This window comes from Streptomyces sp. NPDC046876 (assembly GCF_040645035.1).
GTDB lineage: Bacteria > Actinomycetota > Actinomycetes > Streptomycetales > Streptomycetaceae > Streptomyces.
Window position 1 is genome coordinate 1 of record NZ_JBEYXK010000018.1, and the last position, 55291, is coordinate 55291.

General features: G+C 74.0%; 54 protein-coding genes and 3 pseudogenes (1 of these 57 cut by a window edge). 23 read left to right on the forward strand and 34 right to left on the reverse strand.

What is annotated here, in order from left to right:
• Positions 1–124 precede the first annotated feature (124 nt).
• Entirely contained in the window at positions 125–727 is a 603-nt protein-coding gene (locus ABZ924_RS13220; RefSeq protein WP_361907676.1) for a L,D-transpeptidase, read from the reverse strand.
• A gap of 284 nt (positions 728–1011) precedes the next feature.
• Here ABZ924_RS13220 and ABZ924_RS13225 point away from each other — a divergent pair, with 284 nt between their 5' ends.
• Complete coding sequence (locus tag ABZ924_RS13225; RefSeq protein ID WP_361907678.1) at positions 1012–2097, forward strand: hypothetical protein; 1086 nt, start codon at positions 1012–1014, stop codon at positions 2095–2097.
• Between the two features lie 151 nt (positions 2098–2248).
• Here ABZ924_RS13225 and ABZ924_RS13230 read toward each other — a convergent pair whose 3' ends face one another.
• The 7 genes from ABZ924_RS13230 to ABZ924_RS13260 form a co-directional block, all read right to left on the reverse strand.
• A complete protein-coding gene (locus ABZ924_RS13230; protein ID WP_361907680.1) occupies positions 2249–2551 on the reverse strand; it encodes a hypothetical protein in 303 nt (100 codons plus the stop codon).
• Positions 2548–4461, reverse strand: coding sequence for a peroxidase family protein (locus tag ABZ924_RS13235; RefSeq protein ID WP_361907681.1), 1914 nt, complete (start codon positions 4459–4461; stop codon positions 2548–2550). Before ABZ924_RS13235 ends, ABZ924_RS13230 begins: the two co-directional genes overlap by 4 nt.
• Before the next feature lie 49 nt (positions 4462–4510).
• On the reverse strand, positions 4511–5881 hold the full coding sequence (locus tag ABZ924_RS13240) for a hypothetical protein (RefSeq protein ID WP_361907683.1): 1371 nt from the start codon (positions 5879–5881) through the stop codon (positions 4511–4513).
• Positions 5882–5928: 47 nt separating this feature from the next.
• Positions 5929–7302, reverse strand: coding sequence for a cytochrome P450 (locus ABZ924_RS13245; RefSeq protein WP_361907685.1), 1374 nt, complete (start codon positions 7300–7302; stop codon positions 5929–5931).
• Positions 7299–8711, reverse strand: a complete 1413-nt coding sequence (locus ABZ924_RS13250) for an FAD-linked oxidase C-terminal domain-containing protein (protein ID WP_361907687.1) — start codon at positions 8709–8711, stop codon at positions 7299–7301. Before ABZ924_RS13250 ends, ABZ924_RS13245 begins: the two co-directional genes overlap by 4 nt.
• Positions 8712–9009: 298 nt before the next feature.
• Positions 9010–10461 carry an amidase gene (locus tag ABZ924_RS13255; protein ID WP_361907688.1) on the reverse strand — a complete coding sequence of 484 codons (1452 nt, stop codon included), beginning with the start codon at positions 10459–10461 and terminating at the stop codon, positions 9010–9012.
• A 67-nt stretch (positions 10462–10528) separates the two neighbouring features.
• A complete protein-coding gene (locus ABZ924_RS13260; protein ID WP_361907690.1) occupies positions 10529–10951 on the reverse strand; it encodes a secondary thiamine-phosphate synthase enzyme YjbQ in 423 nt (140 codons plus the stop codon).
• A gap of 183 nt (positions 10952–11134) precedes the next feature.
• Between ABZ924_RS13260 and ABZ924_RS13265 the strand changes: the two genes are divergently transcribed.
• Positions 11135–11545: a VOC family protein gene (locus ABZ924_RS13265; RefSeq protein ID WP_361907692.1), complete on the forward strand. Its 411-nt coding sequence runs from the start codon at positions 11135–11137 to the stop codon at positions 11543–11545.
• Between the two features lie 14 nt (positions 11546–11559).
• Here the strand turns inward: ABZ924_RS13265 and ABZ924_RS13270 are convergent, their stop codons facing one another.
• The 5 genes from ABZ924_RS13270 to ABZ924_RS13290 form a co-directional block, all read right to left on the reverse strand.
• A complete protein-coding gene (locus tag ABZ924_RS13270) occupies positions 11560–13017 on the reverse strand; it encodes a serine/threonine-protein kinase (RefSeq protein WP_361907694.1) in 1458 nt (485 codons plus the stop codon).
• 43 nt (positions 13018–13060) lie between these two features.
• Complete coding sequence (locus tag ABZ924_RS13275; RefSeq protein ID WP_361907857.1) at positions 13061–13438, reverse strand: TetR-like C-terminal domain-containing protein; 378 nt, start codon at positions 13436–13438, stop codon at positions 13061–13063.
• Positions 13439–13567: 129 nt separating this feature from the next.
• Positions 13568–15400 (reverse strand): serine/threonine-protein kinase, encoded by a 1833-nt coding sequence (locus ABZ924_RS13280; RefSeq protein ID WP_361907695.1) that lies wholly within the window; start codon positions 15398–15400, stop codon positions 13568–13570.
• A 113-nt stretch (positions 15401–15513) separates the two neighbouring features.
• Positions 15514–16245 carry a carbonic anhydrase gene (locus tag ABZ924_RS13285; protein ID WP_361907696.1) on the reverse strand — a complete coding sequence of 244 codons (732 nt, stop codon included), beginning with the start codon at positions 16243–16245 and terminating at the stop codon, positions 15514–15516.
• A 99-nt stretch (positions 16246–16344) separates the two neighbouring features.
• The gene (locus tag ABZ924_RS13290; RefSeq protein ID WP_361907698.1) at positions 16345–17670 is read right to left on the reverse strand and encodes a ricin-type beta-trefoil lectin domain protein; all 1326 of its coding nucleotides are present in this window, start codon (positions 17668–17670) and stop codon (positions 16345–16347) included.
• Between the two features lie 301 nt (positions 17671–17971).
• On the opposite strand from ABZ924_RS13290, the gene ABZ924_RS13295 reads away from it, so the two are divergent.
• Positions 17972–19165: a peptidoglycan-binding protein LysM gene (locus tag ABZ924_RS13295; protein WP_361907700.1), complete on the forward strand. Its 1194-nt coding sequence runs from the start codon at positions 17972–17974 to the stop codon at positions 19163–19165.
• Between the two features lie 58 nt (positions 19166–19223).
• Here ABZ924_RS13295 and ABZ924_RS13300 read toward each other — a convergent pair whose 3' ends face one another.
• Together ABZ924_RS13300 and ABZ924_RS13305 are read right to left on the reverse strand one after the other, a co-directional pair.
• Positions 19224–20018, reverse strand: a complete 795-nt coding sequence (locus ABZ924_RS13300) for an ATP-grasp domain-containing protein (protein WP_361907702.1) — start codon at positions 20016–20018, stop codon at positions 19224–19226.
• 246 nt (positions 20019–20264) lie between these two features.
• The gene (locus ABZ924_RS13305) at positions 20265–20657 is read right to left on the reverse strand and encodes a peptidoglycan-binding domain-containing protein (RefSeq protein WP_361907704.1); all 393 of its coding nucleotides are present in this window, start codon (positions 20655–20657) and stop codon (positions 20265–20267) included.
• A gap of 298 nt (positions 20658–20955) precedes the next feature.
• On the opposite strand from ABZ924_RS13305, the gene nadE reads away from it, so the two are divergent.
• Both nadE and ABZ924_RS13315 read left to right on the forward strand, forming a co-directional pair.
• Positions 20956–21786 carry an ammonia-dependent NAD(+) synthetase gene (gene nadE / locus ABZ924_RS13310; RefSeq protein ID WP_361907706.1) on the forward strand — a complete coding sequence of 277 codons (831 nt, stop codon included), beginning with the start codon at positions 20956–20958 and terminating at the stop codon, positions 21784–21786.
• A 75-nt stretch (positions 21787–21861) separates the two neighbouring features.
• Positions 21862–22740 carry a crotonase/enoyl-CoA hydratase family protein gene (locus ABZ924_RS13315; RefSeq protein ID WP_361907708.1) on the forward strand — a complete coding sequence of 293 codons (879 nt, stop codon included), beginning with the start codon at positions 21862–21864 and terminating at the stop codon, positions 22738–22740.
• A gap of 43 nt (positions 22741–22783) precedes the next feature.
• On the opposite strand, the gene ABZ924_RS13320 is transcribed toward ABZ924_RS13315, so the two are convergent.
• On the reverse strand, positions 22784–23965 hold the full coding sequence (locus ABZ924_RS13320; protein ID WP_361907710.1) for a serpin family protein: 1182 nt from the start codon (positions 23963–23965) through the stop codon (positions 22784–22786).
• Positions 23966–24011: 46 nt separating this feature from the next.
• Between ABZ924_RS13320 and ABZ924_RS13325 the strand changes: the two are divergent.
• Positions 24012–24170, forward strand: a pseudogene (locus tag ABZ924_RS13325) (IS110 family transposase); the annotation flags it as partial.
• Positions 24171–24483: 313 nt separating this feature from the next.
• Here the strand turns inward: ABZ924_RS13325 and ABZ924_RS13330 are convergent.
• The 4 genes from ABZ924_RS13330 to ABZ924_RS13345 form a co-directional block, all read right to left on the reverse strand.
• The gene (locus tag ABZ924_RS13330) at positions 24484–25734 is read right to left on the reverse strand and encodes an MFS transporter (RefSeq protein WP_361907712.1); all 1251 of its coding nucleotides are present in this window, start codon (positions 25732–25734) and stop codon (positions 24484–24486) included.
• A 153-nt stretch (positions 25735–25887) separates the two neighbouring features.
• On the reverse strand, positions 25888–26754 hold the full coding sequence (locus tag ABZ924_RS13335; RefSeq protein ID WP_361907714.1) for an NmrA family NAD(P)-binding protein: 867 nt from the start codon (positions 26752–26754) through the stop codon (positions 25888–25890).
• A gap of 52 nt (positions 26755–26806) precedes the next feature.
• A complete protein-coding gene (locus tag ABZ924_RS13340) occupies positions 26807–27268 on the reverse strand; it encodes a hypothetical protein (protein WP_361907716.1) in 462 nt (153 codons plus the stop codon).
• 120 nt (positions 27269–27388) lie between these two features.
• Positions 27389–27910, reverse strand: coding sequence for a MarR family transcriptional regulator (locus ABZ924_RS13345; protein WP_361907718.1), 522 nt, complete (start codon positions 27908–27910; stop codon positions 27389–27391).
• 179 nt (positions 27911–28089) lie between these two features.
• Between ABZ924_RS13345 and ABZ924_RS13350 the strand changes: the two genes are divergently transcribed.
• Complete coding sequence (locus tag ABZ924_RS13350; protein WP_361907720.1) at positions 28090–28218, forward strand: hypothetical protein; 129 nt, start codon at positions 28090–28092, stop codon at positions 28216–28218.
• Here the strand turns inward: ABZ924_RS13350 and ABZ924_RS13355 are convergent.
• The 3 genes from ABZ924_RS13355 to ABZ924_RS13365 all read right to left on the reverse strand — a co-directional run bounded on the left by ABZ924_RS13355 (position 28215) and on the right by ABZ924_RS13365 (position 31152).
• Positions 28215–28649 (reverse strand): hypothetical protein, encoded by a 435-nt coding sequence (locus tag ABZ924_RS13355; RefSeq protein ID WP_361907722.1) that lies wholly within the window; start codon positions 28647–28649, stop codon positions 28215–28217. The genes ABZ924_RS13350 and ABZ924_RS13355 overlap by 4 nt on opposite strands.
• A 203-nt stretch (positions 28650–28852) precedes the next feature.
• Positions 28853–30397, reverse strand: coding sequence for a carboxylesterase family protein (locus ABZ924_RS13360; RefSeq protein WP_361907724.1), 1545 nt, complete (start codon positions 30395–30397; stop codon positions 28853–28855).
• Positions 30398–30483: 86 nt separating this feature from the next.
• Complete coding sequence (locus tag ABZ924_RS13365) at positions 30484–31152, reverse strand: TetR/AcrR family transcriptional regulator (protein WP_361907725.1); 669 nt, start codon at positions 31150–31152, stop codon at positions 30484–30486.
• Between the two features lie 157 nt (positions 31153–31309).
• On the opposite strand from ABZ924_RS13365, the gene ABZ924_RS13370 reads away from it, so the two are divergent.
• Both ABZ924_RS13370 and ABZ924_RS13375 read left to right on the forward strand, forming a co-directional pair.
• Positions 31310–32908, forward strand: coding sequence for an APC family permease (locus ABZ924_RS13370; RefSeq protein WP_361907727.1), 1599 nt, complete (start codon positions 31310–31312; stop codon positions 32906–32908).
• 161 nt (positions 32909–33069) lie between these two features.
• The gene (locus ABZ924_RS13375) at positions 33070–34215 is read left to right on the forward strand and encodes an agmatine deiminase family protein (protein WP_361907729.1); all 1146 of its coding nucleotides are present in this window, start codon (positions 33070–33072) and stop codon (positions 34213–34215) included.
• Between the two features lie 25 nt (positions 34216–34240).
• On the opposite strand, the gene ABZ924_RS13380 is transcribed toward ABZ924_RS13375, so the two are convergent.
• Entirely contained in the window at positions 34241–35287 is a 1047-nt protein-coding gene (locus tag ABZ924_RS13380) for an alpha/beta hydrolase (RefSeq protein WP_361907731.1), read from the reverse strand.
• A 205-nt stretch (positions 35288–35492) separates the two neighbouring features.
• Here ABZ924_RS13380 and ABZ924_RS13385 point away from each other — a divergent pair, with 205 nt between their 5' ends.
• The 4 genes and pseudogenes from ABZ924_RS13385 (at position 35493) to ABZ924_RS13400 (ending at position 37570) form a co-directional block, all read left to right on the forward strand.
• Positions 35493–36434, forward strand: a complete 942-nt coding sequence (locus tag ABZ924_RS13385; protein ID WP_361907859.1) for an adenosine kinase — start codon at positions 35493–35495, stop codon at positions 36432–36434.
• 32 nt (positions 36435–36466) lie between these two features.
• Complete coding sequence (locus ABZ924_RS13390) at positions 36467–36754, forward strand: DUF5954 family protein (protein WP_361907733.1); 288 nt, start codon at positions 36467–36469, stop codon at positions 36752–36754.
• Positions 36715–37068: pseudogene (locus ABZ924_RS13395) on the forward strand (DUF5954 family protein); the annotation flags it as partial. The gene ABZ924_RS13390 and the pseudogene ABZ924_RS13395, both read left to right, overlap by 40 nt.
• A gap of 64 nt (positions 37069–37132) precedes the next feature.
• Complete coding sequence (locus ABZ924_RS13400) at positions 37133–37570, forward strand: DUF5954 family protein (RefSeq protein WP_361907735.1); 438 nt, start codon at positions 37133–37135, stop codon at positions 37568–37570.
• A 31-nt stretch (positions 37571–37601) separates the two neighbouring features.
• On the opposite strand, the gene ABZ924_RS13405 is transcribed toward ABZ924_RS13400, so the two are convergent.
• On the reverse strand, positions 37602–38807 hold the full coding sequence (locus ABZ924_RS13405) for a low temperature requirement protein A (protein WP_361907737.1): 1206 nt from the start codon (positions 38805–38807) through the stop codon (positions 37602–37604).
• Positions 38808–39000: 193 nt separating this feature from the next.
• On the opposite strand from ABZ924_RS13405, the gene ABZ924_RS13410 reads away from it, so the two are divergent.
• Entirely contained in the window at positions 39001–39822 is an 822-nt protein-coding gene (locus tag ABZ924_RS13410) for a M4 family metallopeptidase (protein WP_361907739.1), read from the forward strand.
• A gap of 25 nt (positions 39823–39847) precedes the next feature.
• On the opposite strand, the gene ABZ924_RS13415 is transcribed toward ABZ924_RS13410, so the two are convergent.
• Entirely contained in the window at positions 39848–40369 is a 522-nt protein-coding gene (locus tag ABZ924_RS13415; RefSeq protein WP_361907740.1) for an HAD domain-containing protein, read from the reverse strand.
• Positions 40370–40434: 65 nt separating this feature from the next.
• Here ABZ924_RS13415 and ABZ924_RS13420 point away from each other — a divergent pair, with 65 nt between their 5' ends.
• From ABZ924_RS13420 to ABZ924_RS13450, 7 genes are all read left to right on the forward strand, one after another.
• Positions 40435–41838, forward strand: coding sequence for an SMI1/KNR4 family protein (locus tag ABZ924_RS13420; RefSeq protein ID WP_361907742.1), 1404 nt, complete (start codon positions 40435–40437; stop codon positions 41836–41838).
• Positions 41839–42066: 228 nt separating this feature from the next.
• Complete coding sequence (locus ABZ924_RS13425; RefSeq protein WP_361907744.1) at positions 42067–42915, forward strand: MIP/aquaporin family protein; 849 nt, start codon at positions 42067–42069, stop codon at positions 42913–42915.
• 20 nt (positions 42916–42935) lie between these two features.
• Positions 42936–44453: a glycerol kinase GlpK gene (gene glpK, locus ABZ924_RS13430; RefSeq protein ID WP_361907746.1), complete on the forward strand. Its 1518-nt coding sequence runs from the start codon at positions 42936–42938 to the stop codon at positions 44451–44453.
• A gap of 271 nt (positions 44454–44724) precedes the next feature.
• Positions 44725–45231, forward strand: a complete 507-nt coding sequence (locus ABZ924_RS13435; protein WP_361907748.1) for a flavin reductase family protein — start codon at positions 44725–44727, stop codon at positions 45229–45231.
• Between the two features lie 114 nt (positions 45232–45345).
• Entirely contained in the window at positions 45346–45648 is a 303-nt protein-coding gene (locus ABZ924_RS13440; RefSeq protein ID WP_361907750.1) for a WhiB family transcriptional regulator, read from the forward strand.
• Positions 45649–45765: 117 nt separating this feature from the next.
• Positions 45766–46188 (forward strand): hypothetical protein, encoded by a 423-nt coding sequence (locus ABZ924_RS13445; protein ID WP_361907752.1) that lies wholly within the window; start codon positions 45766–45768, stop codon positions 46186–46188.
• Complete coding sequence (locus ABZ924_RS13450; RefSeq protein WP_361907754.1) at positions 46185–47579, forward strand: M20/M25/M40 family metallo-hydrolase; 1395 nt, start codon at positions 46185–46187, stop codon at positions 47577–47579. The genes ABZ924_RS13445 and ABZ924_RS13450 overlap by 4 nt, the downstream gene beginning before the upstream one ends.
• A gap of 44 nt (positions 47580–47623) precedes the next feature.
• Here the strand turns inward: ABZ924_RS13450 and ABZ924_RS13455 are convergent, their stop codons facing one another.
• From ABZ924_RS13455 to ABZ924_RS13480, 6 genes and pseudogenes are all read right to left on the reverse strand, one after another.
• Positions 47624–49090 (reverse strand): ornithine decarboxylase, encoded by a 1467-nt coding sequence (locus ABZ924_RS13455; protein ID WP_361907756.1) that lies wholly within the window; start codon positions 49088–49090, stop codon positions 47624–47626.
• Between the two features lie 130 nt (positions 49091–49220).
• Positions 49221–49682 (reverse strand): DUF6098 family protein, encoded by a 462-nt coding sequence (locus tag ABZ924_RS13460; RefSeq protein ID WP_361907758.1) that lies wholly within the window; start codon positions 49680–49682, stop codon positions 49221–49223.
• Positions 49683–49691: 9 nt separating this feature from the next.
• Positions 49692–51322, reverse strand: a pseudogene (locus ABZ924_RS13465) (NAD(P)/FAD-dependent oxidoreductase).
• Entirely contained in the window at positions 51309–51755 is a 447-nt protein-coding gene (locus ABZ924_RS13470; protein WP_361907760.1) for an SRPBCC family protein, read from the reverse strand. Before ABZ924_RS13470 ends, ABZ924_RS13465 begins: the two are co-directional and overlap by 14 nt.
• 67 nt (positions 51756–51822) lie before the next feature.
• Positions 51823–52884, reverse strand: coding sequence for an SDR family NAD(P)-dependent oxidoreductase (locus tag ABZ924_RS13475; RefSeq protein WP_361907762.1), 1062 nt, complete (start codon positions 52882–52884; stop codon positions 51823–51825).
• 120 nt (positions 52885–53004) lie between these two features.
• On the reverse strand, positions 53005–53685 hold the full coding sequence (locus ABZ924_RS13480) for a hypothetical protein (RefSeq protein ID WP_361907764.1): 681 nt from the start codon (positions 53683–53685) through the stop codon (positions 53005–53007).
• 135 nt (positions 53686–53820) lie between these two features.
• Here ABZ924_RS13480 and ABZ924_RS13485 point away from each other — a divergent pair, with 135 nt between their 5' ends.
• On the forward strand, positions 53821–54249 hold the full coding sequence (locus ABZ924_RS13485) for an Hsp20/alpha crystallin family protein (RefSeq protein ID WP_361907766.1): 429 nt from the start codon (positions 53821–53823) through the stop codon (positions 54247–54249).
• Between the two features lie 148 nt (positions 54250–54397).
• Positions 54398–54838 (forward strand): DUF2267 domain-containing protein, encoded by a 441-nt coding sequence (locus tag ABZ924_RS13490; protein ID WP_361907768.1) that lies wholly within the window; start codon positions 54398–54400, stop codon positions 54836–54838.
• Between the two features lie 93 nt (positions 54839–54931).
• On the opposite strand, the gene ABZ924_RS13495 is transcribed toward ABZ924_RS13490, so the two are convergent.
• Positions 54932–55144 (reverse strand): hypothetical protein, encoded by a 213-nt coding sequence (locus tag ABZ924_RS13495; RefSeq protein ID WP_361907770.1) that lies wholly within the window; start codon positions 55142–55144, stop codon positions 54932–54934.
• A 135-nt stretch (positions 55145–55279) separates the two neighbouring features.
• On the reverse strand, positions 55280–55291 hold the 3' end of the coding sequence (locus tag ABZ924_RS13500) for a helix-turn-helix domain-containing protein (RefSeq protein ID WP_361907771.1). Its footprint extends 369 nt past the window's final position; 12 of the gene's 381 nt are visible here — the last part of the coding sequence; the start codon falls outside the window, past its right edge; the stop codon is at positions 55280–55282.

Sequence of the window (55291 nt, forward strand, 5' to 3'; positions counted from 1 at the left end):
TGTTTTTTTGGTTGGGGGGGGGGCGGGGGGGGGGGCGGGGGGGGGGGGGGGGGGGGGGGGGGGGGGGGGGGCGCCCCCCCCCCCCCGGGGGGGGGCCCCCCCCACCACCCGTCGTCGGGAGTGGTCAGCCGGCGACGCGCAGCGTCTTCGGCCAGCCGTTGCGTTCCAGGAGGCGGAACATCTTCTTGATCTCCTCGGGCCGCATCTTGATGCAGCCGTTCGAGCGGAAGTCGTTGGGGTTGCTGTCGGTCCACCGCCGCTTCTCGGTGCTCCCCTGGCTGCCGTCCCTGTTCATCTCGCTGTGGATGAACAGCTCGTTGCGCACGCGGCCCGCGCCGCCGTTGCACTTCTTGTCGGCCAGGCGGATGGCGTAGCCCTTGATCAGCCGGCCGTTGTACGTCTCGTAGTGCTGCCCGACGGTGTAGGTGCCGTTGGGCAGCCAGCCGCGGCCCGTTTCGCAGTCGTCGGTGGTGGTCCCCGATCCCGCCCGGAACTCGGCCAGCACCTCGCGGCCCTTGATGACGTACAGGCGGGACTCGGAGGGGTCCTTCCTGTTCTTGTCGAACTTCAGCTGGACCGTACCGTCCTGCGGCGCACTGCCCGCCACCGCGGCTGCGGCCTCCTCGGCCTGCGCGCTGGGCGCGAGGCCCGCGAGGAGGACGATCGAGCCGGCCGCCAGGGCCGCCGCGGCGGAACGGGCCAGGCGGGACGAGGTGGTGATGCTCATCTGCGTTACTCCTTAGGTGAGTTCGTGCGGCCCGCAGTGATCCGTGTCGCTACGGTCGACGGATGCCGATGCGGTGGGACACGGGGGTGGTCTGCGAGGCCGGCAAGCCGTACGGGGCTTCGCGAGATCCAGGATTGAGGGACTCCTGGCAGCATCACCAGAGCGGTGGGCGGGTGTGGATTCCCGCTCCCGTCCCGCTCTCGTCCCGTTCCTGCTGTACGGCACTGACCTGCGGAAACGTCGGAAACCGGGATGACGGAGGGACAGTGGCGGGAGACGAGGACATGCGCGACGGTGCGGGAGTTGAGCCGGACGGGGCTCCCGACGCGGCGAGGGTGGTGCTCGCCGAGCGGCTGCGCACCGCATGGGAGGCGTCGGAATCCAAACTGCCGTTGGACCGGCTGGGGGCGAAGCTCAAGGAACGGCTGCGCGGCCAGGACATCAAGGGGTTAGGCCGCTCGTCCGTGGGCCGCTACATGGACCGCGGACACACGACCCTGCCCGACAAGGCCGTGCTGACGGCGCTGGCGGAGATCTTCGGGGTCGGTGACGAAGAACTGGCCCTGTGGCACCGGCTGCAGTCCGAGGCGAGGGCTGCCCAACGCCGGCGCCGTCTCCAGCGCCCGGCCGCCGCCGACCGGAACCAGGACACCCCGGATACCGGCTCCCCCGCCGAGGCCCGGGCCGGAGATCCCCCGACCTCGGCCACGGACACCGGCCCTGCGCCCGACGCCGCGCCTGATGCCGTCCGGGTGTCATGGTGGAGCCGTGTTCCGGCGGCAGCGAGGATCGGCTCCGCCGCCCTCGTCCTCGTCCTCGCCGCGGGCGGCGCACTGGGCCTCGTGCTCTGGCGCGATCAAGCCCGCGACGAGGCAGCCGTCGTATCCGCTGCCGCGGCGACGGGACCGGGCCCGGGACCGCTCCCGGCAGCCGGTGTGACGCCGACTCCCAGCGGGGTGGAGAAGGGATCCCTCGGTGAGGACAGCCGGTGCGGCGCCCTGCTCAAGGGCCCCCGGGCGGTCGTGTGGCGCGTGTGCGCACGCGTCGAGCCGGACCGCGTGTCCTTCGCCCTGAAGATCATCAACGGCGGTCAGGCCGCAGCCAGGGTCAAGATGCGCCTGGAGTACGCACAGGCCACCGAGTTCCACCCCTGCCCGAAGACCTCGGGCACGCAGGTCCTGAGCATCCCCGCCGGGCAGACCGTCCTCACGGATCCCGGCCGGTGCGCCGTGCCCCGGGAGGACGTCCCCTTCGCCTACCAGGGGGTGGGCTGGGTCCTCGCCGAGGACGCCGACGCCGGCTCGTACGAACTCTCTCCCACCGCGCACGTCTACCCCCACCGCGTCATCTGGAAGCCGGACCTGGTCTGACCGGACTGCTCCGACCGATCCGGCCGACCCGGCCCCCCGCCCCGGCCCCGAGCGCCGGCCGGCGTCGTCAGCCGGCCCCGGCCACCGAAGAGCGGCCAGGACACGGCGGGCCCCGGGGGCGGGGCGCCGTGCCCTGATGCCGGTGCCTGCGCTACGGGTGGCGGTGGCCCCGCCCGTGCCCGTGCCGGTGGCCCCGCCCGTGCCCGTGCCGGTGGTCGTGGTCGTGGTCGGCCAACTGGGCCGCTGCCAGGGCCAGGCCGGAGGCCGCGGACTCGCACCGCGCGGCGAGCGCCGCCACCTGTACCCGGACGGCATCGGCCTGCGATCCCTCCCAGGTCAGGCCCGCCGTGGCCCCGCGGAGCCGCTCCGCGTGCCGTCGCAGGGTGCCGGCGTGGGTGCGCAGTCCGTCGGCCGGGCCGGGTGCCGGCACAGCGGAGCGCGGGAAGAGGCTCACAGGGACTTCCACGGGGCGAAGGCGTTGGTGACGCCGTCGAGGGCCGGGGCGAGTTCGGGGTGGTGGCGCAGGAGCACGGTGACCATGGTGTTGCGGTCGACCCATTCGAGGCCTTCGGGGGTGTAGATCTCGGGCCGGTAGTCGGTGGTGAAGAAGCGGTCGCTCTTGAGCCTCCGGCTCGCCATCAGCACGAAGATCCGGAACAGCGAGTCGCTGAACCCGAACCCCTCGGGCCTCGGCTCCGCGAGGTTCCCGACCAGGGTGTCCACCCGGTCGAGCCGGCCCTCGTACACCTCCTCCAGCAGAGCCGTGTCGGTCGGGTGGCCCCCGGTCAGCTCCTCGAACGACCGCACCGGGCGCTTGCGGAGCATCTGGCGGTAGGCGTTGTAGCGGGGGATGCCGCGCTCGCGGTCGCGCAGGATGTCGACGGTCCCGAGGTCGATGTGCTCTCCCGTCAGCCTGGCGAGGTTCCGCAGGGCGTCCGGGTGGTTGTGCAGGACGAGGGCGCCGGGGTGGGAGGTGCCGAAGGTGTAGAAGAGGTCGCTCATCCCGAACTCGTCGACCGAGGACCGCGTGGCGCGGCCCTGCATGTCGTTGAAGCCGATCCTCTTGCGCAGCCCGCCCCCGCGGTGGTCGCGGACCGCCAGCTCGTCCGGGATCAGCGGGTGCAGGCGGTACGCGGAGACGAACTCCTCCGTCATCGAGTAAGGGGCCGCGTGGTGCTCCGTGGGGGAGCCGAGGATCCCGCTGAGCATCTCTCCCGTGCCGATGCGCCCGAAGGTCTTGCTGACCCAGCGGGGCAGGACCCCGTACCAGTTGGCGTTCATCGCGTGGTGCAGCACGGGCGTGTCCAGGATCCCCGGGGTCCACTCCACCGTGTGGATCTTCGCCATCAGTGCGGTGTTGACCAGCCGCGCGGTGTGGAACAGCCGCTCGTCGTCCCAGGTGGGGTGGTGGGAGCGGATCATGTCGCAGATCGCGTTGTGCTCCTTGGCCCACAGCGTGTGCAGCAGCGACAGCCCGGCCCAGTAGTCGCTGTTCATCCCCGTCCAGTCCAGGCAGTCCCGCCCCGGCCGCGGGTCGGCGGGCAGCCGCCCCTCCGCCGACAGGGTCAGCCTGCCGCCCTCGCCGGTGCGCAGGGCCCGGCAGCGCTCCTCGTCCGAGCCGTAGAGCTGCGAGCCGTCCCACCAGTGGGTGACCGTGTTCTCGTATGTGGGCGGGGCGTCGGGCGTGGTGTGCGCCACCGGGTCGGGGCGGGTGCGGTTGATGCGCATCGGGCAGGTGCCCCCGTGCATCTCCCAGTCGTCGTCCCCCGCCAGCGGGACGGTGAACGGCTCGGCGGTCTCGTTGTCGCCGTGGTTGGCCCAGCCGTGGTTCTCGAACTGGATCCAGGCCGCCGCCAGCAGGTTCAGCGAGGTCGCGGGTACGAAGGAGCGCCGCGCCAGCAGCCGCCGGCTGATCTCCCGCGGGCTCGGCCGCATCAACTCCTCGTCCGCCTCCGGGCGCACCAGGTCCAGCGGGGCGTTGCGGTCGAGCCGGGTGCCGACCCGGCCCATGTCCTCGTCGTACGGGTCGTAGCCGGATCCGTCGTACGAGCGGTACGGCAGCAGCGTGGACGTGGCGCGGCGCGGGCGCTCGCCCCCGGCGCCGTAGGTGTCGTACAGGTTCTTGCGGCGCAGGTCCTCCCGGATCGTGCGCAGGTTCAACAGCGCCAGCGGCAGCGGCAGTTCGTGCCACTCCTTGTACGCGTTGACCTGCGCGAAAGCGGCCGATCCGAGGCGCTCGAGAAGCCCGGGCGGCCCGTAGGGCGCGGTCACCCAGGAGCCGGGCCGCGGAAGTGAGTCCGGGCCGGCCGCCGAGGCGTCGGCGGTGTCCGCGGAGGATCGGGTGGAGGGGGCGGTGTCGGTCACAGGGGTCCTCGCTGTGGTCTCTCGCTGTGGTCTCGCTGTGGTCTCTGGGTCAGCGGTCGAAGAGCTGGAAGAGGTGCGTGGCGGACACCAGGCCGCGGTAGGCCGCGAGTTCCGCGTTCACATGGTCGATCGCCTCGGGGACGTCGAATTCGAGGTTGTGCGCGTACCGTTCGGCGGCATGGCACCGCGGGAAGGAGTGGGTGTCGTCGGTCCAGGTGAACTCGGTGAACTCCGACGGCAGCCGGTACGGGGAGAGGGCGGAGCGGCCCTCCAGGCTGGGCACGACGTCGTGCTCGTTCACCAGGGAGATCACCTGGGTCCGCGGGTCCGCCGGCCGCTTGGCGTCGATCGGCGAGCCCACCGCCACCACATGGGTGAGCGTGTAGAGGGAGGTGAAGTCCCGGCCGCCGGCCAGGTTCATGGCGGCGATCCCGCCCTGGCCGTGCCCGATCAGAGCCACCTCCGTCCCCGAGGGCACCACGGAGCGGACCGCCTTGGACGCGGCGCGGGTGTACGGGGAATCCGGCGAGGCCACCGCGTTGAAGGCGCCGAACAGGTCCTGCGGGCTCCGGCAGTCCCGCTCCCGCGCCGTGCCGGCCAGCTGGACCACGTACCGCTGCACCCCGTCGGGGCCGATGACCCGCTGGATCAGCAGGATGCCGCCGGTGCCGAGGAGGCCGATGTTGCGGACGTACCCTGCGATGGTGCCCGAGGTGTCGAGCGCGCCGGTCAGGGCCGGATCGGCGGTGAGGACCCCGGCCCGGCCGCTGCTTCCGCGGTCCGTGAAGGACCGGAACCGGGGCACCGGCCCGAGCAGCGGTTCGGCGGTCATCGCCCGGCCCGTGGCCACCTGCCAGCCCACCGCGTCGTTGAACGGGTTCTCGTCAGTGAGGGCGTTCCAGGCCAGGATGTCGGCGAAGGAGGGGGCCAGCACGGCGAAGGCGTGCTCGGCGCCCCGGCTGTTCACGATGGACTTGAAGACCCGAATGGCCTCGCCGTGCCGGTCCTGTTCGATCGCCGACAGCACCCGCGCCGACGCCGGATCGGCCAGCAGCTCCGGGTGGCGTACGGCAGCGGCCCGGATCCTCGCCTTCAGGCCCAGCACGGCCAGGCTGACCGCCAGGCTCTCCCGGCCGGCCAGCACCCCGGACAGCCGCCCGGCCCGCACCATCACCCCCCGGCCGCGCGGGGCCCAGCCCAGGGCGGCGGGACTGGTCAGGGTCCGCAGCAAGGTCCGCCAGGCGGCCGCGCGCCGGCTGCCCGGCCGGAAGGCGGCCAGCCGCATCCGCGAGGCGAGGGCGAGCTCGCTGGCGTAGCGGGCGGCCTCCCCGACCGCATCGGCCGCCTCCGCCAGCTCCCGGCAGAGGCGGTTCAGGGAATCGACGTCCGGCTCGGTGGCGGAGGTCACGGCTTCGGGCACGGTGCTCCCTCGGGCGCGCGGGCGGGTGTCGACGGCGTGCACCGCGTTCACCGGGGTTCGAGGCCGAGCCGGATCGCGGCGGAGTCCAGCATCGAGGGCAGGGGCCCCGCGGACGGCAGGACGGGCCGGCCCCGCGTCACGCGGTGCGTCCGGAGGATCTCCGCGCAGAACTCGGCCCCGACCAGCAGGGCGAGGTTCTCACCGGGGCAGTGCCCGCCGCCGTGGCTGAACGGCGCCAGCTGGACGGCCTCGTGCGCCCCGGGCGAGAGCCACCGGCCGGGCGCGAACAGATCTGCCGCCGGTACGTGGTCCGGATCCCGCTGGTGGAACAGCGCGGGGACGAGCACGGCCGTGCCGGCCGGAACCGGCACCCCCCGCCACGTCGTTTCGGTCCGGGTGAGGCGCAGCAGGTCCGGCACGATCGGGAACAGCCGGACCGTCTCCTTCACGCACGCCCGCATCCGGGGCATGTCGGCCACACCGGACGCCGCCTCGGGAACCACCGCCTGCTGCTCGGCCGGGTGCGCGCCGAGCAGCAGCAGGGTACGGGCTGCCGTCGGCCCGAGCGTGTCGAGGGCCAGCAGCCAGTGGTGTGCCTGGCCGACCGGGTCGAGGTCGCCCTGCGGATCGTCCTGCCCGAGGGCGCGGGCGATCAGCGTGTGCGCGGCCGCGTTCGCTGCGTAGGACTCGATCCGGGCCTGCGCCCGGGCGTACACGGCCCGCGCGGCCCGGGCCTGCTTCCTGCGCCGGCCCATCCAGTTGGCCTCGTTGCGCAGCCCGACGAGCCACGCATGGAGCTGCTCGTCGTCCGCCGCGGCGTCACCGAGGACGATGCGGCGGTTGATCCTGGCCATGGCCCGGCGGATGTCCTGCATGTCCACGACCCGCTGCGACACCAGCCGGCGGGCCTCCTCGGCGACGGCGGCGCGGAACTCCTTGCCCGAAGGGTGGACCGCCTCCGACTCGGCCAGGCACTCGTCGTTGATCCGGCGGCGGCCCTCGCGCAGCTCGCCGTGGGAGCAGATGACCCCGGTGGGCTCCAGCACCTTCAGGGCGTTGTTCTTGTCGGGCGGATCCATCGCCAGCGCGCGGACCGGCTCGGTGTAGAACTGCCGGACGTCCTGCGGGTCGAGGAGGACCAGCATCGGCCCCGACAGGCCGCGCACGAGGACCGGCGCGCCGCCGTGGCGCTCGCGCAGGGCCCGCAGCGTGGCGGCTGACCATGCGGGTTGGTTCAGTGCGGCGTACGCCTTCACCACGCGCGGGCGCGGGCTCACGAAGCCGCGGACGAAGACGGGCAGGGTGTGGGTGGCGAACAGGCGGAGGTTCAACACCGGGCCGGCCACGGCCGTGCGCCGCCCCCCGGGGCCGCGCGGGCCGTCGTACTGCGTGGTCCGGGTGGAGCGCGTGGACTGGGTCATGCCTCGATCACCTTGCCGGGGTTGAGGAGGTTCTTCGGGTCGAAGAGCCGTTTGATGCCCCGGTGCAGCTCCAGGCCCGCCGGGTCGAGCTCGCGGGCCAGCCAGTCCCGCTTGAGGGTGCCGATGCCGTGCGTGCCGGTGCTGGTGCCGCCGAGGGCCAGTGCCGCGGCCACGATGTCCTCGCGCGCCTGACGGGCGCGGGCGACCCGGCCGGCGTCGGCCCCGTCGAAGAGGACGACGGGGCGGACGCGCCCGTCCCCGGCGTGGGCCGAGGTGAAGATCCGCAGGCCGTGGTGGTCGGCGATGCCCTCGACGGCCCCGATGAACTTCGGCAGTTCGCAGCGGGGCACGGCCACCTCCTCGATGAACGTGGTGGGCCTGCCGGGCAGGGTCGCGGCGTAGCGGCTCACGGCGGGAACGGCCAGTCGGCGCGCCTCCATGACCTCGCGGGACTCCTCCGCGGTGCTCGCGGTGACGACGTGCTCGGCCCCGGCCTCCTTGCACAGCAGCTCCATCGCCGACAGCTCCCGCGCGGGGTCCGCGGCGTCGCTCTCCACGATCAACGTGGCCGCACTGCCCGGCCGCAGCAGCGGGTGACCGAGCTCGGCGACAGCCTCGGAGGTGGCGCGGTCCAGCAGCTCCAGGGCGCAGGGCATGTGACCGGCCAGGGTGATGGCGGCGACCGCGTCGCCGGCCGCCGCCAAACCGGAGAACTGCGCCAGCAGGGACAGGGCCGGCGGACGGGCGGGCCGCAGCGCCAGCGAAGCCCCCACGACGACCGCCAGGGTGCCCTCGGAGCCCACGATCAGCCGGGTCAGGTCGTAACCGGCGACGCCCTTGACCGTGTCCCGGCCCGTCCGCATCCGCCGCCCGTCCGGGAGCACCACGTCCAGGGCCAGCACGTGGTCGGCGGTGGCCCCGTACTTGACGGAGCAGATCCCGCCGGCGCCGGTGGCGATGTTCCCGCCGATGGTGCAGGTGTCCCGGGAGGCCGGGTCCGGGAGGTACGCCAGGCCGTGCTCGGCCGCGGCGGCGTTCAGTGCCGCCGTGGTGACCCCCGGCTCGCAGCGCACCAGCCGGTTGCCCGGGTCGATCTCCAGGATCCGGTCCATCCTCAGGGTGGACAGCACGATGCACCCGTCGACGGCGCCGGCGGCGCCCACCACCCCGGTCCGGGCGCCCTGCGGGACGACCGGCACCTCCAGCTCGTACGCCAGGGCCAGCACCGCCTGGACCTGTTCGGGGGTGGCGGGCTGGACCACCACGGCCGGGATCCCGCAGTCCGGGAAGGGCGCGGTGTCCCGGGCGTGCGCGGCCAGCGAGGCCTCGTCGGCCAGCACGGCATGGGCCGGCAGTACGTCTCTGAGCCGGCTCAGGAGCAGGGAGGAATCGGCGGTGGTCAGCGACATGGGCTGTCTTCCTGGGGGCGGGCGGCGGGGAGGGCCGGAGGGGGGGAGGCCTACAGGGAGGGAAGGAGGGGGGAGACGTCCGGAACGGCATGGCGCACGATGCGCACGGGTACCTCCGCCGGGCCGGGGCAACGAGCTGTCGAGGGATGCCCGGTCACCGTAAGCGACGGCCGCGCGCGGGTCCCTGACCGGCGTGCACATTATCGATTCTGCATGCGCCACCCGGGTGGCCTGCGCCTGACCGCCCGTCAGCCGCAGCACCCCCGAAGCGTGGTGCTCTGCGCTTCCGGCGGGATCGCTACATGGGGGCCCGGAAGCCGTCGGTGTCCTGTTCGAGGAGTTCGGCCAGTCTCAAGGGGGTGCGGTCCTCGAACATCGGGCCGATGAGCTGGACCCCCACCGGCAGCCCCTCGGGGGACCGGCCCGCCGGTACGGCGGTGGCGGGGAGGCCGGGCATGGTGGCCAGGCCGGCCCAGACGAGCTGGTCGAAGTACGGGTACGCGACGCCGTCGATGTCGATCCTGCGGTGCAGCGGATCGGGGTGGTGGTCGTGCGGGAACGCGGGAGTGGGCGTGATGGGGCACACCACGGCGTCGAACTCCGCGAACAGCTGCCGCCAGGCGTGGCGGTGGAGCTCGCGACGCCCGTTCGCCGCGATCCAGTCGTGGTGGCTGAACACCATGGCGCGCAGCCGCGCCGCATCGAAGCTCCGGTCGTCCGCGTCCAGTGCGGCGGCGCGGGTCCGCAGCTGCTCCTTCGCCTCGACGGGGAAGCGGGCGACGGCGCTCGAGAACATCAACTCCGCGTAGAGCACCGCCGAGTCGGCCAGATCGGGCAGCAGCGGACTGTGCCGTTCGACGCGGGCGCCGCCCTCGGCGAGCGCGGCGGCCACCCGGTTCACCCCCGCCCGTACGGCGGAGCCGGTCGGGATCAGCGGATGGTCCTCGAGGACCAGGACCCGGAAGTCGCAGAGCCGCTCGTGGCGCGCGGGCGGCAGCGCCAGGTCGTACGCCACCCCGTGCGTCAGCGGATCCGGTCCGGCCATGACGTCGAGCAGGAGCGTGAGGTCGCGGGCCGTGCGGGCCATCGGGCCGACGACGGCGAGGTCGAGGTCGGCCGGGAGGGCCGGCGCGGGCGGCGGGGTCATCCCCCGGGTCGCCGCCAGCCCGAGCGTCGGCTTGTGCGCGTGGATGCCGCAGAAGTGCGCGGGGGTGCGCAGCGAGCCGGCGAGGTCGGAGCCGATCGACAGGGCACCGAACCCGGACGCCAGGGCCGCCGCTGATCCGCCGGAGGATCCGCCCGACGTCCGGGTGGGGTCCCAGGGGTTGTTGGTGGTGCCGTAGATCTCGTTGAAGCTCTGGATGTCCTGCAGTCCCAAGGGCACGTTGGTCTTGCCGAGCACCACCGCGCCCGCGGCCTTGAGCCGCGACACCTGCACCGCGTCCTCGGCCGGCATGTGGTCGCGGTGCTGCGGCATGCCCCAGGTCGTGGGCAGCCCGGCCATGTCGTAGGACTCCTTGACCGTCACCGGGATGCCGAGCAGGGGCCGGTGCTCACCGCGGGCGAGCGCCCGGTCGGCATCGCGCGCGGCGTCCCGTGCACGGTCGAAGTCCGGTACGCAGATCGCGTTGACCGCTTTGTCGTGGCGCTCGATACGGGTGATCGCCGCGTCGGTCAGTTCCGCCGAGGTCACTTCTCGGGCACGCAAGGCAGCCGCGAGTTCTTCGGCCGTCCGAAAGTTCCAGTCCATGGATCGGACCGTACCGACCCCTCGAACGGGCCACGAAATACCGTTTTGTGCAAGCGGAGTCGGTCGGTTACGCGAGGAAGCTCAACCGGACCTGGCGGTCCGGGTTGTCCTTGTTGGTGTCGACCAGGCAGACGGACTGCCAGGTTCCGAGTTGGAGGCGGCCGTCGAGGACGGGCAGCGTCGCGTGCGGCGGTACGAAGGCGGGCAGGACGTGGTCGCGGCCGTGGCCGGGGGAGCCGTGGCGGTGCTGCCAGCGGTCGTCCGCGGGCAGCAGGGTGCGCAGGGCCTCCAGCAGGTCGCCGTCGCTGCCGGCGCCCGTCTCGATCACGGCGATGCCCGCCGTGGCGTGCGGGACGAAGACGTTGAGCAGGCCGTCGCGGCCGGCCGCGACGTCGGCCAGGAACTGTTCGCACGCGCGTGTCAGGTCGGTGACCGTCTCGGAGCGGCCGGTGGTGAGGTCGAGGACCCGGGTGGTGAATCGATCGGACATGGGCACCATGGTGGTCCACGGCAGCGGCCCGTGCGCAGGCGCCCCGCCCGGCCGGAGCGAAGAGCGACCCCGCCACGCCGCACGCGCCGCGCGCCGCCGTGTCCGTTCGCTGTCGGAGGCGTGCTCTAACCTCGGCTCCGACAGGCTCGCGCCACGCCACCACACCCCCATGGAGCAGGCAGGATGGCCACGACCCCGCAGAAGATCACCACGTTCCTGATGTTCGAGGGCGGCAGGGCCGAGAAGGCGATGGACTTCTACATGTCGCTCTTCGACGACGCCGAGGTCATCAGCGTCACCCGCTACGGCCCCGAAGGGCCCGGCGAGGAAGGCACGGTCCTGCACGCCACGTTCGCACTCGCCGGCCAGCAGTTCATGTGCATCGACAGCGCGGTCAAGCACGAATTCGGCTTCACCCCCGCGATCTCGCTGTTCGTGCAGTGCGAGAGCGCGGCCGAGCTCGACCGCCTCTACGAGGCCCTCGTCGAACAGGGCCAGGCGCTGATGCCGCTGGGCTCGTACGGCTTCAGCGCCAGGTTCGGCTGGGTCAACGACCGCTTCGGCGTGTCGTGGCAGCTGAACCTGCCGGAGTGAACGCGCTCGGGAGCCTAACCGGCGTGACCGGGGTACTGCGGCGGTGGCGGACCGAAGCCGGCGGGGCCCTGCGGGGAGCCGTAGCCGCCGTACGGGCCGGGCACGCCGGGTATCCCGGGGGCGCCGGAACCGTACGGCCCCGGCCCGAATCCGTACGGCCCGGGGAGGACGCCCAGGCGCGGCGCCAGGTACCGGACGACGGACCGGTGCAGCTGCCCCAGCCACTCCTGGAGGCGGCTGACGCGCCGGGCGTTGACCTGGCACCCGTACGAACTGCCGTCCGGCAGCAGCACCGTCACGACGAGGTGGGCGCCGCGGTTCAGGGGCGCGTAGGTGATCCCGGCGAGCTCCTCCCAGGCGAAGTCGGCCTCCACGCCGTCGACTTCGAGGACGACCCCCGTGGCGTCGGCGACCACGCTGTTGCGGCGGTCGGCGATCACGACGTCGGGCGCAGCCTCCACCGGCCCGGCCGGGACGGCGGGCGCCACCGCCGGCATGGGCGGCGGACCCTGCGGCAGGGGCGGGGCCGCCTGCGCCGCCGGGACGGGCGTGGACGGCGTCGATGCCTGCAGGACCGTCGGGACCGGCGGGACCGGTGTCTGCGGGAGGACAGGCTGCGGGGCCGGTGTCTGCGGGGTCGCCGGCTGCGGGGTCGCCGGCAGCGGTACGGGCACCTGCGGGGCCGGGAGCGCGGGCGCCTCCGGGTCGCCGAGCAGGTCCAGCAGGGCCGAGGGCGTCGGACGGTCCGCCGGGTCCTTCGCGAGGCAGGCCTCGACGAGCGCGCGCAGCCCGTCCGGAACCGCCGCCAGGTTCGGCGGTTCGTGCACCGAGCGGTACATCAGCCCCATGGGCGTCCCCTCGCCCCACGCGCTGCCGCCGGCCGCGGCGACCAGGACCGAGCCGAGGGCGAACACGTCGGCGGCGCCCGTGACGTCGTGGCCCAGGGCCTGTTCGGGGGCGAGGTAGCCGGGGGTGCCGAAGGCCGTTCCCGTGGCGGTCATCCGCGTGGACTCCACCGCCCGCGCGATGCCGAAGTCCAGCACCCGCGGCCCGTCGTCGGCCAGGATGATGTTGCCGGGCTTGAGGTCGCGGTGCACGAGCCCGCAGGCGTGCACGGCCTCCAGGGCCTCGGCGAGCGCGGCGGCCAGGGTACGCAGTGTGGGCTCGTCCATCGGGCCCTCGGCGGCGAGCCGGGCGGCGAGCGTCGGGCCCGGTACGTACGCGGTCGCCAGCCAGGGCGGGTCGCCGTCGGCGTCGGCGTCCACGACGGGCGCGGTGTGGAAACCGCCGACCCGGCGGGCAGCCGCCACCTCGGCCCGGAACCGCTCCCGGAAGGCGGGGTCCGCGGCCAGTTCCGGCCGGGCGACCTTGACCGCCACCGCCCGGCCCCCGCGGGACCGAGCGAGATAGACCGTCCCCATGCCGCCTTCGCCGAGCTTGCGCTCGACGGCGTACCCCCCGATGCGTTGCATGGGCCCAGTATGGCGGCCGCCGGTGACAGCCCGCGCGAGCGGGTCAGTCCGCGGCCGGCGGGAGGGACCGGAGGCCGGCTGCGGTGAGGCCGGCGAGCCGGGCGGCCGGTTCCGGGCCGGGGTGGCGGTGGAACAGGAAGGTCCGGGCGAAGACGGTGCCCGGCACGTTCGCGTGGACCGGGGCCGGGACGGGTTCGTGCGGCAGCTCGCCGCGCGCGACGGCGCGTTGCAGGATCTCCGCCCCCTGCGCCTGTTCCGCGGCGATCAACGTCTGCCGGAACCGCTCCGCGACCCCGGGGTGCCGTCCGAGGTCCGCCGCCAGGCCGGGGGCGACCGCCGCGAGCACCGGGTCCGGGAGCGACGCCACGATCACCCCCGCCAGGGCGGCCAGATCGCCGTGCAGCGTGCCGGTGTCGGGCAGCGGCTCCGGTTACGCGGTCTGCTGCTCGCCCACCGCGCCGACCGCAGGGCAGGCCGCAGCGCCGACCGCCGTACCGCCCCGGGCTCCGCACCGTCGGGCGCGTAGCGCGGCCCGGGTGCCCACCGCCGGTCAGTTTCCGAACAGCCACCCCAGCCCGCCGCCGGCCGCCCGCCGGTCCTCCCGCAGGGCCCGCCGCAGCTCGGACCGGGCCTCGGCGACCTCCTGCGTCAGCCAGTGGGTGTTGCCGACGGTCAGTTGGAGCCGGTGCTCCAGCGGCTTGAGCAGCGCCAGCGCCCGGGCCGGGTCCCCGGCCTCGCCGATGCTGCGGACCACCCGGTAGGCGATCTCCGCGTGCCCGCGCTCCACCAGCTCCGCGGGATCGGGGTACAGGGCGAGGTAGAGCGGGGCGGCCGCGGCGAAGTCGCCGAGCAGCCAGGCGGCGGCCGCCAGCCGCTGCCGTACGTCCAGCAGGATCGGGCTGTTCGCGGGCAGGCCGCGTTCCAGCCCGGGCAGCAGCGGGCCCAGCCGGGCCTGCTCGCTGCGCGCCTCCTCGGGCGTACGGGCGGAGCCGTTCCCGCCGCCCGCGCCGCCGCTCCGCTCGAGCCCGACGGCCAGGTGGTACCGCGCGGCCAGCGTGACCGGCGCGTCGGCGCCGAGCACGCGGGTCGCCTGCTCGATGACCTCGCGCAGCTCGGCCTCGTGGCCGCGGGCATCGCCCGGCCCGTAGGCGGCGGACTCGCCGGCGTACGCGGCCCGCGCCGTGATGGTGTCGGGGTGCTCCACGCCGAGCACCCGCATCATCCTCGGCAGGAGGCGCTCCAGTTCCGTCCGCGACTCCCCCCGTACGCTCATCGCCCGGTGGTAGGCGGCCCGTACGGACAGCGGGTCGTGCGTACCGAACTCCTCCACCAAGTCCGTGACCAGGCCGCCCAGCCGCTGCGCCAGGTCGGCCGGAGCGTCCTCCAACAGCTGCGTCAGGCGGCGCTGGAGCATCGCCCGGACGGGGTCGTCGGCGGGCGGCGCCACCGGGCCGGGGGCCGGGACCGCCTGGGCGGGCACGGTCGGGGAGTACGTCGGCATCGGCGGGACCCCGGCCCCAGCTTCGCCCGGGTCCGCGGCCCGCCCTGCCGCGCCGCGGCTGATCCCGGCCAGCCGCAGGCCCACCTCCCGCGCCGTCGCCGGACGCTCCCGCGGGTCCTTCGCCAGCAGCCCGAGCACCAGCGCGTCCAGCCCCGCCGGCAGCCCCGCCCGCAGCGAGCCGGGCGCGGGCGGGACGGCCGTCAGGTGCTGGGCGAGCAGCTCGTGCATCTCGACGGCAGCGAAAGGGCGTTCACCCGTGAGGAGCTCCATCAGCACGCAGCCCAGCGCGTACAGGTCCGCCCGGCCGTCGACGGGGACCCCGCCCGCACCTCCCGTCCAGCGCTCCGGGGCCATGTACGGGAACGATCCGATGACCATGCCGGTCCCGGTCAGCTCCGTGCCGGGGCTTCCCTGCGCCTTGGCGATGCCGAAGTCCAGGACCTTCACGACCCCGCTCTCGGTGACCATCACGTTCGCCGGCTTGATGTCCCGGTGGACGATCCCCGCGTCGTGCGCCGCCGCCAGCGCCGCCGCGACCTGCACCGCCCAGTCCAGCGCGTCGTGCAGCGGCGGCAGCCCCTCGGCGAGGACCTCGGCGAGGCTGCGCCCTTGGAGCAGCTCCATCACCAGGAACACCGCGTCGCGCCCGGCGCGCTCGGTGCGCCCGAAGTCGTGGAGGGTGGCGATGTTCGGGTGCGCGAGGTTCCCGGCGAGGCTGGCCTCCCGCTCGAAGCGGCGCGCGTCCTCGTACGTCTGCGGGTACCCGATCTTGACGGCGACCCAGCGCCCGACCCGGTCGTCCCGGGCCCGCCAGACCTCGCCGAATCCGCCCCGGCCGAGCAGCTCGTCGAGCTCGTACCGGTCCTCGATCAGCTCCCGCACCGTTTCCGGCCCCCGTCCCGCTCGTCCCTCTCCGGAAGATCATTATCTCCGCACGGGACGCGAGGCGGTCCGTCGGATTCCGGCCGGGGGCGGCGCGCCCCGAGCGGGCCCGGTCAGTCCACCCGGTGCACGCGCTGGCTGGTCAGCTCGTACTGGGCCCCGACGACGGCCAGCCGTCCGGCGGCGATACGGGGGGCGAGGTCCGGCTCCCGGGACAGACTTGCCCGGACCCGCCGCACGTTCGCGGTGACCGCCGCGTCCACCCGGGCCTGGCCGTGCAACCCGAAGTCGATGACGGGGCGGATCTGCTCGGCGAGGTACACGACATGGGCCGGCAGCGGGGTGCGGGTCTCCGCGGCGCGGACGGCGGCCGCGACCGCCCCGCACCCCTGGTGCCCCAGGACGACGACCAGCGGAACGTCCAGCTCCAGCACCCCGTAGGCGATGCTGCCGAGCACCGCCTCGTCCAGGACCTCGCCCGCCGACCGCACGGTCAGCAGATCGCCCAGCCCCTGGTCGAAGACCAGCTCCGGGGGCACGCGGGAATCGATGCAGCCCAGCACCACCGCGAACGGGTGCTGACTGCCCACCAGGGTCCGCCGCACGGCCGCGCTCCGGTCGGGGTGGTGCTCGTGGTACGTCCGCCAGCGCCGGTTCCCCGCCACCAGCCGAGCGAGTGCCGCAGTCGGCGTGGCGGGCCGCAGACCGAAGCCGTCGGGCGGGGAGGGGAGCGCGGGCCCGGCGGAGACCAGGGCCGCCTGGGCGGCGACCACTCCGGTCGCCGCCCACACCAGCCGGCGCCGCCGCGGCCCGCGGGCCGCGGGCGGCTCGTCATCGGTCCTCATGCCCGCAGACGGTAGCCCGGTGGCGGTGCCGGGTCCCGTTCCTGCCGGACGCGTGTCACGGCGCTGTTCCCGCAGGGCTACGGCGAACGGGCGAACGGCCTACTTGGGAGCCACCCAGACCTGCCGCTTGTTGGTGTTCGCCGTGTACAGCTGCACCACGGTGCCGTTCGCCGTCGCGCCGCCGGCCACGTCGAGCACCTTGCCCGACCCGGCGTTGACGATCTGCCCCTTGGCGTTGACCGACCACCGCTGGGCCGCCGTGCCGTTGCAGTCCCACAGCTGGATCTTGTTGCCGTTGGTGCTGAGGGCGCGCGAGTTGTCCAGGCACTTGCCCAGCGCGCGGAACGTCCCGTCCTTGCCGAGGATCCACGACTGGGCCGCCGTGCCGTTGCAGCCCCAGAGCTGGATCTGCGTGCCGTTGTCCGCCTTGCCCCCCTTGACGTCAAGGCACTTGCCGGCCAGGCCGGTCACCTGCCCCTGCGGGGCCAGCGCGGCTCCGGCGCCGGCGGCGAGCATGCGCAGCGCCTGCACGTCGAACTGCTGGACGTAGGTGCCCGCCCGCTTGTCCTGGTAGGCGTACGCCGGCGAGCACATCACGGGGAACTCGCCGGAGTCGCTGCCCTTGACGCAGTCGCCCTTCGTCAGGCTGCGGTTCGCGTGGGCGAGGCCCAGAGCGTGCCCGAGCTCGTGGCTGACGTGGTTGCGCATGTACGTCTCGCCCATGGAGGCGGCGGGCTTGCCCGCCTCGGTGAAGAACTCGCTGTCGATGTACGCGTGCCCGCTCGTCACCGTCTCCGCCACGGAGGAACTGGTGAACCCGCAGCTCAGGTTGGCGCTTCCGGAGCCGTCGCGGACCACCTTCCAGCCCGTGCTGCCCATGCTGCCCTCACCCTCCGGCGGCAGGCAGGGCCGGTACAGCACGCCCATGACCACCTCGCCCTTGGGGCGGGCGTAGTCCCAGCCCACGGGCCGGGTGTCTACCGTGACGGGAAGGTTCGTGATCCGCTGGAGGTCCGCCGCCGACGCCTTGACGTAAGGGGCCAGCCAGTCCGCGGACTTCTGGTCGTAGAACTTGACCGTGTAGCCGGTCGCCAGCCACTTCGTCGCCCCGGCCAGCTTCCAGCCCTCGCCCTGCGGCGGACCGGCCGCCACGCCCTTGGCAGCCGCCGCGGTGCGGCTTCCTTCGAGCTGCATGACGCCGTTCTTGAAGGCGGTGTGGTCGCTGCCGGACTGGACCGAGTCCTCCGCGTGGGCGGCGTCGGGCGCCTTCTCGGGCGCCGGCAACGCCGCTGCCGCGTCGGCGGCCGCGGTGGGGGTCGGGCTGCCTCCCGCGTCCGGAACCGCGCCCGCGCCGGTGCCCGCGCCCGGGTCCTCGGTGCCGAAGGCGCTGGAGGTCAGCTGCAGTCCGCCCACGATGGCCGCCACGGCACACGCCGCAACCGCCGCTTTTCGATATCTGGCCGTGAATCCCAAGTCCCCGTTGCCTTTCGTCGTGACTGCTCGCGGATCCCGGACGCGGGCGCGGTCGCCGGGCGGTCCGGAATCGAACAAATGATAGGCGCACGTTCTCAGCCGCCCTGCACAGCAGGGGAGTTGAGGGTTGGGCAACGCCGGCGACACGGTGCGGTGATGGTGGACCTGCCATGGTTCGAAGCCGGGTCCGCCCGACTCCACCCGATTACGTGCGACTGGCGTTCGACTCCAGACCCGACGAGGAGCCCGATCGATGACGTCCTTCCACGCGGCGACCGTCCACCCCGACCGGTCCGTGACCTACTGCGGAGAGGTCGGCGCGGACCAGGTCGCCACCGCCCGCGCGATCGCCCGGCTCGACCACACGCCCCGCTTCGCGCGCGAGCACCCCAACCGGCCCGGAGCCCTGTTCGTGCTGCGCGACGACGGCGCCCTGGACGTCTACGAGCCGGTCGGCGGCGCCCCCTTCAGCCCCCGCATCCCCGATCCCGCCCCGCGCGGCGCGGCCGCCGCGCCCGCCTCCGCCGCGGTCGCGCTGCCGGTCGGCGCCGCCTCCGGAACCATATGGATCCCCGGGGCCATACGCATCGGCGACGGCAGCATCGGCGGCGCCATGGACACCCCCGGCAACCCGCCCCGGGTGACCCTGCACACCACCGAGTCCCCGGCCGGCGGCCAGTACCTCGAATCCCTCAGCTCGTACCTGATCGAGGTCGCCTCCGAACCGCAGCTCGTGTACTGCCCCGTCACCGACCGGATCGCCCAGCTCGGCCCGCTCCACCAGTCGGCCCGGGCCCTGCGCAACGACGGCGCCCGCCGCACCAACCGCGAGGGCCGGGTCAACATCCAGATCGAGGTCCTCGCGTACGCAAAGAACCCCTGGACCACCGGCTGGGACCCCGGCCAGAAGCCCGGCTGGCGCTCCATCCTGGCGGCGGCCCGCTCCTGGGGCGTGCCCGACGCGTTCCCGGCGGGCCCGCCCGCCCCCTTCCCGGGCCCGGACAAGCCCCGCTCCCGTTCGGTGTGGCAGAACAAGGGCGGCTACTTCGGCCACTGCGACGTCCCCGGCAACGACCACGGCGACCCCGGTGCCCTCGACACGGCGAAGGTCCTCGGCGGCCCGGGCGGCGACACCCCGCCGCCGCCCCGGCCCACGGTCAGCGTCGCCCACCTCGCCGCCGCGGCCCGGGCCGACATCCCCGGACCCGACGGCCACACCACCCACCCCGAGGAGGTCCGGGTCCTGGAGGACGCCCTGGTCGCCGAGGGGCTCCTCGACGACCGCTACGCCGACGGCAGCTTCGGCACGCGCACCCGCGACGCGTACGCCGCCTGGCAGCGCAGCGAGGCCGGGGGCTCCTACTCCGGCCCGGACGCCGACGGCATCCCCGGCATCGCCTCCCTGACCCGCCTGGCGGCCCGCCACGGCTTCACCGCCACCGACTGACCTGCTGCCGACCGGCCCGGGCCTCCTGCCGAGTGCCCTGCCGCCGCCGTACGGGCGCCTACCGCCCGTGCGGCGCGGCAGCCGGCCGGCCGCCCGTGGCGGGGCGCAGGAAGGGGAGGTCCCGGTCGCCGACCCGGGTACGCGGCCCGGCAGCGCGCAGCACCACGTCCAGGACGCGGTCCGGCTCGGCGGCGTAGCAGTGCGCGAACCAGGGCATGTTGGCCTCGACGACCGCCCACGTGCCGTCGACGAGCCGTCCGACGTCGACGCACACCGCGCTGGGCAGGCCCTCGGCCCCGGCGGACAGCACCTCGCGCGCGAAGCCGCGGACCTGCCCGTCCAACGGCCCGGGGTCGAGGCGCCCGTGGACGGCATAGCGGCTGCCGGCGACGGCCTCGCCGTCGAGCACGAACAGCCGGTACTCGGCTGCGAACTCCACCACGCCGCTCACCAGCACCGGCGTCGCTCCGTCGAGTGTCCCCGGCAGGCGGGTCCCGTCCTCGTACACCGCGGCGGGCAGCTCGTCGATCTTCGCCGAGGGCGGCTTGACGAACGCGCGCCCTGCCAGCAGGCGGGCCTGCGCGAGCGTCGTCAGCCGTACGGGACGGCGCACCAGCGCGTACGGAACCTGCGTCAGCCAGTCGTCGGCAGGCTCGAGCAAACCGAGCCCGAGCCCCTCGGCGACCCGGTCGGCGGCGAGCGCGCCGCCGTACCAGTGCACGCCGCGGCCCTGCGCCCGCCCGACATGGGAGACCACCTCGTAGCCCCGCCAGGCCGCGGCCCGGCCGAGCAGCTCCGCCGTGGAGGTGCGGGGCGGATGCAGGAGCAGGGTGCGTTCGGTGCCGTGGCTCATGGCCCGGGAGCTTACGGGCCCGCCGTGCGCGGGCAGGGGCCCAGGGCGGTGGCCTCCAGGGGTAGCGGAAGAGGCGGTTCCATGGGCTATAGTCGATCTCGAGCTCGCCGCCGCGAACAGCAGCAGCGGACCCGGCGTTGGTGGTCCAAGGAAAGGCACCCCACTTCCTGTGGGGGGATGCAGGTGCAAGGCCTGCCCAGCGCTCGAACAAGGCCTCGGCCTCCTCACGGAGGCCGAGGCCTTTCGTCAGTTCGGGATGTAGCGGGTGCAGTCGTTCAGCCAGTTCGTGTAGAACCTGCCGTCGCCCCCCGAGCGGATGTCGACGGTGCGGATGCGCTGCACCTCGGTCAGCATGTGCCGGCCGGTGACCGGGCCGACCTTGCCGTCGACGGTGATCCGCTCCGCCTTCTGGAAGCGGGCCACGGCGTTGAGGGTGTTGTTGCCGAACTGCCCGTCCACGGCCACGTCCGGGCTCTGGACGATGTTCACGCCGCGCTGGACACAGCGTACGGCCGCTCCCGAGTCTCCCTTCTGGATGATGCCGCCAGCCGCCTGCGCCGGGACGGCCACCAGCGCGGCGGTCAGGCCCGCTCCGGCGAGGACGGCGAGACGAGCGGTCCACCTGCGCGACTGCCTCATGGTCTTTCCCCCTGGTTTCGTTGCATCGGTCGATCGGTCGATCGGTCGGTCGGTCGGTCGTCGGTCGGTCGGTCGGTCGTACGGAAGCTATCCGGGCGGCCGCGGGCGGGGCATCCCGCGACGGGTTGACCGCAGGGGTAAACCCCGGCAGTACCGGGCCCGCCGGTCATACCAGCGCCGTAGGGCGGGGGCAGGGCGCTGCGGCAGCGACCGCGATGGTTCCCCGGCCGCCTGTTCGACTAGGGTCGGTCGGAACAGCGAACCGCGCACCCGCGCACACACGACACGAGGAGCAGCCGTGAGCGAGACGGCGTCCACCGCCCTGCAGCAGGAGATCGCCCGGGACCTTCAGGTCACCGGGTCCTTCGACGCGGAGCACGAGATCGAGCGCCGTGTGGCCTTCCTCACGGAGCGGCTCACCTCGACCGGGCTGCGCTCGCTCGTCCTCGGCATCAGCGGTGGCGTGGACTCCACCACCACCGGACGGCTCTGCCAGCTCGCCGTGGAGCGGGCCCGCGCCGCCGGCCACGAGGCGGCCTTCTACGCCATGCGCCTGCCGTACGGGGTCCAGGCCGACGAGAAGGACGCGCAGCTCGCCCTCTCCTTCATCCGGGCCGACCACGTCCTGACCGTGGACGTGAAGCCCGCCAGCGACGCCGCCCTCGCCGCCTCGCTGGCCGCGGGCGTCACCTTCCGCGACGCCCACCACCAGGACTTCGTCCACGGCAACATCAAGGCCCGCCAGCGCATGATCGCGCAGTACGCGGTCGCGGGCGCCCATGACGGTCTGGTCGTCGGCACCGACCACGCCGCCGAGGCGGTCTCCGGCTTCTTCACCAAGTTCGGCGACGGCGCGGCCGACCTCGTTCCGCTCACCGGCCTGACCAAGCGCCGGGTCCGGGCCGTCGCGGACGCTCTGGGCGCTCCGGCCGAGCTGGTGTGGAAGGTCCCCACCGCCGACCTGGAGACCCTCGACCCCGGCAAGGCCGACGAGGACGCGCTCGGCGTCACCTACGACGACATCGACGACTTCCTGGAGGGCAAGCCGGTCGACGAGCGGGCCTTCGGGATCATCACCCGCCGCTACCGGCTCACCGAGCACAAGCGGCAGCTCCCCATCGCCCCCTGAGGCCGCGCGGGAAGCCGGGGGCCGCGGTGACCGCCGGTCTGGCAGCGGACCGGCGCACCGCGCAAGAATGCCGCCATGGCGGACACCCACGGCACCCGGCGCACCCGGCCGGAGCAGAAGCAGGCCTCGGAGCAGCCGGCGCGGCCGGACCGGGCGGCACCGGCAGCCCCGGCAGGACCGGCAGCCCCCGCGGTACGGATCGAGCGCGCCGGCCCCGTGACCACGGTGGTGCTCTCCCGCCCTGAGGCCCGCAACGCCGTGGACGGCCCGACGGCCCGCCAACTGGCCGACGCCTTCCGGGCGTTCGAGGCGGACGAGGAGGCCTCGGTCGCCGTCCTGTGGGGCGAGGGCGGGACCTTCTGCGCGGGCGCCGACCTGAAGGCCGTCGGCACCGAGCGCGGCAACCGGGTGGAGCCCGACGGCGACGGCCCGATGGGACCCACCCGGATGCGGCTCACCAAACCGGTCATCGCGGCCGTCGCCGGACACGCCGTGGCCGGCGGGCTCGAACTCGCCCTGTGGTGCGACCTGCGCGTGGTCGAGGAGGACGCGGTTTTCGGCGTGTTCTGCCGCCGCTGGGGCGTGCCGCTCATCGACGGCGGGACGGTCCGGTTGCCGCGGCTGATCGGCGAGAGCCGCGCCATGGACCTGATCCTGACGGGCCGGCCGGTGCCGGCCGCCGAGGCCCACGCGATCGGGCTCGCCAACCGGCTCGTACCGCCGGGGCAGGCCCGGTGGGCCGCGGAGGAACTCGCCCGGGAGATCGCCTCGTTCCCGCAGCTGTGCCTGCGCCACGACCGGCTCTCCGTACGGGAACAGCACGGGCTGGCCGAGCCCGAGGCACTGGCGGTCGAGCTGCGGCACGGCATGGTGCCGCTGTCCGCGGGGGAGACCCTCTCGGGCGCCGCGCGTTTCGCCTCCGGCGCCGGGCGGCACGGCTCCTTCGCCGACTGACTGCTTCGCCGTACGCCGCCGTACGCCGCCGGCCGGGTTCGGATTACGGCGCGGTCCTGCCGAGCGGCTCGGGGTCGGCGACCCAGCCGGCCGCCAGGACCAGACCGCTGGCCCGGTGCACGGACAGGAAGCCGAAGGGCCGGTCGAAGCGGACGTCGACGCGGCGCACCCGGTGCCGCCGCGCCGGCGGGGCGCCGCCCGGCTGCATGGCGATCGTGGTGACCGCGGCCGCCTCGAAACCGCGGGCGTGGAAGGCCGCCACGGCGGACTGCCGGGCCTCCCCGACGGCGAGGGGACGGCTGCTCACGCCGGGGAAGTGGCCGGTGCTCGCGCGGGCGGCCTCGGCCAGCCCGAACAGCGGGGCCCGTTCGAGCAGATCGTGCTCGGCGGCCACCGAGAACGCCACCGTGGACAGGCCGAGGACCGGCTCGGGCCGTGCCGACTCGACCGTGGTGACCCGCACGCCGGGCCCCGCCGCTCCGTCGGGCAGCTGGGTGCCCGGTACGGCCGGGACGGCGCGGGCGGCCGCCGCCATACCCTGGGCCAGCACCTCGCCCGGGGCGGCCTGCTCGGCGCCGAGGACCAGGTAGACGTCCGTTCCCGAGTCGCCGCCCACCTGGTACAGCGTCAGGGCGCCGGCCACGACGCCGACCCGGTCCAGCCGGGCGGAGTACCGCGACAGCCCCTGGAGCCGCCGCCCCGCCCACGGCCCGGTGGCGGGCTGCTCGGGGTGCTCGGTGAAGGGATGCCGCCAGGTCACCTTCAGGGCCAGGGCCGAGGCGAGCACGAGCAGCGCCCGGGCCGGGTCGGCGACGGGCATCGTCTCGATGAGGCCGCCCGTCCGCTCCGCGGCCCAACGGTCCAGCGCCGCCCGGTCGGTGGCGGGGTCCCCGGTCAGCCGGCCGCGCGTGCCGGCCGGGAGGCCCGCCGCCCAGCGGTCCTCCAACGGCAGTCCGGCCTGCGTCCAGAGGCCGAGGGCAGCCGAGAGACCGCCGATCGAGCCGAAGCCGGAGAGCAGCTCGCGGGCCGCCCCGGCCGCCTGGGTGGCGGACATGCCGAGGGCCTCTTGCAGCTCGTCGCGGGTTCGGCCGACCGCGCCGTCCGCGAGCAGGGCCAGCAGGGGCCACAGCCCGGCCGCGGTGAACACCGTGTTGCCCCGGGGGTCCAGGGCCCGGGCCCACCGGGTGGTGAGCGCATTGACCGCCCCGACCGTCTGCATCCACATGGGCCCCCACCTTAATCCGTGGTTGAGAGCGGTCCGGCCGGATGAGAACAGGATCCTGCCGGACTTGCTCGCCGAGTACGGCGACACCGAAGACACCCCGATTCCGGTCGCGATCGAGACCTCGCGCGGTCTGCTTGTCGCAGTGCTGAGGGCCGGCAAGCGGCAGGTGTTCGCGATCAACCCGATGGCTGCCGCCCCCTGGAGAGCGTGCGCCGGCTTCATGAGAGGGCCACGTCATCGACCCCGAGGACCTGGCCCCCATCTCGCCGTACCTGACCGAGCACATCCGCCGCTTCGGCGAGTAGTACCTCACCCACGAACTCGGCATCCAGCCCGAGGCCTACGACCCGCATCCGGACCTCGACTTCAGTCCGCTGCGCGGCGATGGCCCCGGCGCTGACGGCTCCGGCCAGGCGGCCTGACCACCCATGCCATGTCGCTACTCCAGCGGCAGCGCGCTGCACACGCACGCGCACCGTTCCACGCCACGCGGAAGACTGCTGGCGCCTACTCCCTGGTCATTTCGTCACTTTCGCAGCAACCTCCGGCTGCGGCCGGGTCCGCATACCCCAGCGGGCAAGAGAGGGGCCGGCAGCACCCAGCGCCGCGAAGAACAACGCCAGCAGCAGCCAGCCTGCCGTGCCGAGGCCGAGCACCACCGTGGTGAGGATCGCGGGGGCGAGAGCCTGGCCCGCGCTGAAGCCGAGACCGAGGACACCTTGGTATTGGCCTTGGGCGTGGTCGGGGGCAAGGCCGAAGCCCAGGGCGAAGCCCGCCGAGGATTGCCAGACCTCTCCCAGGCTGTGGACGAAGATCGCTGCCAGGACCAGTCCCGCCGCGGCCCAGACAGGGGCGTACGCCGCCAGCGCCATCATCGGGCAGCTGACGAGGAAGAGCAGCCCCGCGGTGCGAAACGCCCTGCCGCCGTCGCGCGGGGTCTCGATACGCGAACCGATCCTGGTCTGCATCAGCACGCAGAAGGCGGAATTGACGGCGAACAGCGCGGCCACAGTCCAGCGCGGTGCTTCGGTGTGCTCGGAGATCCAGATCGGCAGGAGCAGGGAAACCACCGGGTATTGCAGTCCCATGGCCCCGTAGAGGGCGGTGAACGCCAGGAACGGGCGGTCCGTGAACGCGAGCCAGCGACGCTGCTGCGGCGGTGCCGCCAGCACCGGGTAGCGAGGTAGCAGGAGCAACAGCACGGCATACAGGGCGAAGCTCGCCGCGTTGCCGAGGATCAGCGTGACATAGGCGCCGCGGGTGTCCGCGGCCAGCGCCAGCCCGGCGCCCACCGTTCCCAGGACGACGCCCAGGTTGACGAAGGTGCGCAGCTTGGCTCGAAACCTGGCCGGGCGATCACCCCCGACCCGGACCACCAGAGCGCCCCAGGCCGCCCCACCGACCGCCGCGGCGATCTGGTCGACCGTCGCGATGATCGTGAGCGCGGTCCAGCTCTCCACGAGGACGAGGGCCGCCATCGACACCGCCTGGACCGCGAGGGCGAGCACCATGATCGTGCGCGCGCCGCGCCGGTCGGCGAGATGCCCGCCGGGTATCCCCGCGCACAGGCCGATCACTCCGGCAATGGTGAGCGCGGCACCGACCTGCACTGCGGGCAGACCCACGACCAAGGTGAAATACAGCGCCGACGCCGCGTTGAACAGACCGTTGCCGACCCGGTTGACGAAACTGGCGGCGACCAGCACGCGCTCCGGCCTGCTGTCCCCGGCCATGCGGCCTATTCGGCCTGCCAGGCCGCCCTTGATCATGGACCGCAGGCTAGCAGCGGCCGCAGAACCCTCCGCAGTCGTACCAAGATCGCGTGCCCTGGCGGTCATGCGGGCCCCGACGTGTGTTCCATCCCCTGGAGGCCGGTGTCGGCAAACGAAGGCGAGCTCAAGCGGTCAGCGCACCAACGCTGTTCAGGAGGGCTTGGTGAACGTGTGGAGATGTTCGCGGAGGAAGGTGTGCAGGGTCCTGGCGGGGCGGCCGAGGATGGTCTCGATGGTGTCGTTGGGAGATTCCGGGCGTGCGATGGCCAGTTGCTGGATCTCTACCACGTGGCTGGCGAGCCAGGGCGGCATATGTGCGGTGGACAGGAGGTGGCTGTGGAACTCGCTCGGCGGCAGGTCGATGTAGCGAACGGGGCGGCAGGTCAGCTCGCCGAGCAGACGGGCGAGCTCGGGGTGGCTGAAGGCCCGCGGGCCGGTCAGGGTGTAGGTGGCGCCGGCAAGGCCGGGGCGCAGGAGGGTCTCGGCGGCGACGTCGGCGATGTCTCGGACGTCGATGTAGTTACAGGGTGCCTCGCGCATGGCCCCGACGAGTACGCCCTCGGCGATCGCCGGGGCGTTCAGGAGCAGCTTTTGCATGAATGCGTAGGGCCGGAGCAGCGTGGCCGTCATTTCGGTTTTCGCCAGGTGTTCCTCGACCAGCCAGTGGCTGCGCGAGATGGCCACCGGTGAGGCGGGCTCGGCTGCCGGGGCGGAGAGTTTGACCACGTGCCGTACCCCGCAGTGGGCTGCGGCATCTATCACGTTGGTCTCCAGCTCGGCTTGACGCGGGCTGTTGGCCATGGCGAGGAACAGTTGCGTGGATCCCTCGAACGCGTCGCGGAGCGTCTGAGGGTCTGCGGCGTCCGCACCGACGATCTCGACCGGCGTGTTCGTGCCGATGGCGGCGCGCAGATCGTCGGGCGTACGGCTGACGGCGCGGCAGGGGGCTTCGAGTTCGATGAGCCGCCGGAGCAGGGCGCTGCCGGTGGCGCCGGTGGCGCCGATGATGGTGATCACAGTGTGCCTTTCGTGGGTGAGGGGTCTGGAGAATCGGGTGGGAAGGGCTGGGTCAGGCCTGTTGCCGGGATGTCGTGCCGTGCCACCGCCAGGTGACGATGGCGGCGGCCAGGCCGGCCGACAGCGGCAGGTCGATCCGCAGCCGCTCCAGCCATCCGGCATCGGGCACCGGTGTGTGCGACGGCAGCCAGTCGGATCCGAACCAGCCGGCCAGGCCGGCGATTCCGGCCGCTGTGACGGCAAGTCCGAGGGTGAGTACCGGTCGCGGTGCCGAGGTTGTCCAGCGCCGGGGTCGGCCGCGGCGGTGCAGCCACGCGCCGACGATGCAGGCCACCAAGGCCGATGGGGCCCCGATGGAGGTGAAGGCGGCCCTGGTCAGTTCGGGCTGGCCGCTGAGGAATCCGCCGAGCCCGGCGGTGAGCGCAGGGGCCAGGTAGGCGGTCGCGGCTTCCTTCCACAGGATGAACGGACGCGTGGCGACACCGCGCCGGGCGGTTCCGGGAGGGGGACTCATGTGACTCCTCCAAAATAAATTAGCTGGCTAACCAGTTGATTAGGAAGCTAACTACTTGGGTGTAGGAAAGGGTGCCGCGCGGTCGAGGCAGGCGCCCCCCGCGCGGACGTGATGCCGCAGCTATTCGGCAGTCAATGCGCCGATCCGCTGAGTGATCCGCTCCAGGAGGTCGAGGAACAGCCCGCGTTCGTCGGCGGCCAGTCCGCCGACCAGCGCCTCAAGCCGGGCGAAGTGGTCCGCGGCCATATCGCGCAACCGCCGGCTGCCGCGCGCCGTGAGTACGACCACTGCGCCCCGCCCGTCCTCCGTTGAGGCGCGGCGAGCCACCAGGCCCTCTCGCTCCAGGCCAACGACCAGGCCGGTCACTGTGGCGCGCGAGACGCCAAGACTCTTTGCGAGCTGCGAGGGCGACTTCTCCCCGTCGCTGTCCTCGAGATCCACCAGGAGGCGGTAGCGCCCGGTCGACAGCCCGGAACGCGCGAAGTGCACTTCGGATGCCCGGTCCAGGCGCGCCCCGGCAGCCATCAGGCGCACCGCGACAAGCACCGCCTGCGGGTCGGCCTCAAGCCCGTACCGCGCGATCTGCTTCCGCGCCTGTTCGAGCGTGGGTGCAGCGCCGGGGTTCGTATCCTCGTCACTCATGAGAAGTAATATGGCAGCTAACTATCTGCCGGTCAAGTCGCCGAGAGCCTCGCAGCCGCAGACTACGGGCCTTCACGGATGCCGACCCTGTCGCCCCGTACGCAGCCGAACGGGTTGCTTGCGCCTCGGGCGCAGTGCGGGAGCGGAGCGGCGGGGACCGGGCCCGCCGGTCGGCGTCGGTGAGCCGCTTCTGCCTCTTCAACCGGATGATCGGCCAGCTCTACCACTGCCTCCAGCAGGACCGGAGATATGACGAGGCCCTGGCCTTCCCTGCTCCGCCCGAGCAGGTGGGCGCTGCGGCCGCCTAACCGGAGACCGGCCGCTGGTCCGGGGAGCGGACCCAGGCAGCGAAGCGCTGATCGGGTACTGCATCCTCCCTCCAGTAGCGCAGGACGGTTTCCTGGACGATGTCGAGTCGCTCTGCGGCGATCAGGCACGAGACCGGCTCTTGCCCTCCCGCATCGGCCTCGAAGGCGACCACGACGGGCGGCTTCTCGCCGAGCTGACGAGTGACTCTGAGGATCTCGTCGGGCGACGGCGCGCGGAAGGTCGGATCGTGAAACGCCGAAGGGCAGTTGACGAATAGCGGATCACCGAAGACCAATTCCAGGCTGTGGTAGTACGCCAGGTCGTAGTTGGCAGCGAGCCTGAGCTGTCCGCCGTCCCAGGCAACGACGTCCCAGTCCCACCAGGACCCCTCAGGGAGCTGGATCCCAGCATGCGCTCCTTCGGCGTCCACCCGCGCCCTCCTGCCGTTCGAACAGATCGACAGGCTACACAGCGGCTGTGACCGTGCGACTTGACGAGTCAGAGCCCTGAGGCGTCTACGGGGCGGCCCGCGGGTTGCACTGCGCGCGGCCTTTCCCCCACCCCGCCCCTTCTCTCCCTGCTACCGCCGGGAGGTTCCCCCAGAAACCTCTCGATCGCCGGGCGGCGGGAGGCCTATTGCCGCAGGGGCATGGGGGAGAAGGGGTGGTTCTCCCAGATCCGGCGGGAGGCGTCCTCCGGGTACGGGGCGACGGCCGGTCGGGTGTCGAAGAGTCGGACCAGGCGCTGCCGGGTGTCGTACGCGGGCCAGCCGGGGTCGCCCTCGGCGGCGAACGCCGTCCACGCGGCACGCATGCGGCCGGACAGTTCCTCCGCCTCGGGGGAAGGCGGCGTACCGATCAGCGCGGCCGGCTGACCGCGGTCCAGGGTGCCGAGGACGAGCGGCACGTCCAAGCCGTGGCAGGCGCCCAGCGCACCGCCCATGCCCGGCGCGGGCCAGGTCAGCTCGTAGGCGTACGTGCACCCGCCGGCGGCCGCGTGGGCCTCGGCGAGGTGCAGCGTCGGCATCCTGAACAGCCAGTCGGAGTGGACCCGCTCGTACAGCTCCTCCGGACCCGCCGCCGGAAAGGCCTCGCGGTAGCGGCGCGCACCGTCCTGGCCGGGGGCGAAGACGTCGAGTGCGCTGCCCGCCTGCTCCTCGTCCACCGCGCCGAGGAGGCCGTCCACCGCCGCGAACAGGCGGTGCTCGTCGCGGGTGTGGCCGACGAGGAGTTCCACGCCGCGGGCGGCGCCGGCGGACACGGCCTGCCACGGGGTGGCGGCAAGGACCTCGCCGTCGACGACGGGGGAGAAGAGGATTCCCCTGTGGGCGGCCCGGCCCCAGCGCCCGTTCCACTGCCCGGACTTGGCGCCGACCGCGTCACCGGCGGCGGGCAGCCGGTGCGGGGCGACTCCGGACAGGTCGCCCACGGTGGGCCGCAGCCCGAGCTCGGCGGCGCAGGCGGCGGAGATGTCCTCGGCGAGCTCCGGTGAGAAGAACGTGCCCGGCATGCTCTGTACGACGGCCCGGCGGAAGAGCCCCTCCGCGCGGTCCATCGACAGCAGCGCGGCGATGGACCCGCCGCCCGCCGACTGGCCGAAGACCGTGACCCGGCCGGGGTCGCCGCCGAAGGCCCCGATGTTGTCGCGCACCCATCGGAGGGCGGCCACCTGGTCGAGCAGGCCGCGGTTGGCGGGAGCCCCCTCGATCTGCGCGAAGCCCTCGATGCCGACCCGGTAGTTGAACGTCACCACGACGACACCGCCCTCGCGCGCGAGGCGGCCGCCGTCGTACTCGGGCAGGCCGGACGTGCCGAAGGCGTAGCCGCCGCCCTGGACCCAGACCATCACCGGCAGCCCTGCACCCCGGTCGGCCTCGGGTGACCAGACGTTGACGGTCAGCCAGTCGTCGCCCGCCGCGTCCCGCGCCAGCGCGTCCATGCCGAACAGGCCGGCCTGCGGGGGAGGCGGACCGTACGCGACGGCCTCCCGCACCCCGCTCCAGCCCCGTACGGGAAGTGGCGCGGCGAACCGCAGGGCGCCGACCGGCGGCTCGGCGAAGGGAATGCCGCGGAAGACCGCCACTCCCGCCTCCCGGCTGCCGCGCAGCGCCCCGGCCGCCGTACGGACGACGGGCCGAGGCGCGGACGAACCGTGTGAAGCGGGCGTGGCAACGGTCATCGGAGGCCCCTTGGCATGGGTGGAGGGGCCTCGCCGGCCCCGGACGCCGGGAATCATCCACCGCGTCCGGATCCCGCGCCAACGAATTACCGGGGGCCGGGTGCCTGCGGCTGCGCCGCCCCCGCCCCCGGCCCCGCCCCCGCCAGTCCGCGCAGCAGCAGGCGCACCCCGAGGTCGAAGCCGCGCGAGTCCAGCTCGGCGAGGCCGCCCGGCAGGGCGCCCGCGGCCTCCAGCGAATCGGCCAGGGCCGGGTAGTTCGGCCGGTAGGCGCCGGGCGGGCCGGTGAAACCGGCGGTGAAGGTCTCCAGTGCCGAGCCGAGGACGAGGTTGTCCAGCGCGGCGGCGGCCTCAGCGGCCTCGGCGGGGGTGCAGCCGTACCGGGTGAGGGCCGCGAGCACGGCGTCGTACCCGCGCAGGGCCTTGTCGGACGAGACCCGGTGGCGGGCCACGAGCGGGATCATGTGCGGGTAGCGCAGGTAGACCCGCCGGTACCCGTGCGCGTAGGCCGTGATGCCCTCCGCGCCGCCGGGGTCCGCCAGCGGTCCCAGGTCGATCTCGTCGTTGATGAGCTCGGCGACCGCGTCGAGGAGGTCTTCCTTCGATGCGACGTGGTGGTACAGGGACGCGCCCTTGACCCCCAGCCGGTCGGCGATCGTGCGCATTTTCAGCGCTTCCGCGCCGTGCTCGTCCAACAGCTCCAGAGCCGCGCGGGCGATGATCGCGCGGCTGAGGAGGGTCTGGCTCGGCCGTGGCATCTGCGACTCCTTCACTCCCGGATGCGCAGGTTACCTGTCAGGAACGCTTCACAAGCAGCCAGGAACGCCGCTACATTCCAGCCACCTCGTTTACCTAACGCGGTTAGATTTAGCGCGAGCCGCCGGTCGGCGTCCGCGCGCCCGGTGAGGTGATCACATGAACAGACGTACGAACGCGGTCGCGGGTACGGCGGCAGATGCGGTGGCGCATACGGCAGCGGATACGACAGCGGATACGACAGCGGATGCGGCAGTCGACACCGATGCGGCCCGCCTCCGCGACCTGGGCTACCGCCAGGAGCTGCGCCGCAGCCTCGGCATCCTGGGCAACATCTCCATGGGCTTCGCCGTGGTCTCCCCGGTCGTGGCCCTGTACGCCGTCTCGATGGTCGGGACCACCGTCGCGGGCCCGCTCTGGGTCTGGGCGCTGCCCCTGGTCCTGGTCGGCCAGTGCCTGGTCGTCAACGTCTACGCGGAGCTGACCTCCCAGTGGCCGCTGGCCGGCGGCCCGTACCAGTGGGGCCGCAGGCTGCTCGGCCCGGCTTTCGGCTGGCTCGGCGGCTGGGTGTGGCAGTTCGCCGTCATGTTCGGCAACACCACCGTCGCCTACCTCGCGGCGCCCTGGGTCTACGCCCTGGTCGGCGCCACCCCGACGCCCGGCGGCCTGGTGGCCGTGGCCCTCGGCATCCTGTGCGTGTGCATGCTGGTGAACGCGTACGGCATCACGATCCTGCGCTGGTTCGTCTCCCTCGGCATCGCCGCCGAGGCGGTCGCGTCGGTCGGCGTGGGCTTGGCCCTGCTGCTCTTCTTCCGGGAGCACGGCTTCCCGCTGTTCACCGAGACCCTCGGCGCCGAAGCCCTCTCGGGCGGCTCCACCCTGCTCGGCTTCCTCGCTGCCGTGGCCGTCGCCGGCTGGGCCTTCATCGGCTTCGACGCCTGCGTGTCCACCGCCGAGGAGACCAAGGACGCCGGCCGCCAGGTGCCGCGGGCCATGTGGTGGGCCCTGCTCAGCGTGGGCGCCGTCGTCATCCTCAACGCCATGGCCGTCGCCCTCGCGCACCCGCACCCCGAGGCCGTCGTCGCCGGCGAGGACATCGACCCGGTGACCACCGCCGTGGTCCACGCCTTCGGCGGCTGGTCCGACAAGCCGTTCGTCGTGGTGGTGCTGGTCGGCTTCCTCGCCTGCGCCATGGCCTCCCAGGGCGGGGCGGCCCGCGGCCTGTTCTCCCTCGCCCGCGACGGCGTCTTCCCCTTCTCCCGGCACGTCCGCAAGGTCAACCGCCGCCAGGCCCCCATCGGCGGCCTGGTCGCCTCCACGCTCATCAGCGGCGGCGCACTCGCCCTCGGCCTGAACGCCACCGCCATCGGCAGCCTGATCGCCTTCGGCACCGCGGCCACGTACCTGCCGTTCTTCTTCGTCTCGCTCGCCGCGCTCGTCGCGCGCCTGCGCGGAACCTGGGTGCCTTCGGGCGCCATCCGGCTCGGCCGCAAGGGCACCGTCCTGAACGTCCTCGCCGTCGCCTGGACCGCCTTCGAGGTGGTCAACGTCTGCTGGCCGCGGGCGGTCCTCGCACCGCCCGGCGCCCCCTGGTACCAGGTGTGGGCCGCGCTGCTGGGCACCGCCGCCGTGCTCGGTTCGGGTCTGGTGTACCTGCTCGTACGCCGCCCCCACGACCGGCTCCGCGGCGACGGCCCCGACGCTGCGCCGGCCGCTGTGGCCGATCCAGCGGCGGCCAGCCCGGCGGAAGCGTCCTGACGGAGGTCCCGCGCGACCACCCCCCACGCTGCAGTTCACCCGTCCGACCGGCTCCGCCCCGAGCACCGAACACCGGGCACCGAACACCGGGCAACGAGACCGGACAACGAGACCGGACAACGAGCACCGAGCACCGCCAACGCGCCACGGAGGAATGCGCCATGTCCCTGTCCAGCACACCCCGCCCCCGCACCTCGCGCCGTGCCTTCTGTACCACCGCCCTGACCACCGCCGCGGGCCTGTTCCTCGCCACCGGAGCCACAGGCCGGGCGGCGGCCGCAACGGCCCCCGCCGCCGGCGCCCTGACCGTCCCCGCCGAGTGGCAACCGCACTCCGGCTGCGTGATGGCCTGGCCCTGGGACCGCAACGTCGGCTGGGGCGGGCTGCTCAAGGCGGTACAGGCGGAGGCCGCCGCCATAGCCAAGGCCATCGCCCGCTTCGAGCCCGTCCTCATGGTCGCCGAGCCCGGTACCGCCGCCGACGCCCGCCAGCAGTGCGGCGGCAACGGCGTGACCGTCATCGAGTACCCCGTCAACGACTGCTGGACCCGCGACACCGGCCCCGTCTTCGCCCTCGACGGCGACCGCACCCACCTCACCGGGCTCGACTTCCGCTTCAACGGCTGGGGCAACAAGTACCCGTACGACAAGGACGACCTGCTGCCCGTCGGCGTCTGCGACCACCTGTCCGTACCGCGCCGGCCCGTCGACCTCGTGCTCGAGGGCGGATCGGTGATCACCGACGGGGCGGGCACCCTCATCACCACCGAGGAGTGCCTGCTCAACCCCAACCGCAACCCGGGGCTGAGCCGCGCCCAGATCGAGTCCGCGCTGCTCGCCGCGTACGGTGCGAACAAGGTGATCTGGCTCCCGTACGGCCTGAACAACGACATCATCACCAACGGGCACGTCGACCTCGTCGCCGCCTGCCTCGGACCGGCGCAGGTCCTCCTGCACACCCAGCCCGACCCCGCGCACCCCAACCACGCCCGGATGGCCGCCAACAAGGCGGTGCTGCAGGCCGCGACCGACGCCTGCGGCCGCCCCTTCCAGATCAGCGAACTGCAGCAGCAGCCGCAGTTCCGCGTCAACGGGGCCCTGGTGGAGACCTTCAGCTACACCAACTACTACCTGACGAGCGGCAGCGTGGTCGTGCCGACGGCCTCAGTGGCCGACGACGCCCCCGCGCTGGCCCGCTTCGCCGCCCTCTTCCCGGGCCGGGAGATCGTCGGCATCCCGGCCCGGACCCTGGCCTGGGGCGGCGGCGGGGTCCACTGCATCACCCAGCACGTCCCGGCCACGGCCTGACCGGCCGACCGCGGCGGCGGGGCCCTCAGTCAGGTCCCGCCCCCGCGGTCACCTGCACCGTCGCCGGCCGGCCGACGGCGCCCCCGGGCCGGGCGAGCAGACGACGGAGCCAGCGGGTGCGGGCCTCGCGGGCGTCCCGGCTGAGGGACGCCCGGGGGGCGATGGTGTCGAAGCCGTGGAAGGCCCCCGGCCACACGTGCAGTTCGGCCTCGCCGCCGGCCTGCCAGATGGCGTTGGCGTAGGCCACGTCCTCGTCCCGGAAGGTCTCCGCCGACCCGACCTCGATGTAGGCCGGGGGCAGCCCGGACAGATCCTCCGCCCGGGCGGGAGCCGCATAGGGCGGCAGGTCCGCGGCGCCGTACCGGTCGCCCAGCAGCGCCCGCCACGCCGTCGCGTTGGAGGTCCGGTCCCAGGTGTCGACGCCGGCCATCTGGTGGCTGGAGAACGTGTCGCTGCGGTCGTCGAGCATCGGGCACAGGAGCAGTTGCCCGATCGGCGCAGGCCCGCCGCGGTCACGGGTCAGCAGGGCGAGCGCCGCGGCGAGCCCGCCGCCGGCGCTCTTCCCCCCGATGACGATCCGGTCGGGGTCGATGCCCAGTTCGGCCGCGTGCCCGGCGGTCCACACGAGCCCGGCCCAGCAGTCCTCCAACGGGTCGGGGTACTGCGCGTGCGGCGCCAACCGGTACTCGACCGAGACGACGGCCAGCTCCAGCGGGAGGGCCCAGGCGCGCAGCAGCTGCGGCAGCACCGACCACGCATTGCCCGTGACCATCCCGCCGCCGTGCATGTAGTACAGCAACGGCAGCGGCCGGGCGCGCCCGGCGGGCCGCGCGCTGACGAGCGTGACCTCCGGCCCGCCCGGCGGTCCCGGCACGCGCAGCTCCTCCACCTCGAAGCGGCCGTCGGCCGCGAGCTCCCGTACCGTCGGCCTCGGCCGGGTCGCGGCGTCGCGCTCCTGCCGGGCCGCCAGGTTCTCAAGGGTGAGCGGCTCCCGCGCCGGGCCGCCCAAGGCAGCCAGGGCCGCCGCCAGTTCGGGGTCAAGAGGGGGCGCACCACCGCGCACGGCATCCATGGGAGCAGTCAATCACCACCCGTCCGGGGAGGCCGCCGCTCCTTGCCCCCCGCCCTGCCTACTGCTTGACTCGCCGTGCGGAGCCGAGAGGAGCGTCGACCACCCCATGAGCACCGACACCGCCGAGACACCCGCCGCCGTCGTGGCCGCCCAGCCCCCTGCCACCGCCGAGTCCCACGACACCGACGTGACCGCCGACACCGACGTGACCACCGACATCGACGTCCTCGTGCTGGGCGGCGCCGGCGTCGACACCATCGTCCACGTCCCGGAGCTGCCGCTCCCGTTCGCCGACAGCTACCTGATCCGGCCCGGCATCGTCACCCGTGCGGGCCAGAGCGGTGACTTCGTCTCCCTCGGGGTGAGCGCCCTCGGACTGCGCACCCACCACCTCGACCTGCTCGGCGACGACCACGAAGGGGACCTCGTCCGCGCACTCCACCGCGACCGGGGCATCCCCCTGACCGAGGTCCCGCTCCCCAGCGGCACCAGGCGCGCGGTCAACCTGGTCGGCCCCGACGGGCGGCGGCTCTCCCTCTACGACGACACCCGCAGCCACGCCGACGACCGCCTGCCCGAGGCGACCGTGCGTGCGCTCGCCGCCACCAGCCGGCACGCCCACGTGGTGATCAGCCATCCGTGTGCGCTCGCGCTGCCCTGGCTGCGGGAGGCCGGCCTCACCGTCTCCACCGACCTGCACGACTGGGACGGCGTCAACCCCTACCACGAGCCCTTCGCCCTCGCGGCGGACCTCGTCTTCGTCTCCGCCGCCCGCCTGGCCGACCCCGAGCGCACCCTGCGCGACATCGCGGCGCGGGGCCGGGCCCGCATCGTCGTCGCCACCGACGGCGCGGAAGGCGCCCACCTGCTGGCCGACGGCGAGCTCACCCACGTCCCCGCCGTCGAACCCCCCGCGCCCGTGGTCGACTCCAACGGTGCGGGTGATGCCTTCGCCTCCGGCTTCCTGCTCGGCTGGCTCGGCGGCGAGGACCCCCTGAGGTGCGCGCTGTACGGGGCCGTCGCCGGGGCCTACGCCTGTACGGTGCCCTCCACCCGCGCCGAGGCCGTCAGCCGCCCCGAACTCCTCGCCCGGGTCGCCCTCCTGACCGGCACCCCCCTCAAGGGTGGGGAACCGGCGATCCGGTGACGGCGCCGCCGCCCGCTCGGCAGGATGGCCGCATGGACCGAGGGGACACGGAGCAGGGCGGATCGCGGCCGGTGGTGGTGCGGGTACCGGTGGAGCCGGTCGAAGCCGCAGTCGAGGCCGACGCGGTCGACGCCGCGGCGCGTGCGGGCGACGTGGTCGTACGCGGCCCGCTGTTCGGGGTGGTGGCGCAAGGCGTGGGCGAGGCCCCCCGGTGGCGGGTGGTGAGCCCGGTGACGGCGGGCTGTCCGCAGCAGGACCGCGACAGCCTGAACTCCCGGCTGTGGTTCCGCGCGAAGGACGGGGCGCAGGACAGGGGGTAGCGCAGGGAACTCCTCGCGGCGGTCGCCCGTCTGGAGAGCGAGCGGGTCGACGACCTCACCGTCGCCGGGACCCGGTACCGCATCGTGCGCGCCGAGGAGTACGCGGGCACGGGCCCGGGCGGCATCGAGGAGCCCGCCCGACCGACCCGGAGCCCCCCGTCCCCGACTGGAGCCGCGGAGCCAAGGGCCCCGAGGTCGACGACGGCCTGGTGCCGGACCCGCAGGCGCCGGTCACCCCGAACCGTGCCGTGGAACAACTCGCCCTACGCGGCCTGTGCTACACCGGCCGGGGGTTCCCCGAAGACGTGCTCGCCGACTCCCGGCGGGCGCTGCAGACGCACCCTGACGTGCTCCTCCTGCCGCCGGCGTTCACCCGTCGTGGAGCAGTCCTCGAGGGGCTGGAAGGCGATCAGCGGCCCGCACGCGACCGCCCACGGCGCCCGCGTCTCCCTGGACTTCGCCCTCACGTGGGCATGGCCCCGGATGCGCGGGCTGATCGCCGTCGACACGGACGTGCCCGCCGACGCGCACAGCCGGGCCGCGGCCGACGCGGCATCGCCGGACCCGGAGGCCGCGGAGCCGGCTGCGGAGCCGGCCGAGTACGCCGAGTACGCCGAGACCGCCGGCAGGCTCCGGGCGGGCCGCGTCAACCGGCTGGAGTTCCAGGAGATCGTCTACCGGAGCGCCCGCACCCGGCGCCTGCTGCGCTGGGGCCCGGGCGGGCCGGAGGGGCCGCGCCCGTTCGACGCCAACAGCCAGGCCCCACGCGCACCCCCCCCGCTCGACGAGGACGGCACCATCGTCCCCGAGGACTGAACTGCCCGCCGGGGCCCGTGCGCCTCTCGGTTCAGGGCGCCGGTTCCCCGTCCGGCAGGTTCCGTACGAGAGCGACGGGCCGTGCTGCGCGGTCGGTGGACCAGCGGTCCTCGGCCAGCAGCATCGCCACCAGGACGGCGACCAAGGCCAGCAGTTGGGCCAGCCCGGACACCGCGTGGCCGACCTCCACGGTGGCCAGGGCGAGCGGTACCCCGGCTGCCCGGTAGCCGAGCGGAGCCAGCCGCAGGGCAGCCAGGAAGGCCACCTCGCCGGCGAGGAACAGCGCGACCCCGCCCGCGAGGGCCAGGGCCGGGGCGGTGGCCAGGGGCTCGCCGAGGTGCCCGAGCACCTTCTTCACCCCGGCCGCCAGGCAGGCGATGCCCAGGAGGATCGGCAGGAAAGCGTAGTAGAAGGCGTTCATCGCGACCGCGAAGCGCTCCGGCGGGGCGGTGTCGCGGAAGGCGCGCTCGGCCCGGTGCTCGTCCCGTACGAAGTAGGACCACCACAGGGCGGCCGCCAGGGCCAGCGCCAGGAACGTCCCGCCCACCACCCCGGCCGACAGCGGCAGGTCGCCGACCCCGATGCCGATGGCGATGACGGACTCCCCGAACGCGATGATGAGCAGCAGGCCGTGGCGCTCGACGAAGTGTGCGGGGTCGAGCCCGCCGAGCTGGCGGCGCAGTTCGGCGGCGGTCCGGCCGTCGCGCCGGCCCGGGCCGTACTGGGCGAGGCGCGGCGTCACGAACTGCAGCACCAGTGCGAGCGCCCACAGCCCGTCGGCCTCGAGCGACTCGGCCGGACCGGCGGCGGTGACGGCAAGCGCCGCAAGGGAGTTGGGTATGGCGTACCAGACGACGTCGCGGCCGTGGCTGCGGGTGTACAGGGCGCTGTGGACGAGGACCACCAGCAGGTAGCCGATCCCGAAGGCGACGCCGGCGCCGGTGTCGGTGAAGGCGTGCGGGACCGCCAGGGCGCACAGCAGGAAACCGGCCATGCCGAGCAGGAGCAGCAGCCTTCGCGAGGGGCGGTCCGGGGGCACTTGGTTGGTGAGATAGGCGTACGCGCCGTACATCCAGAACAGGACGGTGAAGATCAGCGCCACGTGGCCGGCGGTGGCGAAGGTCAGGTCGTGCGCGAGCATCACGGTGAGCTGCGTGACCGTGAAGACGAAGACCAGGTCGAAGAAGAGTTCGAGGGTGGTGACGCGGCGCTCCGCGTCGGGGTGGGGCTGCGACATGGCGGTCACTCCACCAACTGCACGACGGGTCTGTCCAGCGCGTACGGACCGGCGGGCGGCCGATTCGGGAGGAAGGCCCCACTTGCCCGGGAAGGCCGTCCCACGGAGCGGAACGCGCCCTGTACCGGGGCGACTTGACTGATCCCGTGCCCGGTGCTGCGGCCCCGGCGGGACCGCGTTGGATCCTGCGGGCATGGCGATCACGACTGAGAGTGCATCCGTACGTCCGGTTCGCAGGATCTTCGACGGCCGGACCGACCCCGACAGCCCGGTCCTGCTGCGCGAGGAGGGCGGGGCTCCGAGCTGCGACCCGCTGGTGGACGGTGTCTTCGACACCCTCGGCGCCGCCTGGGAGTTCTTCCGCACCGTGTACGGCCGCAACGCGATCGACGGCAGGGGAGGCCCGGTCGACGCGCTCCTGCGGGCCGGCGATCCGGAGCCGGGCGCCGCCCGCTGGCAGGGCTCGCGCATCCTCCTCGGTGACGGGGCCCCGGCCCTGGAGGCGGTCGCCGCGCAGTTCACGGCCGGCATCATCCAGCACACCGCCGAGCTGGAGTCGTACGGCCAGCCCGGCGCGCTCGCCGTCTCGCTGGGACAGGTCTTCGGCCTCCTGGCGAAGCAGTACGACCTGAAGCAGACGGCGGAGGAAGCGGACTGGCTGCTCCGCCAGGGGCTCCGGCCCTCCGCGGCCGAGGCCACGGGCTCCCTCGCGGACCCCGCCCGCTTCGGGCAGGCGGCGCACATGGGCGCGTACGAGGAGACCTCCGGCGGGGACGGCGGCGTCCACGCCAACGCCGGCATCGCCAACCACGCGTTCTACCTGGTGGCGACCGAACTGGGCGGCCACGCCTGGGAGCGGGCCGGGCGCATCTGGTACAAGGCGCTGATGGGGTACGCCTCCAGGACCACCAACCTCTCCGCCTTCCGCTACGCGACGCTCGGCGCCGCCCGCGACCTGGACCGGCCGACGGACGTGGTGGCCAAGGCCTGGAGCGCGGTCGGCATCGACCGCTGACGGCGCTGCAGGGCCCGGGACCGGTTCACCGCAAGCACGCCAGCCAGGAGCCGATGGCGGCATAGTCCTCGTCGGTCAGCCCCCGGCGGGCATCGACCCGGTGGAGCAGCGCATGCGACGGATGACGGGCGGCGACCCAGGCGCGGTCGGCACCGGTGACCTCGTCGTCGACCCAGACGAAGGGCCGTCCCGCCGCCCGCGCCACCAGGGTGCGGGTCTTCCAGTGCAGCCCGTCCCGTTCGTCTTCGTCATCGAGGTCGGAGGGGTCCGGCCAGGCCACCACGGGCAGGTGCGGCAGACCGATGCGCGGTGCGACGCATGCGTTCGCGTCGGCCATCCACGTGGTGGCCCAGACCATCTCGCACCGCAGTGCCGCCAGTCGCGGGCCGTGCTCCGGATCGATCCGGGTCAGGAGGGGATTCACCTCGGCGTCGAGCTCCGCGATGCCCGTCGTATGGACCGGATACTCCTCGGGGGCCCCGCCGAAGGGGATGAGAGGTCCGTCGACATCGAGAAACAGCAGCGGAGGCTGCCCGGTACCGGTCACACCGCCACGATAGCGGCCCACGCCCCGCGGGCCCGGCTGTCGGTGGCCCGTCGTACGGTCTGCGCATGGTTGATCAGATGACGACCCCGCCCCCGATACTCCGGTTCGCCACCTGGGAGCCCGTGCTGCGGCTGCTGCTGGACGGCAACGCCGACCGGCGGGCCGCCCGGCCGGCCCGCGTCGCGGGACGCATCGGCCGACACGGCTGGAGCCTGCCCCTCCGGCGCCGCCAGGCGCCCCCGGGCCGCGCCCTGCAGACCGAGGACATGCAGGACGAGCTCGACGCGGTGAACCGGGTGCAGAGCGCCCTCGCGGACGCCGGCGTCGAGGGCATCTCGTTCACGGCGCAGGTCTCACCCGCCGGGAAGACCACGCTCCGCCTGCTCGCGCCCAGCCCCGCCGTGCTGCCCGGCCTCGGCACCCCGCACCCGGGAGCGCTCCTCCTGGTGGACGGCGCCCTTCCCGAACCCTGGCGCCGCCTCCCCGATCCCGTACCGACCGCGGCGCCGGCCCCCACGGCGGACCCGGAGCTGCTGGAGCGGACACTGCGCGAGCGGCTGCCCGGCGCGACCGGCGCGACGGAGGAGGAGTTCGCCGCCGCCGAGGCGCGCCTCGGCATCACGCTGCCCGCCGAGCTCAAGGCGCTCTACCGGGTGACCAGGGCCCGACGGGAGGACTGGGGCGACGACGACGAGGCCGACATGCGCCAATGCATGGCGGTGGGCTGCGAGCTCTTCGGCCTGGACGACCTGTACGTCGCCGACGCGGCCTCCCGCGGCTGCCGCTGGGAGTTCGCGGCGACGAAGGCGGTCGTCACCCCTGCCGGGGCCGCGGTGCAGGGCCTGGTCGGATCGCCCGGCTGGATCGCCTTCGGGGACAACGGCGGCGGGGACCGACTGGCGGTGGACCTGACGCCCGGCCCGGGCGGCCACATCGGGCAGGTCATCATGCTGAGCCACGAGGAGAGCGTCGGTGCGGAGCTCGTGGCCGACTCCCTCACCGACCTGGTGCTGAACCGCCTGAACCACGACCGTACTGCCCGCCGCGAGGAGCGGCCGGGGCCCGTGGCCCGGGTCAACATCGCGAGCCTGCCGAGCATCGAGGCCGCCGCCCACCCCGGGTTGGAGGTCCTGGCCATCGGGGTGTGGGACGGCGCTCCGCTCAGCCTCGCCCCCGTCACCGGCCTGCCCCGCCTGCGCACCCTCACCGCCTACCCCGGCACCCTCGCCGACCCCCTCGAAATCGCCGGCCTCGAGGGACTGGAGTTCCTGGAGCTCGGCCCGCAGGAGTGGCGCGTGCTCCTCGACGCCGGAGCCGTCCCCCGTACGCTGTCGGCCGCCGCCATCGAGGTGCACGGCGACCAGGACCCCCTCCCCGTCGTCGCGCTCGCCAACGAGATCCTCGCCCTCTGGGACAGGCCCCCCATCATCCAAACGGCCCTGGAAGGAGACCTCGGTCCCGTGGCCTAGCGCCGACCGGCAGCAGCCACCCGCAGCGCGTTTCGTTCCGCAACACCCGCGCCCAAGACCGGCGTGGTTGCGGGCATTCCCGAGATCGCAGGTGCAACCAATGGGAGGCGGCGTCCCGGTGGGGCGCCGCCCCGTGCCCGCGCCCGATGCTCTTGCCGGACTTACGATGTCGCTAGACGACTCGGGGCAGTCGACGGCCGGTCCCTGGCCGGCGGGAAGCGGGTACCCATGGCTGAGCGGCTCAAAAGATCGGGGCTGATCGGCGAGCTATCGGCGGAATTCGCCGGAACCATGATCCTCATCCTCTTCGGCTGCGGCGTGGTGGCCCAAGTGGTCGCCGGCGGCGCCCTCACCGATCCGCCGGGCGGGCTCGGCAACCACGACAGCATCGCCTGGGCCTGGGGCCTGGGCGTCACCCTCGGCGTGTACGTCGCCGCCAGGCTGAGCGGTGCTCACCTCAATCCCGCGGTGACCGTCGCGCTGGCGGCCTTCAAGGGGTTCCCGTGGAGCCGTGTGGCCCCGTACGCGCTGGCCCAGGTGGCCGGGGCGTTCGTGGCCGCCCTCATCGTGCGGTGGAACTACACCGAGGCGCTGGCGAAGGCGGACCCCACCCACACCATCAAGACGCAGGGCGTCTTCTCCACGCTGCCGGCCAACGGCAATCCGAACCTGCCGGTCACCGAATGGGGCGCGCTGCGCGACCAGGTCATCGGCACGGCGATCCTGCTCCTGCTGATCTTCGCGGTCACGGACCTGCTCAACACGCCGCCCGGCGCCAACCTCGGCCCGTTCATCGTCGGCCTCATCGTAGTCGCGATCGGCATGGCCTGGGGCACCGACGCGGGCTACGCCATCAACCCGGCACGCGACTTCGGCCCCAGGCTGGCCAGCTTCCTCACCGGGTACGGCGGGGCGTGGCGCGACCAGTACGGGAACTTCTACTTCTGGGTGCCGATCGTCGGTCCGTTCATCGGCGGTCTGCTGGGAGCGGGTCTGTACAAGTTCTTCATCGGCCGGTTCCTGCCGACCGCCGAGCCGGAGCCGCCCGGACGGGTGCCGGCACCGGACGAGAGCTGACCGAAGAGAGGCGGCAACCCATGGCTGACTTCGTCGGCGCAGTGGACCAGGGGACCACCAGTACCCGTTTCATGATCTTCGACCATGCGGGCACCGAGGTGGCCAGGCACCAGCTGGAGCACTCCCAGATCCTGCCCCGCTCGGGATGGGTCGAACACGACCCGGTCGAGATCTGGGAACGCACCAACTCCGTGATCCAGAACGCCCTGCGGCACGGAAACCTTTCCGCGACCGACCTGGCGGCCATCGGCATCACCAACCAGCGGGAGACGACCGTCGTCTGGGACCCGCGCACCGGCCGCCCGTACTACAACGCCATCGTCTGGCAGGACACCCGTACCGACTCCATCGCGGCAGCGCTGGAACGCTCGGGCCGGGGTGACGTGATCCGGCGCAAGGCGGGGCTGCCGCCGGCGACCTACTTCTCCGGCGGCAAGATCCAGTGGATCCTGGAGAACGTCGAGGGAGTCCGCGAAGCCGCCGAGCAGGGCCACGCCCTCTTCGGCAACACCGACTGCTGGGTGTTGTGGAACCTCACCGGCGGTCCCGACGGCGGCATCCACGCCACCGACGTCACCAACGCCAGCCGCACCATGCTGATGGACCTGGAGACCCTCGACTGGGACGACGAGCTCCTGGGCTTCTTCGGCGTGCCGCGGGCGATGCTGCCGACCATCAACCCCTCCTCCCACCCCGAGGCGTACGGACAGGCCCGCACCTCCCGGCCCCTGCGGGCCGCCATCCCCATCACCGGGGTGCTCGGCGACCAGCAGGCCGCCACGGTCGGCCAGGTCTGCTACGCCCCGGGCGAGGCCAAGAACACCTACGGCACCGGCAACTTCCTGGTGCTGAACACCGGCACCGAACTGGTCCGGTCCCAGCACGGACTGCTCACCACCGTGGCGTACCAGTTCGCGGGCCAGCCGGCGGTCTACGCCCTCGAGGGCTCCATCGCCGTCACCGGCTCCGCGGTCCAATGGCTGCGCGACCAGCTGAAGATCATCAGCGACGCCGCCGAGACCGAACGCCTGGCCGGAACCGTCGAGGACAGCGGCGGGATCTACTTCGTGCCCGCCTTCTCCGGCCTGTTCGCCCCGTACTGGCGCTCCGACGCCCGCGGCGCGATCGTCGGCCTCGCCCGCTACCACGACAACGGCCACCTGGCGCGGGCCACCCTGGAAGCCATCTGCTACCAGAGCCGCGACGTGGTGGAGGCCATGGAGCAGGACTCGGGTGTCCACCTCGACGTCCTGAAGGTGGACGGCGGCGTGACGGCCAACGACCTGTGCATGCAGATCCAGGCCGACGTCCTCGGCGTACCGGTCAGCCGTCCGGTCGTCGCCGAGACGACCGCGCTCGGCGCCGCCTACGCCGCCGGCCTGGCCACGGGCTTCTGGCGGGACACCGACGAGCTGCGCACGCACTGGCAGGAGTCCAAGCGCTGGGAGCCCCGCTGGTCCGAGGACCAGCGCGCGGAGGGGTACGCGGGCTGGAAGAAGGCGGTGGAGCGCACCCTCGACTGGGCCAAGGTCGAGTAGCCGCCCGCTGCCGGACACCGGCAACCGCACGAACAGCCGCCGGTCGGCCCGCCGACCGGCGGCTTCACTCCGCGCGCCTGCCGCAGGGCGTCCGCGCCTACCGCGCCTCTCCGCCCGCATACGGGGACCCCGGCCGGGTAGACGTTGCGCGTCCAGGGAGGACGCCATGACCAGCACATGCTGGTACGTCCTCCCGCTCAGGCTGCGGCGCAGGGCGGCCGCCCGGGCGCAGTCACCGCAACACGGCGTCTGACACGGGAGGGATTCGGGCATGCAGGAGCAGGAAGTCGACCTCGGTGCCTTCACCACCGCCCTGGACGGCCCGATGTACGTGGTCACGGCCGCCGCGGACGGAAGGCGGGCCGGCTGCCTGGTCGGCTTCGCCTCGCAGTGCTCGATCGATCCGCCCCGCTTCGCCGTGTGGCTGTCCACCGCGAACCGCACCCACGCGGTGGCGCGCCGCGCCCGGTACCTGACCGTGCACCTGCTGCGCCGGGACCAGCAGGAACTGGCGCGGCTCTTCGGAGGCCGGACCGGCGACACCGTGGACAAGTTCGCCCGGGTCGGCTGGCGCGCCGGGCGAGAGGGCAGCCCCGTGCTGTCGGACGTGGCCGACTGGTTCACCGGCCGGATCGAGGCGGTCGTCGCGGGCGGCGACCACGAGGCCTTCCTGCTGGCGCCGGTGGACCAGTCCCCGCCCCCGCAGGTCCCGGACCCGCCGGTTCCGCCGCTGCGCTTCCGCGACGTGCGCACCATCGAAGCCGGCCATCCCGCCTGACGGGCCGTCAAGCGGCGGGACGTTTCAGCTGCGGGGCAGCGGTCAGACGCAACGCGGTCCACGCAGTCGATCCCGGGGATGGCCCGGGACATCCCGAGGAAAGGACGGTCCGCGATGAGTGACGTCAGGCGGCTTCCCGGCGCGGCGCTGCACCACTGGCAGTGGCAGCAGCGGGCAGCCTGCCGGTCGTGGGGCTCCGGCCCCTTCTTCCATCCGTACGGTGAGCGCGGCGAGGAGCGCGAGGACCGCGACGCGGCGGCCAAGCGGATCTGCGCGCGGTGCCCGGTGCGCCGGGCCTGCCTGGATCACGCACTGCGCACCCGCGAGCCGTACGGGGTGTGGGGCGGCCTGACCGAGGAGGAGCGCCGCGCCCTGCTCGGCCCGGCGGCGCAGCACTCCGGCACCGGCGCGGTCTGAGTGCGCGGGCGGACGCGACGGCTCGCCCCCCTGGGGGCCCCGGGGCCCGGCCCGGTGTGGAAGGCCTCCGCCGGGGCACGCGCACAGCAAGAGGCACCCGATGCAGAGGAGGCGGTCATGTACCGTCCCGGTCTCCGTCGCCGTAACCGCCCCGGTCCCCGTCCCCTGGACGTGGCGCGGGCGCAGGGCCTGTTCAACCTGGTGGGCGGCCTGTGGCCGCTGCTCTCCCTGCGCACCTTCGAGCAGGTCTACGGCCGCAAGGCCGACGGCTGGCTGCAGAAGACGAGCGGCGCCCTGCTGGCATCGGCGGGTCTGGGCATGCTGCTCGCCGACCCCGGCCCCGAGGGCCTGCGCCACGCCCGCCGCACCGGTGTCGGCACGGCGCTGACGTTCCTGGCCATCGACCTGGTCTACGTACCGCGCCGGCGCATCCCCGCCACGTATTTGATGGACGCCGCGAAGGAGGCGGCCTGGCTGGCCGCCTGGTGGAAGGCCTCGCCCGCCTGCCGCAAGCGGGGGGCGGGCGGCCGCCGGACATGACCGCCCCGGACTCCGCCGTACCGCCCGATCCCTCCGGAGCGGCGGCGGTGGGGGCCCTGGCGGAGTGGGTGGGTATGCCCACGGTGTCCTCGGACCCGGAGCGCGCCGCGGAGGTGGGGCGGTCCGCGCAGTGGCTCGCGGACGCCATGCGCCGCCTGGGCGTGCCCCGTAGCGAGGTGTGGGAGACGCAGGGCCTGCCCGCGGTCTACGGCTGCTGGCCCGCCGCCGATCCCGCGGCGCCCGTCCTGCTCGTCTACAGCCACCACGACGTCCATGCCGCCGATCCCGGCGAGTGGCGTCTGACCCCGCCGTTCCGCCCCCTGCTGCGGGGCGGCCGGCTGTACGGGCGGGGGGCCTCCGACGCCAAGGGGCAGGTCCTGTGCCACCTGTGGGCCCTGCGCGCCCACCTGGCAGCCGGTGGCGGCGCCGCCCGGGCCGCTCCCTCCGTCACGGTGAAGTACCTGATCGAAGGCGAGGAGGAGATCGGCTCGGTGCACCTGGCCGACCTGCTGGCGGAGCACTCCGGCGAGCTCGCCGCCGACGTCGCCATGATCTCCGACACCATGCTCTGGTCCCTGGACCGGCCGGCCGTCTGCACCGCGGTCCGCGGCTCCGTCACCGCCTCCCTCACGGTCCGGGGCGCCGACCGGGGCATCCACAGCGGGGCCGTCTCCGGCGCCGCCTCCAACGCGGCCACCGAACTGTGCAGGCTGCTCGGCGGTCTCCATGACCACAGCGGCCGGATCACCCTCCCGGGGTTCTACGACGCGGTGGCCGACCCCGGCCCGGCCCTGCGGGAGTCACTGGCGGGCCTCCCCTTCGACACGGGAGCCTGGCTGGCGCAGACCGGGACCTTCGCAGCCGGCGGCGAGGCCGGGTTCACCGTTCCCGAACGCCTGTGGACCCGCCCCTCCGCCGAGGTCGCCCGCCTCACGGCAGGCCGCACCGACATGCCCTCCCTCGGCCTCATCCCGCCGGAGGCCGGCGCGGACCTGCTGCTCAGGCTCGTACCCGACCAGCGCGCCGACCGGGTCGCCGAGCAGCTGCGCGCCTGGCTGGAGGACCGGCGCCGTCCCGGATACCGCTACGCCCTCGACGTCTCCCCGACCATCTCCGACCCGTACCGCACGCCCGCGGACCATCCGGCGCTGGCGGCCCTCACCCGGGCGGTCGGCGACGCGTACGGAGCCCCGGCCCGGCCCATCGGCAACGGCGGGGCCGCCCCCGCGGCCCAACTGGCCCGTGCCTGCGACGCCCCGGTGCTCTTCTTCGGGACCGGCCTGCCCGCCGACCGCTGGCACGGCCCCGACGAAAGCGTCGAGGTCGAAGCGCTCCGGCTCGGGGTCCGCGCCCTGGCCGGCTTCCTGCGGGAACTGGCGGCCACCGGCTGAGCACCGCCGACCGATGACCGCGGGTCCACGGTGCTCAGGGGTGCTCAGGCGGCCCGCGCCACGACGCGCAGGGTCCGCACCGACGGGTCGGCCGCGTCCGGGACGAGCACGCCGTGCTCGACGCCGCTGCGCAGGTAGTCCAGTACCTCGTCCGTGATGACCTCCCCGGGCGCGATCACCGGCACTCCCGGCGGGTACGGGCTGACCGACTCGGCCGAGATCCGGCCGGCGGCCCGCTCCGCCGGGACGTGCTCCGCCTCGGCGAAGAACGCGTCGCGCGGCCGCATCGCCTGTTCCAGCTCCAGCGCCGCCGGCTCGGGCAGGTGCACCGGTGAGCGGGCCTCGATGGAGTCCGCACCGTCGACGAGCGCCTGCAGCGCGGCCAGCAGGGTCTCCTCGGTCCGGTCGTCGTCGGCGTGCGTGATGGAGGCGCTGATCCGGCAGGTGTCCGAGCCCCCGACGTCGACGTGCCGGTTCGTCCGCAGCCATTCGCAGGCCTGCATCCCGCTCACGCCCAGCTCCCGCACGTCGATCACGATCTTCAGGGGATCGAGGTCCGCGGCGAGCCCCTCCCGGACGACCTCGCGGTCCATCACCCGCAGCCCGGGCAGCTCCGCGGCGGCCTTGCGGATGCGCTGCGCACGGTGGATCGCCACCTCCAGCAGCTCCCGGCCGTGCTCGGCCATCTGGCGGCGCCAGCCGTCCAGCGTGGCGTAGACGAGCGGGGAGGCGCTGGTGGTGCCCAGCAGGTCCTCGCGCTGTTTGAGGACCTCGGGCGAGACGCGCTCGTACTGGAGGTGGAAGACGGAGCTCTGCTCGATCGCGCCGCCCATCTTGTGGACGCTGGTCACGACCAGGTCCGCCTCGTGGTCCATGCCCCAGGGCGGCAGGTCCGGGTGGAAGGGCAGGTGGGCGCCCCAGGCCTCGTCCACGATGAGCGGCACGTCGAACTCGTGGCACACCCGGGCGACGCCCCCGATGTCGGCGCACGTGCCCCAATCGGTGGGGGTGATGAGCAGCATGCCCTTGGCGTCGGGGTGCTCCTTTAGGCGGCGCCGTACGTCGTCGGGCTCGGGCGGGTGCGCCAGATGGCGCTCCGCGTCGAACTTCGGGTGGACCCAGACCGGTACGACCCCGTTGACGACGACGGCCGCGATCACGGACTTGTGCGCGTTGCGGGAGAGCAGCAGCTTCTCGCCGGGCCCGGCGACGGCGAGCATGGCCGTCTTGACGGACAGGGAGCTGCCGCAGGTGGAGAAGAAGGCGTGCTCGGCGCCGACGGCATCGGCCATCAGCTCCTGGGCCTGTTCCAGCACCCCTTGGGACTCCCTGCGGTCGTCGAGGCCGTTGAGCATGAGCACGTCCGAGCGGAACACGTCCCGTCCGACGACGTCCACCACCCTGGGGTCCGCCCCGCGGCCCTGTTTGTGGCCGGGCGGCCCGTACACCACGTCGTTGCGGCGCCTGAACTCCTGCAGCGCTTCGAGCACCGGGGCACGTGAATGGTCCATGTTTCCTCCCACTGGCGGTCGTCGGCGTCGGCCGGAACGCCGCCCGCGGGGGAGCGGCACTGCCGGTGCTCCCTGCTTCTTGCCTGCCGCAGCCGCGGGAAACGTTGCCCGCCCGCCGCGGACCCCTTCCTCAGCCGTGCCGGTCGAGCGGTCCCCACGGTCTGCTCTGCCGGGTGATCTCGGCGTCGGCCTCGGCGACGACCCGCGGATCGATCCAGCCGACGGGTTCCACCCGGTGCACCAGCGGCTCGTTGTCGGGCCCGCGGCCGGCCTCCCTGCCGCGCAGCAGCCACGGGCGCACCCGCCGGTCCTTCCGGCGCGGCAGGTGCGAGTAGTCGTGCAGACGGCGGGCGGCCCAGATCCGCAGCGGCCGGTCGCCCCACCAGGGCTCGGCGTCCAGCGGGCTCGCCGACAACCCCGGCAGCTGCGCGCCGGTGAGGTCGTCACGGCTGGAGGGGCCGGGCAGGTCGGCGTGCGGGCCGAGCGACCAGCGCACGTACAGGCCCGGGCCGGAGGCGAGCAGGCCCACGAGTTCGTCGAGTGAGCCGACCGTCGGCATCTCGCCGCTCGGGTCCCGGTCCGCTTGGTCCATGACCGGCGGCTACCCCGTCCCGGCCGCTGGATGCCCCTTCCGTCCGGATGTGTACCGGTGACGGCGCAGCCGCGGGAGGACGCGGGCCGCCCGCAGGGCGGTGCGGGCGGCATTGGCGCCGGGGGCGCCGTGGACGCCGCCCCCGGGGTGGGCGGTCGCCGAGGCGAGGTAGAGGCCGCGCACGGGGGTGGTGGGGCGCCCGGTGCCGGGCACCGGGCGGAAGAGCAGCTGCTGGTGCAGGTTGGTGGTGCCCGGTTGACCGCGCCGCCGACGAGCGCGGGATCGAGGCGTTCCAGGTCGGGCGGGGCGAGGACGCGCCGGGCGCCGATCGTCGCGCGGAACCCGGGCGCGTAGCGCTCGACCTGGGCTTCCATGCGGTCGGCGATGGCCTCCTTCTCCCGCTCGTCCCACCGGCCGGTGATGCCGTCCTCGCCGGCGTCGCCGGCGATCTCCTGCGGGACGTGGGTGTAGGCCCAGGCGGACTCGGTCCCCGAGGGCGAGCGGCTCGCGTCCGCCGTGGTCATCTGCCCCAGCACGGCGAAGGGCGTCCGCGGGACCTGCCGCATGGCGATCTGGGCGGAGAACAGGGTGAGTTCGTCCACGCTGTCGGCCAGATGCACCGTCCCGGCCGTGTACGGGCCCTGCGACCGCCAGGGGATGGGCCGGGACAGGGCCCAGTCGACCTTGACGGTGGCGAAGTCCCACTGGAAGCGGTCGAGGTCCGCCCGCAGCCGCCCGGGCAGCTCCTCCTGCGGCAGGAGCCGCCCGTACAGCAGGGGGGCCGGGACATCGGCCAGCACGGCCCGCCGCGCCGGCACCCGGGTGCCGTCCGCGGTGCGGACGGCGGCGGCCCTCCCGCCGCTCACCACGACTGCGGTCACCGCCTGCCCGCACCGGACGACGCCCCCGCGCGCCGCGAGCCGCCGTACGAGCGCGTCGGTCAGGGCCTGCGCGCCGCCCCGGGGCACAGGGAAGCCGTACGCCTGGCCGAGCATGCACATCAGCCAGCCGAAGCCGCCGCCGAGGGCCGATTCGGGGCCGAGGTCGGCGTGGAGGGCGTTGCCCGCGAGCAGCAGCCGTGCGCCCTCCCCGCCAAAGCGCTCCTCGCCGAGCCGCCGGGCCGGCAGGAGCATGGTGCGCGCCACGCGCAGCCCGTCGGCGTAGCCGAGGCGGGCCGCGAGCCGCAGTCCGGCACGGGCCGGCGGGAAGGGGGTGAACAGGCAGTCCAGCAGATCGTCGCCGATCCGCTGCCACAGCGCGTAGAGCCCTTCCCACGCGGCCCCGTCGCCGGGTGCGAAGGACTCCAGCGAGGCCGCCGTGCGCCCCACGTCCGAGGCGAGGACGGCGCAGCGCCCGTCGGTCAGGGGATGGGCGACGGCGGCGGGCGCCCGGCTCCAGCGCAGTCCGTGGCGCTCCAGGTGCAGCTGCCGGATCACCGGGGACGCCGCCGCCAGCGGGTAGAAGGCGCTGAACACGTCGTGCACGAAGGCCGGGTCGAGCCCCCGGTCGCTGCGGACCGCGCCGCCCGGCTCGGGCTGCGCCTCCAGGACGAGGACCTGCCACCCGGCGTCGGCCAGGAGGTTGGCCGCCACCAGCCCGTTCGGGCCGGCGCCGATCACCACCGCGTCAGGATCCGCCACCGTCGCCGTCCTCGCACACGCGGGCCAGGCGGGCCAGCATGCTGCGGTGGCGCAGCTGGGCGACGGCGTCGACGGCCGCGTGGTGGACGCTGCAACCCCGGCCGCGCAGCGGGTGCTCGTCGAGGACGACCAGCGTCTCCGCGCCCCAGGGCAGCACTTCGATGGCGATCCGCGCACTTGCGTGCCCGCCTGCCATGGCCTCGAGTTCGAGCCGCTGCGGAGGCCGGTGGATCCGTACGACGGTGCGGCCGTCGTAGGCGAAGGGGCCGAGCTTGATGCGGTAGCGCAGTCCGGCTCCCTCCTGCGGCCACCGGCCGTCCTCCTCCCGGGCGTCGTGCGTGCCGACGACCCATGACGCGTACCGGCTGCCGTCCGCGAGGACCTCCCACACCCGGTCGGGCCGGCACCGTACCAGTCGGTGCTGTACTGCCATGGATGCCTCCCGCACGCCTCTCGGCCCGGCCGGGGCCGGCCCTCGGGTCCGCTCGTCGCCCCGGCGCCTACCCGCGGATCCGGGACGCACGCCCCGGTGGCGCGCCGGGGGCCCGGCGCAGGGCGGTGCGCGCGGCGAGCAGCACGGCGGCGGCCGCCGCCGTCCGGCGGGCCGCGGTGCGCAGGCCGGCGTGGCGCCCTCCGTGGACGGCGGCGTCCGGGCCGCAGGGCGTTTCGAGGGCGGCCGGGGGCGGTGGGGCGGGAGGGGCGCCGCGCAGGTAGGAACGGTCGGTGCGCAGGGCGACGGCCCGGCGGACGGGGCCGGGAGCCAGCGCGTGGGCGGCGGCGAGCGTGCGGGCGTACGGTCCCACCAGCACCCGGCGGCGCGGCCTGCGGGCGGTGCGCACCACGATCCGCGCGATCCGTTCGGGCGTGGCCATGGACGGCAGCGAGCGCAGCCCACGGCCGGTGTGGTTCGCCGCGTGCCGGAAGAAGGGCGTGTCCACGCCCGCGGGAAGGACGGTGCAGACGGCGATCCGCCGGTCCCCGAGGAGGGCGAGCTCCTGGCGCAGCACCTCGTCGAAGGTGACCAGTGCGGCCTTGGACATGGAGTAGGCGCCCATGTACGGGGCCTCCAGGCACGCGCCGAGCAGGGAGGCGATGTCGATGAGGACGCCCCCGCCCTGCCGGCGCATGACCGGTACGGCGGCGCGGGCCGCGTGCACGGCGCCGATGACGTTGACCTCCAGCAGCCGGCGCAGTTCCCGCGGCGGTGTCTGGTCGAACCGCCCGAGGATCCCCACGCCCGCCGCGTTGACCCAGACGTCGACCCGTCCGAAGCGGCGGGTGGCGGCCTCGGCCAGGGCCGTCACGGCCGCCTCGTCGGTCACGTCGGTGGGCACCGCGAGCGCTGCTCCGCCGCGCTGCCGGCACTGGGCGGCGACCCGGTCCAGTTCGGCCGCGCTGCGGGCGGCCAGGACGACGCGCGCACCGCGTCCGGCGCAGGCCAGCGCGGTGGCCCGGCCGATCCCGCTGGAGGCTCCGGTGACGACCACGACGGCGCCGCGCATCGGCACGCCCGCTCGGGCTGCTGCTGGTGTTCCTGCTGCTCCTGCTGCTGCTCCGGTCATCGGCACCACCTCCCTGACGCGCCGGTTCCGGGCTTCTGCCCCGGCCGGCGCCGGTCATACGGAGGCGGTGGCGCGGCCGGCCCTCTCGCCGTCCTTTCGCCGCCCCTCTTCACCGCCCGTTCAGTCGCGCCGGTCCGCGTCGCGCCGCCGCTGGTCGGCGGCCTGCCGGACGCGGTCGGTGTGCCGGGAGAGGGCGTGGATCCGGTCGGCGAGCTCGGGATGGCCGGGGCGCAGGTGCGGTTCGGCGGCGGCCAGCGGTGCGAGCAGGTCGGCCGCGTCGTCGCCGGCGAGGGCGTCGCGGACCTCGCCGACCGATGCGCGGGCGCGGCTGTCGAGGCCGGTCAGGGCGCTGACCTGGCCGGCGAGCTGGCGCAGGTCCCCGGCGTTGTCGCGGGCCCAGGTGTTCACGCTGCGCTGGGCCGCGCGGTGGTCGCGGGTGGCCTGGACGCGCTGCTCGCCCGTGCTGCCCGCGGCTCCGGGCCGCAGCCGCAGGTACCGGCGCTCGGCCGCCTGCCGGCTCGCGACGCCGAGGGGGCCTGCGAGCTCCGCCCAGCTCGCCCCGGCCGCCCGGGCCGTCTCGATGAGTCCGGTCTCCCAGGCCGCGAGGCCCTCGCGCACCTCCCGGAGCAGCAGGAGGGCGGCGAGGGCGGCCTGCGGGTCGTCGGGGCGGTCCGCCCGCTGGTCCTGGGCGCTGTGCATGGCCCGGTCGATCGCGTCGAGGGCGGCCGCGGCGGCCAGGAAGGACGCCGGCGAGCCGGGTGGTCCGGGCGCGGTGGGGTTCGGCGGCTGTGTGTCGGTCACGTGGGCACTCTACCCCCGGAGAGTGGATGTCATCCATAGGGTGACGGAGGTGCTTGTCGTCGTTTCGATGACGTGTTACAACGGAGGTACCTGAAGCGCACTGGCACCCAGCCGAGACGATGGAGGTGTTCTCCCATGCTGATGCGCACCGATCCCTTCCGTGAGATCGACCGCCTCACCCAGCAGCTGCTGGCTCCGGGCACCTGGTCCAAGCCCTCCGCCATGCCGATGGACGCGTACCGAGACGGCGACGTCTACGTGATCGCCTTCGATGTCCCGGGCGTGTCCAAGGAGGCCATCGACATCGACGTCGAGCGGAACATGCTGACGGTCAAGGCCGAGCGCCGGCCCGTCGCGAAGTCGGACCAGGCCCAGGTCGAGCTCTCCGAGCGGCCCCTGGGCGTCTTCTCCCGGCAGATCATGCTGGCCGACACCCTCGACACCGAGCACATCGACGCCGACTACGACGCAGGCGTCCTGACCCTGCGCATCCCGATCGCCGAGCGTGCGAAGCCGCGGAAGATCGCGATCGGGGACGGCGCCCGCAAGCAGCTCAGCAGCTGATCGAGGGCAGACCCGGCGCCGGAGTCCGGCCCGCCACGCACCACCGCCCGGCAGTCCGGGCGGTGGTGCGTGCCGTGGGGCCCGCTCGGGCGCCGGCCCGCCCGCCTCCGCCCTGTCCAGACCCCACGAGACGAAAGGCCGCTTCACCATGTACGACCAGCCCGCCGTCCGCCGGCAGGCACCCGTCCCCGGCTACGACCGGATGCTGGAGACCGTCCGCTACGAAGGCGCCTACCCCACCATCGAACGGGCGGACGAGACGGTCCGCCGGGTGATGTCCGCCCTCGGCCGCGAGCTGACCGGCGACGTACGCGCCGACCTCGCCGCCCGCCTCCCCCTCGAAGCGGCCCTGGCCCTGACCGCGGCCGTGCCCGACGCGGACCGCCGCACCGGCTGGGGCTTCGTCAAGGACCTCGCCGTCCGCCACGGGATCAGCCCGGCCGTCGCCCGCTGGGACACCGGCGCCGTCCTGTCGGTCGTCGCCCGCCTGGCCGGTCCCGATCTCCTCTCGCGGATCCTGCGCGCCCTGCCCGAGGGATACGCCCTCCTGTTCGGCCAGGCCGAACTGACCCGCCGCCAGGAGGTGTGAGGCGGGGCGGGACCGCCCCGCACCACGGCCGGCCGCGGCCGACGGGCCGCGGCCGGCCGCGGCCTGCGATCCGCCCGCGGCGGAGCGGGCCCGTCAGGTCCGGTCGCGGGTCTCGTCCACGATCGGCAGCGCGGCGGCACGCCGCCGTCGCAGGACGCTCGCGTACACGCCGAGCCCGAGCAGTCCGGCGCCCATCATGATCAACCCGACCACGTCGAGGTTCACGCCGTCCATCTGCCAGTCGCTCGCGAAGGTGAGGGTGGCCCCCACCACGATCAAGGTGATGCAACCGCCTATGCCACCCATACGAGTTGCCTCCTCATCAGAGGATCGGTTGGTTGGTCGCAGGCGCGGCTACCCGCCCCGCCCCGGCCGAAACGGATCCGAGGTGGGCGCGCTGTGGGGCTGCACCGCTGCGTGCGGCCACGTCGTGGCGTGCGGCTACACCGTTGC

Bases quoted from the DNA above. Each gene is read 5' to 3' on its own strand.
- ABZ924_RS13390 (WP_361907733.1), top strand. From the start codon at position 36,467: ATGGACCGAGGGGACACGGAGCAGGGCGGATCGCGGCCGGTGGTGGTG.
- ABZ924_RS13255 (WP_361907688.1), bottom strand. From the start codon at position 10,461: ATGGACTGGAACTTTCGGACGGCCGAAGAACTCGCGGCTGCCTTGCGT.
- ABZ924_RS13470 (WP_361907760.1), bottom strand. From the start codon at position 51,755: ATGGCAGTACAGCACCGACTGGTACGGTGCCGGCCCGACCGGGTGTGG.
- ABZ924_RS13485 (WP_361907766.1), top strand. From the start codon at position 53,821: ATGCTGATGCGCACCGATCCCTTCCGTGAGATCGACCGCCTCACCCAG.
- ABZ924_RS13270 (WP_361907694.1), bottom strand. From the start codon at position 13,017: ATGCAACGCATCGGGGGGTACGCCGTCGAGCGCAAGCTCGGCGAAGGC.
- ABZ924_RS13285 (WP_361907696.1), bottom strand. From the start codon at position 16,245: ATGAGGACCGATGACGAGCCGCCCGCGGCCCGCGGGCCGCGGCGGCGC.
- ABZ924_RS13250 (WP_361907687.1), bottom strand. From the start codon at position 8,711: ATGTCGCTGACCACCGCCGATTCCTCCCTGCTCCTGAGCCGGCTCAGA.
- ABZ924_RS13225 (WP_361907678.1), top strand. From the start codon at position 1,012: ATGCGCGACGGTGCGGGAGTTGAGCCGGACGGGGCTCCCGACGCGGCG.
- ABZ924_RS13360 (WP_361907724.1), bottom strand. From the start codon at position 30,397: ATGACCGTTGCCACGCCCGCTTCACACGGTTCGTCCGCGCCTCGGCCC.
- ABZ924_RS13315 (WP_361907708.1), top strand. From the start codon at position 21,862: ATGGCGGACACCCACGGCACCCGGCGCACCCGGCCGGAGCAGAAGCAG.
- ABZ924_RS13305 (WP_361907704.1), bottom strand. From the start codon at position 20,657: ATGAGGCAGTCGCGCAGGTGGACCGCTCGTCTCGCCGTCCTCGCCGGA.
- ABZ924_RS13405 (WP_361907737.1), bottom strand. From the start codon at position 38,807: ATGTCGCAGCCCCACCCCGACGCGGAGCGCCGCGTCACCACCCTCGAA.
- ABZ924_RS13435 (WP_361907748.1), top strand. From the start codon at position 44,725: ATGCAGGAGCAGGAAGTCGACCTCGGTGCCTTCACCACCGCCCTGGAC.
- ABZ924_RS13220 (WP_361907676.1), bottom strand. From the start codon at position 727: ATGAGCATCACCACCTCGTCCCGCCTGGCCCGTTCCGCCGCGGCGGCC.
- ABZ924_RS13490 (WP_361907768.1), top strand. From the start codon at position 54,398: ATGTACGACCAGCCCGCCGTCCGCCGGCAGGCACCCGTCCCCGGCTAC.
- ABZ924_RS13300 (WP_361907702.1), bottom strand. From the start codon at position 20,018: ATGAGCCACGGCACCGAACGCACCCTGCTCCTGCATCCGCCCCGCACC.
- ABZ924_RS13445 (WP_361907752.1), top strand. From the start codon at position 45,766: ATGTACCGTCCCGGTCTCCGTCGCCGTAACCGCCCCGGTCCCCGTCCC.
- ABZ924_RS13475 (WP_361907762.1), bottom strand. From the start codon at position 52,884: ATGACCGGAGCAGCAGCAGGAGCAGCAGGAACACCAGCAGCAGCCCGA.
- ABZ924_RS13370 (WP_361907727.1), top strand. From the start codon at position 31,310: ATGAACAGACGTACGAACGCGGTCGCGGGTACGGCGGCAGATGCGGTG.
- ABZ924_RS13460 (WP_361907758.1), bottom strand. From the start codon at position 49,682: ATGGACCAAGCGGACCGGGACCCGAGCGGCGAGATGCCGACGGTCGGC.
- ABZ924_RS13450 (WP_361907754.1), top strand. From the start codon at position 46,185: ATGACCGCCCCGGACTCCGCCGTACCGCCCGATCCCTCCGGAGCGGCG.
- ABZ924_RS13245 (WP_361907685.1), bottom strand. From the start codon at position 7,302: ATGACCCAGTCCACGCGCTCCACCCGGACCACGCAGTACGACGGCCCG.
- ABZ924_RS13330 (WP_361907712.1), bottom strand. From the start codon at position 25,734: ATGATCAAGGGCGGCCTGGCAGGCCGAATAGGCCGCATGGCCGGGGAC.
- ABZ924_RS13340 (WP_361907716.1), bottom strand. From the start codon at position 27,268: ATGAGTCCCCCTCCCGGAACCGCCCGGCGCGGTGTCGCCACGCGTCCG.
- glpK (WP_361907746.1), top strand. From the start codon at position 42,936: ATGGCTGACTTCGTCGGCGCAGTGGACCAGGGGACCACCAGTACCCGT.
- ABZ924_RS13440 (WP_361907750.1), top strand. From the start codon at position 45,346: ATGAGTGACGTCAGGCGGCTTCCCGGCGCGGCGCTGCACCACTGGCAG.
- ABZ924_RS13455 (WP_361907756.1), bottom strand. From the start codon at position 49,090: ATGGACCATTCACGTGCCCCGGTGCTCGAAGCGCTGCAGGAGTTCAGG.
- ABZ924_RS13320 (WP_361907710.1), bottom strand. From the start codon at position 23,965: ATGTGGATGCAGACGGTCGGGGCGGTCAATGCGCTCACCACCCGGTGG.
- ABZ924_RS13410 (WP_361907739.1), top strand. From the start codon at position 39,001: ATGGCGATCACGACTGAGAGTGCATCCGTACGTCCGGTTCGCAGGATC.
- ABZ924_RS13295 (WP_361907700.1), top strand. From the start codon at position 17,972: ATGACGTCCTTCCACGCGGCGACCGTCCACCCCGACCGGTCCGTGACC.
- ABZ924_RS13420 (WP_361907742.1), top strand. From the start codon at position 40,435: ATGGTTGATCAGATGACGACCCCGCCCCCGATACTCCGGTTCGCCACC.
- ABZ924_RS13345 (WP_361907718.1), bottom strand. From the start codon at position 27,910: ATGAGTGACGAGGATACGAACCCCGGCGCTGCACCCACGCTCGAACAG.
- ABZ924_RS13495 (WP_361907770.1), bottom strand. From the start codon at position 55,144: ATGGGTGGCATAGGCGGTTGCATCACCTTGATCGTGGTGGGGGCCACC.
- ABZ924_RS13375 (WP_361907729.1), top strand. From the start codon at position 33,070: ATGTCCCTGTCCAGCACACCCCGCCCCCGCACCTCGCGCCGTGCCTTC.
- ABZ924_RS13425 (WP_361907744.1), top strand. From the start codon at position 42,067: ATGGCTGAGCGGCTCAAAAGATCGGGGCTGATCGGCGAGCTATCGGCG.
- ABZ924_RS13365 (WP_361907725.1), bottom strand. From the start codon at position 31,152: ATGCCACGGCCGAGCCAGACCCTCCTCAGCCGCGCGATCATCGCCCGC.
- ABZ924_RS13260 (WP_361907690.1), bottom strand. From the start codon at position 10,951: ATGTCCGATCGATTCACCACCCGGGTCCTCGACCTCACCACCGGCCGC.
- ABZ924_RS13380 (WP_361907731.1), bottom strand. From the start codon at position 35,287: ATGGATGCCGTGCGCGGTGGTGCGCCCCCTCTTGACCCCGAACTGGCG.
- ABZ924_RS13265 (WP_361907692.1), top strand. From the start codon at position 11,135: ATGGCCACGACCCCGCAGAAGATCACCACGTTCCTGATGTTCGAGGGC.